Annotated in this window: 59 protein-coding genes, 1 other RNA gene and 2 other annotated features (2 of these 62 cut by a window edge); of the genes, 11 read left to right on the top strand and 49 right to left on the bottom strand. The window is 54.5% G+C overall.

Features of this window, described 5'->3' with window-relative positions; genetic code table 11:
- A protein-coding gene (locus AC13H5_RS05240; RefSeq protein WP_138859718.1) for a cysteine desulfurase family protein crosses the window boundary here: on the bottom strand, positions 1–317 show its 5' end (the start). 820 nt of this gene lie to the left of the window's left edge; only the first 317 of its 1137 coding nucleotides appear in the window; it begins with the start codon at positions 315–317; its stop codon lies beyond the left edge, outside the window.
- A 17-nt stretch (positions 318–334) separates the two neighbouring features.
- The gene (cymR, locus tag AC13H5_RS05235) at positions 335–742 is read right to left on the bottom strand and encodes a cysteine metabolism transcriptional regulator CymR (RefSeq protein WP_483546436.1); all 408 of its coding nucleotides are present in this window, start codon (positions 740–742) and stop codon (positions 335–337) included.
- 60 nt (positions 743–802) lie between these two features.
- Between cymR and AC13H5_RS05230 the strand changes: the two genes are divergently transcribed.
- Positions 803–2110 (top strand): replication-associated recombination protein A, encoded by a 1308-nt coding sequence (locus tag AC13H5_RS05230; protein WP_034776901.1) that lies wholly within the window; start codon positions 803–805, stop codon positions 2108–2110.
- A 23-nt stretch (positions 2111–2133) separates the two neighbouring features.
- Here AC13H5_RS05230 and AC13H5_RS05225 read toward each other — a convergent pair whose 3' ends face one another.
- The 3 genes from AC13H5_RS05225 to AC13H5_RS05215 all read right to left on the bottom strand — a co-directional run bounded on the left by AC13H5_RS05225 (position 2134) and on the right by AC13H5_RS05215 (position 4472).
- Entirely contained in the window at positions 2134–2901 is a 768-nt protein-coding gene (locus tag AC13H5_RS05225; RefSeq protein WP_034776899.1) for a tRNA threonylcarbamoyladenosine dehydratase, read from the bottom strand.
- 94 nt (positions 2902–2995) lie between these two features.
- Positions 2996–3182, bottom strand: a non-coding RNA gene (ssrS, locus tag AC13H5_RS05220) — 6S RNA.
- Between the two features lie 75 nt (positions 3183–3257).
- Positions 3258–4472 (bottom strand): DASH family cryptochrome, encoded by a 1215-nt coding sequence (locus AC13H5_RS05215; protein ID WP_034776898.1) that lies wholly within the window; start codon positions 4470–4472, stop codon positions 3258–3260.
- 344 nt (positions 4473–4816) lie between these two features.
- Between AC13H5_RS05215 and AC13H5_RS05210 the strand changes: the two genes are divergently transcribed.
- Entirely contained in the window at positions 4817–5461 is a 645-nt protein-coding gene (locus AC13H5_RS05210) for a YczE/YyaS/YitT family protein (RefSeq protein ID WP_214797081.1), read from the top strand.
- A 46-nt stretch (positions 5462–5507) separates the two neighbouring features.
- On the opposite strand, the gene AC13H5_RS05205 is transcribed toward AC13H5_RS05210, so the two are convergent.
- Both AC13H5_RS05205 and AC13H5_RS05200 read right to left on the bottom strand, forming a co-directional pair.
- Positions 5508–6542 (bottom strand): zinc-binding dehydrogenase, encoded by a 1035-nt coding sequence (locus tag AC13H5_RS05205; protein WP_483546547.1) that lies wholly within the window; start codon positions 6540–6542, stop codon positions 5508–5510.
- Positions 6543–6632: 90 nt separating this feature from the next.
- The gene (locus tag AC13H5_RS05200; protein ID WP_214752572.1) at positions 6633–8345 is read right to left on the bottom strand and encodes an ABC transporter ATP-binding protein; all 1713 of its coding nucleotides are present in this window, start codon (positions 8343–8345) and stop codon (positions 6633–6635) included.
- 119 nt (positions 8346–8464) lie between these two features.
- Here AC13H5_RS05200 and AC13H5_RS05195 point away from each other — a divergent pair, with 119 nt between their 5' ends.
- The 3 genes from AC13H5_RS05195 (at position 8465) to AC13H5_RS05185 (ending at position 9942) form a co-directional block, all read left to right on the top strand.
- Positions 8465–8815, top strand: a complete 351-nt coding sequence (locus AC13H5_RS05195; protein ID WP_034776892.1) for an iron-sulfur cluster biosynthesis family protein — start codon at positions 8465–8467, stop codon at positions 8813–8815.
- Positions 8788–9006 (top strand): hypothetical protein, encoded by a 219-nt coding sequence (locus tag AC13H5_RS05190; protein ID WP_214752571.1) that lies wholly within the window; start codon positions 8788–8790, stop codon positions 9004–9006. The genes AC13H5_RS05195 and AC13H5_RS05190 overlap by 28 nt, the downstream gene beginning before the upstream one ends.
- Before the next feature lie 84 nt (positions 9007–9090).
- Complete coding sequence (locus AC13H5_RS05185; RefSeq protein WP_483546435.1) at positions 9091–9942, top strand: alpha/beta fold hydrolase; 852 nt, start codon at positions 9091–9093, stop codon at positions 9940–9942.
- Positions 9943–10041: 99 nt separating this feature from the next.
- On the opposite strand, the gene AC13H5_RS05180 is transcribed toward AC13H5_RS05185, so the two are convergent.
- From AC13H5_RS05180 to secD, 9 genes are all read right to left on the bottom strand, one after another.
- Complete coding sequence (locus AC13H5_RS05180; protein WP_214752566.1) at positions 10042–11175, bottom strand: hypothetical protein; 1134 nt, start codon at positions 11173–11175, stop codon at positions 10042–10044.
- 116 nt (positions 11176–11291) lie between these two features.
- Positions 11292–13064 carry an aspartate--tRNA ligase gene (aspS, locus tag AC13H5_RS05175; protein WP_483546434.1) on the bottom strand — a complete coding sequence of 591 codons (1773 nt, stop codon included), beginning with the start codon at positions 13062–13064 and terminating at the stop codon, positions 11292–11294.
- On the bottom strand, positions 13061–14341 hold the full coding sequence (hisS, locus tag AC13H5_RS05170) for a histidine--tRNA ligase (RefSeq protein ID WP_138859727.1): 1281 nt from the start codon (positions 14339–14341) through the stop codon (positions 13061–13063). Before hisS ends, aspS begins: the two co-directional genes overlap by 4 nt.
- Before the next feature lie 39 nt (positions 14342–14380).
- Positions 14381–14616 (bottom strand) — a binding site (T-box leader).
- A 38-nt stretch (positions 14617–14654) separates the two neighbouring features.
- The gene (gene dtd / locus AC13H5_RS05165) at positions 14655–15098 is read right to left on the bottom strand and encodes a D-aminoacyl-tRNA deacylase (protein ID WP_138859728.1); all 444 of its coding nucleotides are present in this window, start codon (positions 15096–15098) and stop codon (positions 14655–14657) included.
- 16 nt (positions 15099–15114) lie between these two features.
- Positions 15115–17247 carry a RelA/SpoT family protein gene (locus AC13H5_RS05160; RefSeq protein WP_483298406.1) on the bottom strand — a complete coding sequence of 711 codons (2133 nt, stop codon included), beginning with the start codon at positions 17245–17247 and terminating at the stop codon, positions 15115–15117.
- A gap of 244 nt (positions 17248–17491) precedes the next feature.
- Positions 17492–18010 carry an adenine phosphoribosyltransferase gene (locus AC13H5_RS05155; protein ID WP_034776883.1) on the bottom strand — a complete coding sequence of 173 codons (519 nt, stop codon included), beginning with the start codon at positions 18008–18010 and terminating at the stop codon, positions 17492–17494.
- Between the two features lies 1 nt (position 18011).
- Complete coding sequence (gene recJ, locus AC13H5_RS05150; RefSeq protein ID WP_483546433.1) at positions 18012–20303, bottom strand: single-stranded-DNA-specific exonuclease RecJ; 2292 nt, start codon at positions 20301–20303, stop codon at positions 18012–18014.
- A 102-nt stretch (positions 20304–20405) separates the two neighbouring features.
- The gene (gene secF, locus AC13H5_RS05145; protein WP_200881476.1) at positions 20406–21329 is read right to left on the bottom strand and encodes a protein translocase subunit SecF; all 924 of its coding nucleotides are present in this window, start codon (positions 21327–21329) and stop codon (positions 20406–20408) included.
- Complete coding sequence (gene secD, locus AC13H5_RS05140; RefSeq protein ID WP_200881475.1) at positions 21319–22620, bottom strand: protein translocase subunit SecD; 1302 nt, start codon at positions 22618–22620, stop codon at positions 21319–21321. Before secD ends, secF begins: the two co-directional genes overlap by 11 nt.
- Positions 22621–22839: 219 nt before the next feature.
- Here secD and zupT point away from each other — a divergent pair, with 219 nt between their 5' ends.
- The gene (gene zupT / locus AC13H5_RS05135) at positions 22840–23694 is read left to right on the top strand and encodes a zinc transporter ZupT (protein WP_483546432.1); all 855 of its coding nucleotides are present in this window, start codon (positions 22840–22842) and stop codon (positions 23692–23694) included.
- Positions 23695–23786: 92 nt separating this feature from the next.
- Here zupT and AC13H5_RS05130 read toward each other — a convergent pair whose 3' ends face one another.
- The 10 genes from AC13H5_RS05130 to AC13H5_RS05085 form a co-directional block, all read right to left on the bottom strand.
- Positions 23787–24092, bottom strand: coding sequence for a hypothetical protein (locus tag AC13H5_RS05130; RefSeq protein ID WP_214797088.1), 306 nt, complete (start codon positions 24090–24092; stop codon positions 23787–23789).
- A 2-nt stretch (positions 24093–24094) separates the two neighbouring features.
- Positions 24095–25879, bottom strand: a complete 1785-nt coding sequence (locus AC13H5_RS05125) for a methyl-accepting chemotaxis protein (protein ID WP_483546431.1) — start codon at positions 25877–25879, stop codon at positions 24095–24097.
- Between the two features lie 186 nt (positions 25880–26065).
- Positions 26066–26344 (bottom strand): preprotein translocase subunit YajC, encoded by a 279-nt coding sequence (gene yajC / locus AC13H5_RS05120; RefSeq protein ID WP_021066898.1) that lies wholly within the window; start codon positions 26342–26344, stop codon positions 26066–26068.
- Positions 26345–26428: 84 nt separating this feature from the next.
- On the bottom strand, positions 26429–27574 hold the full coding sequence (tgt, locus tag AC13H5_RS05115) for a tRNA guanosine(34) transglycosylase Tgt (RefSeq protein ID WP_021066897.1): 1146 nt from the start codon (positions 27572–27574) through the stop codon (positions 26429–26431).
- Entirely contained in the window at positions 27571–28614 is a 1044-nt protein-coding gene (gene queA, locus AC13H5_RS05110; protein WP_128122996.1) for a tRNA preQ1(34) S-adenosylmethionine ribosyltransferase-isomerase QueA, read from the bottom strand. Before queA ends, tgt begins: the two co-directional genes overlap by 4 nt.
- Positions 28615–28633: 19 nt before the next feature.
- Positions 28634–29629: a Holliday junction branch migration DNA helicase RuvB gene (gene ruvB / locus AC13H5_RS05105; RefSeq protein ID WP_034776878.1), complete on the bottom strand. Its 996-nt coding sequence runs from the start codon at positions 29627–29629 to the stop codon at positions 28634–28636.
- Between the two features lie 10 nt (positions 29630–29639).
- A complete protein-coding gene (gene ruvA, locus AC13H5_RS05100) occupies positions 29640–30227 on the bottom strand; it encodes a Holliday junction branch migration protein RuvA (RefSeq protein ID WP_483546430.1) in 588 nt (195 codons plus the stop codon).
- 83 nt (positions 30228–30310) lie between these two features.
- Positions 30311–31390, bottom strand: a complete 1080-nt coding sequence (gene nadA / locus AC13H5_RS05095; protein WP_483546429.1) for a quinolinate synthase NadA — start codon at positions 31388–31390, stop codon at positions 30311–30313.
- On the bottom strand, positions 31353–32222 hold the full coding sequence (nadC, locus tag AC13H5_RS05090; RefSeq protein ID WP_214752550.1) for a carboxylating nicotinate-nucleotide diphosphorylase: 870 nt from the start codon (positions 32220–32222) through the stop codon (positions 31353–31355). The genes nadA and nadC overlap by 38 nt, the downstream gene beginning before the upstream one ends.
- Positions 32176–33609 carry an L-aspartate oxidase gene (locus AC13H5_RS05085; RefSeq protein WP_214752548.1) on the bottom strand — a complete coding sequence of 478 codons (1434 nt, stop codon included), beginning with the start codon at positions 33607–33609 and terminating at the stop codon, positions 32176–32178. The genes nadC and AC13H5_RS05085 overlap by 47 nt, the downstream gene beginning before the upstream one ends.
- A 95-nt stretch (positions 33610–33704) precedes the next feature.
- Here AC13H5_RS05085 and AC13H5_RS05080 point away from each other — a divergent pair, with 95 nt between their 5' ends.
- From AC13H5_RS05080 to AC13H5_RS05065, 4 genes are all read left to right on the top strand, one after another.
- Positions 33705–34835 (top strand): cysteine desulfurase family protein, encoded by a 1131-nt coding sequence (locus AC13H5_RS05080; RefSeq protein WP_251130397.1) that lies wholly within the window; start codon positions 33705–33707, stop codon positions 34833–34835.
- Positions 34813–35352 (top strand): 3H domain-containing protein, encoded by a 540-nt coding sequence (locus AC13H5_RS05075; RefSeq protein WP_483546428.1) that lies wholly within the window; start codon positions 34813–34815, stop codon positions 35350–35352. Before AC13H5_RS05080 ends, AC13H5_RS05075 begins: the two co-directional genes overlap by 23 nt.
- Positions 35353–35456: 104 nt before the next feature.
- Positions 35457–36038, top strand: coding sequence for a DedA family protein (locus AC13H5_RS05070; protein WP_483546427.1), 582 nt, complete (start codon positions 35457–35459; stop codon positions 36036–36038).
- A 126-nt stretch (positions 36039–36164) separates the two neighbouring features.
- A complete protein-coding gene (locus AC13H5_RS05065; protein ID WP_034776870.1) occupies positions 36165–36941 on the top strand; it encodes an NUDIX domain-containing protein in 777 nt (258 codons plus the stop codon).
- A 44-nt stretch (positions 36942–36985) separates the two neighbouring features.
- Here AC13H5_RS05065 and AC13H5_RS05060 read toward each other — a convergent pair whose 3' ends face one another.
- From AC13H5_RS05060 to AC13H5_RS04995, 14 genes are all read right to left on the bottom strand, one after another.
- A complete protein-coding gene (locus AC13H5_RS05060) occupies positions 36986–38272 on the bottom strand; it encodes a hemolysin family protein (RefSeq protein ID WP_034776869.1) in 1287 nt (428 codons plus the stop codon).
- A gap of 15 nt (positions 38273–38287) precedes the next feature.
- Positions 38288–39577, bottom strand: a complete 1290-nt coding sequence (gene obgE, locus AC13H5_RS05055) for a GTPase ObgE (protein WP_034776868.1) — start codon at positions 39575–39577, stop codon at positions 38288–38290.
- Entirely contained in the window at positions 39578–40018 is a 441-nt protein-coding gene (locus AC13H5_RS05050) for a Spo0B domain-containing protein (protein ID WP_034776867.1), read from the bottom strand.
- 76 nt (positions 40019–40094) lie between these two features.
- Positions 40095–40376, bottom strand: a complete 282-nt coding sequence (gene rpmA, locus AC13H5_RS05045; protein WP_016508537.1) for a 50S ribosomal protein L27 — start codon at positions 40374–40376, stop codon at positions 40095–40097.
- A 12-nt stretch (positions 40377–40388) separates the two neighbouring features.
- On the bottom strand, positions 40389–40724 hold the full coding sequence (locus AC13H5_RS05040) for a ribosomal-processing cysteine protease Prp (protein WP_034776866.1): 336 nt from the start codon (positions 40722–40724) through the stop codon (positions 40389–40391).
- Positions 40725–40727: 3 nt separating this feature from the next.
- Complete coding sequence (gene rplU, locus AC13H5_RS05035) at positions 40728–41036, bottom strand: 50S ribosomal protein L21 (RefSeq protein ID WP_015881153.1); 309 nt, start codon at positions 41034–41036, stop codon at positions 40728–40730.
- 15 nt (positions 41037–41051) lie between these two features.
- Positions 41052–41123, bottom strand: a sequence feature (ribosomal protein L21 leader region).
- Positions 41124–41178: 55 nt separating this feature from the next.
- Positions 41179–42504, bottom strand: coding sequence for a ribonuclease E/G (locus AC13H5_RS05030; RefSeq protein ID WP_138859739.1), 1326 nt, complete (start codon positions 42502–42504; stop codon positions 41179–41181).
- A 42-nt stretch (positions 42505–42546) separates the two neighbouring features.
- Positions 42547–43404 carry a septum site-determining protein MinD gene (gene minD / locus AC13H5_RS05025; protein ID WP_051627738.1) on the bottom strand — a complete coding sequence of 286 codons (858 nt, stop codon included), beginning with the start codon at positions 43402–43404 and terminating at the stop codon, positions 42547–42549.
- Positions 43405–43409: 5 nt separating this feature from the next.
- A complete protein-coding gene (locus AC13H5_RS05020; protein WP_232939187.1) occupies positions 43410–44078 on the bottom strand; it encodes a septum site-determining protein MinC in 669 nt (222 codons plus the stop codon).
- 5 nt (positions 44079–44083) lie between these two features.
- Positions 44084–44578 carry a rod shape-determining protein MreD gene (gene mreD, locus AC13H5_RS05015; RefSeq protein WP_052090206.1) on the bottom strand — a complete coding sequence of 165 codons (495 nt, stop codon included), beginning with the start codon at positions 44576–44578 and terminating at the stop codon, positions 44084–44086.
- A gap of 1 nt (position 44579) precedes the next feature.
- Positions 44580–45470, bottom strand: coding sequence for a rod shape-determining protein MreC (gene mreC, locus AC13H5_RS05010; RefSeq protein WP_034776861.1), 891 nt, complete (start codon positions 45468–45470; stop codon positions 44580–44582).
- 13 nt (positions 45471–45483) lie between these two features.
- Positions 45484–46521, bottom strand: coding sequence for a rod shape-determining protein (locus AC13H5_RS05005; protein WP_034776859.1), 1038 nt, complete (start codon positions 46519–46521; stop codon positions 45484–45486).
- A gap of 204 nt (positions 46522–46725) precedes the next feature.
- Positions 46726–47562, bottom strand: a complete 837-nt coding sequence (locus AC13H5_RS05000; RefSeq protein WP_214797101.1) for a DUF2785 domain-containing protein — start codon at positions 47560–47562, stop codon at positions 46726–46728.
- Between the two features lie 136 nt (positions 47563–47698).
- Complete coding sequence (locus tag AC13H5_RS04995; protein ID WP_251131344.1) at positions 47699–48142, bottom strand: hypothetical protein; 444 nt, start codon at positions 48140–48142, stop codon at positions 47699–47701.
- A gap of 300 nt (positions 48143–48442) precedes the next feature.
- Here AC13H5_RS04995 and AC13H5_RS04990 point away from each other — a divergent pair, with 300 nt between their 5' ends.
- Positions 48443–48952: a hypothetical protein gene (locus AC13H5_RS04990; protein ID WP_483546426.1), complete on the top strand. Its 510-nt coding sequence runs from the start codon at positions 48443–48445 to the stop codon at positions 48950–48952.
- A 142-nt stretch (positions 48953–49094) separates the two neighbouring features.
- On the opposite strand, the gene radC is transcribed toward AC13H5_RS04990, so the two are convergent.
- From radC to AC13H5_RS04945, 9 genes are all read right to left on the bottom strand, one after another.
- On the bottom strand, positions 49095–49718 hold the full coding sequence (gene radC / locus AC13H5_RS04985) for a RadC family protein (protein ID WP_235420135.1): 624 nt from the start codon (positions 49716–49718) through the stop codon (positions 49095–49097).
- A 29-nt stretch (positions 49719–49747) separates the two neighbouring features.
- The gene (locus tag AC13H5_RS04980) at positions 49748–50335 is read right to left on the bottom strand and encodes a Maf family protein (protein WP_034776855.1); all 588 of its coding nucleotides are present in this window, start codon (positions 50333–50335) and stop codon (positions 49748–49750) included.
- A 139-nt stretch (positions 50336–50474) separates the two neighbouring features.
- Complete coding sequence (locus AC13H5_RS04975) at positions 50475–51182, bottom strand: hypothetical protein (protein WP_034776853.1); 708 nt, start codon at positions 51180–51182, stop codon at positions 50475–50477.
- A complete protein-coding gene (pilM, locus tag AC13H5_RS04970; protein ID WP_483546425.1) occupies positions 51179–52816 on the bottom strand; it encodes a pilus assembly protein PilM in 1638 nt (545 codons plus the stop codon). Before pilM ends, AC13H5_RS04975 begins: the two co-directional genes overlap by 4 nt.
- A gap of 12 nt (positions 52817–52828) precedes the next feature.
- On the bottom strand, positions 52829–53581 hold the full coding sequence (locus AC13H5_RS04965; protein WP_483546424.1) for a prepilin peptidase: 753 nt from the start codon (positions 53579–53581) through the stop codon (positions 52829–52831).
- An 87-nt stretch (positions 53582–53668) separates the two neighbouring features.
- A complete protein-coding gene (locus AC13H5_RS04960; protein WP_483546423.1) occupies positions 53669–54160 on the bottom strand; it encodes a prepilin-type N-terminal cleavage/methylation domain-containing protein in 492 nt (163 codons plus the stop codon).
- Positions 54161–54301: 141 nt separating this feature from the next.
- A complete protein-coding gene (locus tag AC13H5_RS04955) occupies positions 54302–55519 on the bottom strand; it encodes a type II secretion system F family protein (protein ID WP_483546422.1) in 1218 nt (405 codons plus the stop codon).
- 4 nt (positions 55520–55523) lie between these two features.
- Positions 55524–56558, bottom strand: a complete 1035-nt coding sequence (locus tag AC13H5_RS04950; protein ID WP_214763798.1) for a type IV pilus twitching motility protein PilT — start codon at positions 56556–56558, stop codon at positions 55524–55526.
- Between the two features lie 4 nt (positions 56559–56562).
- A protein-coding gene (locus AC13H5_RS04945; RefSeq protein WP_483546421.1) for a GspE/PulE family protein crosses the window boundary here: on the bottom strand, positions 56563–56596 show its final stretch. It continues 1625 nt past the right edge of the window; 34 of the gene's 1659 nt are visible here — the last part of the coding sequence; the start codon falls outside the window, past its right edge — the gene reads right to left on this strand; its stop codon occupies positions 56563–56565.

The raw sequence follows: 56596 nt of genomic DNA, 5'->3' as shown, positions 1-56596 counted from the left end.
TCCATCGCGTGCAAGACGGCGTGGTGTTCGACTTTCGTCGTGATCACATGTTTGCCTTTATGTTGATTCGCGTAAGCCGTACCGAACAGCGCATAGTTGTCCGACTCGGTGCCGCCCGATGTGAAGACGATCTCGTTCGGGGTCGCCCCGATCCACGTGGCGAGCGTCCGGCGCGAAGTATCCAGTGCGGCGCGCGCCGTCCGTCCGATGCCGTGGATGCTCGACGGGTTGCCATAATGTTCGAGCATATAAGGTGTCATCGCTTCGAGCACTTCCGGACGCATCGGCGTCGTTGCGGCATGATCAAAATAGTTCATATTCGTTCACCTCATCTTTATATATAGAACATATAGCCATCAGAATCTTCTTCAGCGAGATCGGCGAGTGTCGTCTCTTCGAGCACTTTCTCGATCGCCGCTTTGATTTTATCCCAAAGCTTCCGTTTCACGGCATCGTCCGCTTCTGAGTCTTCGACGATTGTGAGCGGCCCTTCGAGCAAGCGGATGATTTCTCCCGCCGTGATGTCCGTCGCCGATTTGACGAGCTGATAGCCGCCGTACGCCCCGCGGACGCTCTTGACGAGACCGCCGTTGCGAAGTGGACCGATCAACTGCTCTAAGTAATGTTCCGGCAAGTCATGCCGGGCCGCAATCTTTTTCAAGCTGAGCGGTTTGTTGTCCGTTTCCCGGGCCAGTGCGATCATGATCGTCAATCCATAACGACCTTTTGTAGATATTTTCATCTTCATGTCTCCTTCTGCTATACTAGTCGAACAAACGTTTGTCGAAAGGAATGTGTACGTATGAGTGATTTATTTCAGCAATCGAATAGCGGCCCGCTCGCCAATCGGATGCGGCCTGAAACGTTAGACGAAGTCATCGGTCAACGCCACATCATCGGCGAAGGCAAATTGCTGCGGCGGGCCATCGAGGCCGACCGCCTCGGTACGATTATCTTGTATGGACCGCCGGGAACGGGCAAGACGACGCTCGCCCGCGTCATCTCGAATTATACGAAAGCGACGTTCGTGCAATTGAACGCCGTCACGGCCAAACTCGATGAACTCCGGAGCGTCATCCGCGAGGCCGAGTCCCGGTTTGATTTCGAGCAAGAACGAACGATTTTATTTTTAGACGAGATTCATCGTTTCAATAAACTGCAACAAGACGCCCTGCTCCCGGCACTAGAGGCCGGGAAGCTCATCTTGATCGGGGCGACGACCGAAAACCCGAGTTTTGAGGTCAACGCGGCGTTGCTGTCGCGCGCGACCGTGTTTCGGCTCGAACCGCCTGGACCAGACGAACTTCGTGTCGTCTTGGAACGGGCTCTCGCTGATAAAAAGGGACTCGGCAACTATCCCGTCCAAATCGAGGAAGCCGCCGTGGACCATTATATCAAAATGGCGGACGGTGACTACCGTGTCCTGTTGAACGCCCTCGAGCTGGCCGTATTGACGACGCCCGAGGTCGATGGCAAGATTCAAATCACACTCGACGTGGCCGAGGAGTCGATTCAACAAAAGGCCATCAAGTACGACAAGACGGGTGACCGGCACTATGACGTCATCTCGGCGTTCATTAAGTCGATTCGCGGCTCGGACCCGGACGCGGCACTGTACTGGCTCGCCGTCATGATCGAGGCCGGCGAATCACCGCGCTTCATCATGCGCAGGCTCTATGTGCATGCGGCCGAAGATATCGGGCTCAGTGACCCGAACGCGCTCGTCATCGTCGATGCGGCTGCTCGCGCGAGCGAACACGTCGGTTTCCCGGAGGCACGGATCCCGATGGCACAGGCCGTCCTATATCTCGCGACGGCACCGAAATCGAACGCGGTCATCACCGCCATCGATAAGGCGATTCACCACGTCCGCACGGTCGAGGGCGGTCCGGTACCGGTCCATCTCCGTGACGCGCACAGCCCAGGCGCCCGCGAGCTCGGCAACGGTGCCGGATACAAATACCCGCACGACGAGAAAGACGGCTACGTCGCGCAAAACTACTGGCCGGAGAACTTGGCCCGAAAACGTCCTAAATATTATACACCGACGAGCCGTGGCTTCGAGCAACAGCTGCAAAAACGACTCGATTATTGGGAAAAACGACGCTGACTCTTTTGAGCCGCGTCGTTTTTTCATTTCTGGATGCGGTTGATCTCGACACCAGCTGTCTCAAGCATTTGGTTGATGACGTACCCTGCTGCGACGAGGCCGGCGACCGATGGGACGAACGCATTCGAACTCGGCGGCATCTTCGCTTTACGGATCGGGGCATCTTTCTTCCCGACGACCTCGTTCACGTCTTCGCGTGTCACGATCGGCGACTCGTCTGAAAAGACGACCGGGACGCCTTTATGGATGCGCTCTTTACGGAGACGCGTCCGGACCATTTTGGCGATCGGGTCGTACGTCGTATCCTTGATGTCGACGACTTTGATGCGCGTCGGGTCCATCTTGTTGGCCATGCCCATGCTCGAGATGACCGGGATGCCACGACGTTTGCACTCGACGATCAAGTGGATCTTATAGATGATCGTGTCCGAGGCATCGATGACGAAGTCGAGGTCTTGCGCGAAGAATTCTTCGAACGTCTCTTCCGTGTAGAACATTTTTAATTTGACGAGCTCGAGCTCAGGGTTGATATCGAGGAGGCGTGTCGCCATCGCTTCGACTTTAGGTTGCCCGACCGTCGACAAGAGCGCGTGAATCTGGCGGTTGACGTTCGTGATATCGATATCATCTTTATCGACGAGCACGATTCGTCCGACGCCACTGCGTGCGAGCGCCTCGGCCGCGAACGACCCGACACCGCCGACACCGAGGATGGCGACCGTCTTCCCTTTCAATGTTTCTAAACCTTCTTGACCAATGGCCAACTCATTACGTGAAAACTGGTGTAACATACTCTTCCTCCAAATGAATCCTATTTTCTCACACTATTTTACTCGGAATTATAATCAAAAAAAAGACGCCTAGCGACGTTTTACAATAAAATCGATGGGACCCGGAGTGCCGTGACGATGCCCTGCTTTTGAACCTGCTTAAGCAGGTGGGTGACCTAGCGTCCCCTTCACAAGTCCTCCTGCACGTGATGAGGCAGTTGATCTGGATAGCAGTTCGGTCTCCCGTATTCAAAGTGTTGGCTCAAAATAACGAAGGCGGCTCTCGTACACCTCAGGTATCCCATCTGTTGACCTTACTATAGCACTGTCTGTAAAAAGAAGTCAATCAGAAACGATGACTTCTCGTGACAGTTTCGTCACAACCACATGTTACGAAACGCACCGGTCGGGTCGTACGTGTCTTGTTGCCGACTGACGTTGAAATGCCGGTCGCGTGAGTCGTTGCCGACACCGGCCTGGTACGCCCAATTACCGTAGTTGCTCGCGACATCATAGTCAATTAGCGTCGATTCGAAATAGGACGCGCCGATGCGCCAGTCTTGCCCGAGTTCTTTCGCGAAGTAGCTCGCGACGATTTGACGGCCCCGGTTCGACATCCATCCCGTCGCGTTCAACTCACGCATGAACGCATCGACAAAGTCGACGCCTGTCTCACCCGCCTGCCAACGCGCGATGACGTCAGGGTCGACGCGCCACGTCTTTCGTTTCGAACGGATGCCTTGGGCCCGGAAGAGTCGTTTCCCTTGCTCGAGTGCGACCCATTGGAAGAAATCACGCCAGAGCAATTCAAAATAGAGCCAATACGTCGACTCATTCGCCCCGTGTGACCGCTCATGTTGCTCGAGCTCGTGTAGCACCCGGCGCGGTGAGAGCGAGCCGTTGGCGAGATAAGCCGACAACTTCGACGAGTCGTCGACCCCGAAGCCGTTTCGTGTCTCTTTATACGTCCGGATTGGCCCCGCCAAATAGGCCGCGAGCCGCTCCCACCCTGCCTGTTCCCCGCCCTTGAACGGGAACGCGGTATGCTTGCCTTGCTCGACCCGTTCATAGGCGACAGGGAAATCAATCGGATATGCTTCCCCTTCACGCGGCCGGTCGAAGCGCTTTTCCGGTCTCGCTTCAGCTTCGACAGCTTTTCGAAACTCAGTGAAGAGGAATGGCATGCGCTCGAACGGGATTTCTGCCCGCGGATAGAGCGTGAAGCCGTCAAACGCCTGACTCGAGCCGCGCCACGCGGTCATGATTTCTCGTTCGCGCAGCCGTTCGTCAAAGCCGATCGATCGCTGGAACAATAGCCGGTCGTTCGGGTCGAGCACGTCGAGCGGATGCCCGACATGGACGAACAGAGGGATGCCGAGTGCTGCGAGCGACCCGCCCAAATCTTCGAGCGAATCGTTCAAAAATTGGAGCCGTCTCGGTCCTAGCGGGGTATGCCCGAATCGGTTCTCTGAGAGCTCATCTTCCCGGATGAAATAATGCCCTTCAATCGTGTCCTCGTGCCGGAGCGCCTCCTCGAGCGGACGATGGTCATCGACCCGCAAATCGTTTTGATACCAGATAATCGTCTTCATTGATTTCGCCTCCTGACCTCATTATGGGTCATGAATGCTTGCCTTACATAAGGTGAAGCTGTCCAAAACATGTTTTCATTTCCGCAACGGGTGGAATATACATCATTAGAAACAGAAAGGGGTGCAGCAATATGGCTAGAAAAGGTAAATTTGGTACACTCATTAAAGTCGCGACAGCGGTCGCACCGTTCGTCTACGATTACTATAAAAAGAACAAAGCAAAAAAAGCCTCGACACCTAAAAAGTGAGCAAAGCGCTTCGGACTTCGTCTGAGGCGTTTTTTTCTTGTCGTGAAACCAATTATGATATGATGATGGAACATTTTAGGAATCGAGGCGACGAACATGCACGCGGTATGGGTACAATCTTTACGAATCAGCTTGAAGTGGACGTTGTTCATGAGCGGTCTATTCCTGCTCGCCCTCGGGTCATCGATGATGATCACGGCCGACCTCGGCGTGTCGACGTGGGACGTGCTCCATCTCGGCCTCGCCCGCCACACGCCGATTTCCGTCGGGACGATCATCTTGCTCGTCGGTCTCTTGCTCGTCTTCTGCAAGTACATACTGGACCGGATTCGGCCCCAGTTCGGGACGCTCGTCAACGCCGTCTTCGTCGGCGTGTTCATGAATTTGATTCTCGAGCGCCACTGGTTGCCGCAACTGGACGGCATCGCGCTCAATATCGCCTGGCTCGTCCTCGGCATCTTCGTCATCGGCATGGGTGCCGGCTTGTACGTCGCCATCGGCTACGGGGCCGGCCCACGGGACGGATTGACACTCGCCTTGGCCGACCGGTTCAACACGTCGGTCCGCATGATGCGGACGTGGATGGAACTGACGGCTTGCCTCATCGGCTGGGTACTGGGCGGACCTGTCTTTTTCGGGACTTTGCTGTCGATTTTCTTGATCGGTCCGTTCTTCCAGTTTTGGCTTGAACAGTTCCGGCGTCTCGTCTCGGTCATCGACCGGGCGAAAGTGGCCGCATAAAAAGAGAGGAAATCGGATGTCAGCGTCCGGTTTCCTCTCTTTTTGGTTATGGGACGAGGACGATCTTCCCGAACTTGCCGCGCTGTTTGAAATACGTCTGCGCATCCCGTGCCTCAGCGAGCGGGAACGTCCGGTCGACGATCGGCCTGACCTTACCAGCTTTAATCGCCTCGAGCATCGTTTGGAACTCCGCGCGTGTGCCAAGCACGGAACCATATATGGTGATGTGTTTCAAATACATCGTCCGGAAGTCGAGGTTCGTCTGTTGCCCCCCGGCCGAACCGGAAATACAGAACTTACCGCCATTCTTCAACACCTTGAGCGCTGTCGCGAACAAGGCATCGCCGACGACATCGAGCACGGCATCGACCGGTCCTCCGTTCGCCTCGAGAATCTCATCGGCGAGCCTCTCGGAGCGGTATGAAAAGACATGGTCCGCCCCAAGATCCTTCAGCTTCGCTTCATCTTTCAAGTCCCCGACGATGGCGAACACGTTCGCCCCATGCACGTTCGCCGCGATTTGGACGTTGAACGAACCGACGCCACCGCTCGCACCCGTGACGACGATCGTCTGCCCCGGCTGAATCTCAATCTGTTCGTTCATATGCCACGCCGTCAACCCGCTCACCGTGAAGACGGCGCTATCGACGAAACTGTCGAGCGGCATATCGAAACAGAGCTCTGCCGGCCAGACGACATATTCGGCGTATCCGCCGTCGTACTCGGAGCCGATGAACGACATATCGTCAGCGATATGCTCGTCCCCTTCCGGCCCGCTCGATGTGAACGGGAATAGGACGACGCGACGTCCGACCATCGTCTCCTCGACCCCGCTGCCGACCTTCACGACTTCTCCGGTGATATCTGAACCCGGGACCCGTGGGAATTGGACCCCTTCCGGCCGCCAGCCCGACTCTTTGTCCGTCCCATACGCGCCTTCTCGCATCCAAATCTCGGTATTGTTAATCCCGCACGCTTTCACACGCACGAGCACTTCTCCTTGTTTCGGGCTCGGAATCGGGACATCGACGACCTGTAATTGATCGACGTCCCCGTAACCGATGACTTGTACGGCTTTCATCACTTGTTTTCCTCCTCATAACCACCATTTGCTTGTCTATACCCAACTAACGCATGACAGCCACCAAAAATATTGGTGGCTGCCCATTCCTTATAGTTGTTGGCGTCTGAGCAATCCGGCGAACACGCCGCCTTTCATACTCAATTCATCGTGCGTCCCGTCCTCGACGATTCCGTCAGCGGTAACGACGAGGATGCGGTCAGCGTTCTTCACCGTCGCCAAACGGTGGGCGATGATGAGCGTCGTCCGGTCAGCCGCGAGTTCATTGAGCGAGTCTTGAATGATTGCTTCCGTCTCCGTGTCGAGCGCGGACGTCGCTTCATCTAATATCAAGATCGGCGGATTTTTGAGGAACATGCGGGCGATGGCGATCCGTTGTTTCTGACCCCCCGACAGTTTCAAGCCCCGCTCCCCGATTTGCGTCTCGAGACCATGCTCGAGCTCCTCGACGAGCGAGTTCAAATGCGCCTTCTCGACCGCATGCATAATCTCCGCGTCGGTCGCGTCCAGTTTTCCGTAGGCGATATTCTCACGGAGCGTCCCGGCGAACAAGAACACGTCTTGTTGCACGATTCCGATTTGGCGGCGCAGACTCTCTTTCGTCATATCACGGATGTCCATGCCGTCGATTGTGATTTTCCCACTCGTTACATCATAGAAACGCGGGATGAGCGAACAGATTGTCGTCTTCCCGGCCCCGCTCGTACCGACGAGGGCGACCGTCGTTCCGGCCTTGATGTCGAGGTCGATGTCGGTCAACACTTGCCGATAGTCCGAGTAGCCGAACGAGACGTTTTGGAAAGCGATGTCGCCTTTAAGCGTCTTGACGTCGACGGCGTCAGGACGGTTCTCGATGTCCGGGGCCTCGTCGAGGAGTTGCGTGAATCGTTTGAAGCCCGCCATCCCTTTCGGGTACATCTCGAGGAGGGCCGTGATTTTCTCGATCGGCTTGATGAGCAAGTTCATATAGAGGATGAACCCAACGAGCTGACCGTATGAGAGTTGACCTTGATACGTCAAATATGCGCCGTAGACAAGGACGAGCAACGTCATGAGCCGCGTCGTGATGTAAATCCCGGCGAGCGACTTACTCATGACCCGATACGCCTCGATTTTCGAGCCGCGATAAAAATTGTTATCTTTTTGGAAGCGGTTGATTTCGAACGTCTCGTTCGTGAACGATTGGACGACGCGTGCCCCAGAGACGCTGTCCTCGACACGGGCGTTCACTTCGCCGATGTTCGTATACATCTTTTGCCACGCCTTGTTCATGTTCTTGTTGGCGTACGTGATCATGATGACGAGGAACGGCACGGCGACGACCGTCACGAGCGCGAGTTGCGGATCGATCGAGAACATGATCCCGAACGCACCGAGCAGCGTCATGATGGCGATGAAGAAATCTTCAGGCCCGTGGTGCGCCACTTCGCCGATATCGAACAAGTCGTTCGTCACCCGACTCATCAAATGGCCGGTCTTGTGGTTATCAAAGAACCGGAACGACTGTTTATGGATATGGGTGAACAGCTCTTCCCGCATATCGGTCTCGATATTGATGCCGAGCTTATGCCCCCAATAGTTGACGACGTATTGCATCATCATGGCGAGTATGTAAAGGATGAGCAAGCCGATGCTGATGATGATAATCCAGTTCCATTCCCCACCTGGCAACAAATCGTCGATGAACCATTGCACGGCGAGCGGAAAGCCGAGCTCGAGCAGACCGACGAGGATGGCGAACGAGAAATCGAGGATGAATAACTTCTTATGTGGACGGTAATAACTAAAAAAACGTGAGATCATTTCGTTTCCCCCTTCTAAACAAATAGTTTACGCCTTTTTGCAGGAAGTGGAAAACGGGAAGCACGTCTTTTTCAATCTTTTTTCCAGCGCGGTATAATAGACATAAGGAGCTGATTCAAATGAACGTACAAATTACAGAACGCGCCCAAGAGCGGATTGACGCTTTAAAAGGCGACCGTAAGGGACAGATGCATTTGTTTTATGAGACGGAAGGTTGCGGCTGCGGCAATAGCGGCATCTTCGAGATTCGCTACGTGACCGAAACGACACCGGAAGACGTCGAGATTGATTCGAACATCGGCCCGATCCTCATCAAGAACTGGACGAAAGTGTTTCTCGACGAAGACATGATCATCGACTATCGCGAAGATAAACGATCGCTCGTCTTGAAGAGCAACGGCCAAGTATTCAACTCGAACTTGCTCGTGACCGACGGGACCGGTTGCCAGTTGAACGTCCCGAGCCGATGAAACAGGCGTTACGAGACCATCCGAGCCTCTGGCTGTGGTTTCTCCTCAGCTTCGGGCTCGGCTTGTTCGGCATCTACCTCGCTTTCACCGACTCCGTCTATACGATGACGGCCGTGATCGCCTCGCTGTTCGCCTTTGGCTTTGCCCTGCAGCGGACGGCAAAAAAGATGAATGACCAAAAGGAAAATTAACCACAGATAAAGAATGAAGAGAAGGTGTCGGACAATTCGGTCGGCCCTTCTTTTTTAATACATATGATTTGGAGGGATTTTAAATTGAAACGCTATATGATTCATTGCCAAGACATCGATGTCCGCGTCACCGAATGGGGCGATCGCGACAAGCCGGTCATCTTTTGTTTGCATGGCCTAGGCAGTACAGCACTCAGTTTCATCGAAGTTGCGGACAAACTGCAACACGACTTCCGCATCCTTGCGATTGATGCACCGGGTCATGGGATGTCCCAATCTTTCCAGGATGACCATGCATACGACTTCCCCCGCTTTTGTGAGTGGCTGAATCAAGTGCTCGATATGCTCGATGTGAATCGATTCTATTTCCTCTCCCATTCCTGGGGGTCTTTCGTCCACCTCTACTATTTGATCAATCAAGGCGATCGCGTTGACGGTTCGATCTTGATCGATGGCGGGTATCAGAGTAAACGGCTGCGCGGACGCTCTTCGGAGAAAGAGGCGGCGTATTACGAAACAAATTTTGAAGATTTTTGTGAGACGTGGGACGAATTCGAATCGATTGCAGTGTACGATGGCATCTCGAGACGTTCCTCTCTCCTAGACTTGGCCGCTCAAGATCTTGCCGTACATAGAGACAATCGCTACTATTGGCACGCCAGAGGAAAAACTGGTGCAGCCATCATTCGATCAATGTATCGCGATGAGATGCTCGATTTTTCGAGCCGGGTGCAATCGAACTCGATCATCCTGCTACGGGCGACGCTTCCAGAATCAGATGAGTCCTTTAAAATCGATGCATCAAGTCAGTTCGCCGAATTGACCGGTGCCGTCGTCAAAGCCGTCCCATCCGCTTCACACATGCTCCATTGGGAAAATCCAGACCACGTCGTTCAAGAGATACGTGAAAATTGGGTGACGTCTGTCTCGCTATAAGTATGAGATCGGATGGACTCGCATAAGATTGAGATGCTTGAATGAGCATGAAAAAATCGTCACTTCCATAACCGGAGGTGACGATTTTTGGTTTCTATGTCAGTTCACATCGATGGTGTAGAAAGTAATCAACCCGCCATCCCCAAGTTCGGCATAGGCGATTTGGCCATCACGATAGATCGGCTTGGACGTCGTGCCGCCTCGACTCGGCAAATACGAGACCGTCGCTTCATTCAAATCCGCAACTAATAAGCGATTCATGCCTTCACGGAATAGGATTCGCTGATTCGGCAAGAAACGAAATGAGTCAAATGTAATCTTTGACTGTGTGCTTTTATGTTGGAACTGTTTCGCTCCCCCCGTCAGCCCTACAAAATCGGCACGTCCTTCTTTTCCAAGAGCAACATAGTCCGCACCTGTTTCAAAGTCGACCAATGCGCCCATGTCTTCGTCAAACGTTCCATCGAGCGTGGTTAACTTTGTCGTCTTCTCCCCATCAGCGAATGAGCTTCGATGGACGATGACACCGTCCCCACCAACTCTGTAATCGAACACGTACTCGCCATCTCGTTTCTCCCCTTCTTGAAGCGTGTACGTCTGAATCGTTTCCACCGTGGCCGTATCATATAAATACTGCATCACCGCCGACGTCGTCATCGTTTCTGATGCCTCATAATCAACCCATGTGACGCGATCATCCGATGCATTCAAATGAGGAACGGGCGTCTCGAACATACTGACCCCGTTATACAGTTCAGTCAGTTCCGATGCGTCGAGCTTCATCCGGAAAATGGACCAAGCATATCCATTGTCTTCAGTCAGTTCATATTCAATCCAAAATATTTCATCTTTGATGCCGACGAGACTACCGATTGTTCTCGATGTCTTATGTAACGACCGATTAGTTGCTTGTTCCGTATCATACACGTAGATTTCATGGCCGACCTCACCGACAGAATCCGTATAGACAATGTGTTCATCGACCATATGCTCCGGTGCAATCATCGCGACTTTATGTTGGAAGAACGATGATAGGTCATAGTCCTTCACTGCCCCGATTGAGGCGTCCTCGGCAACGGGACGCAATCGAATCATTTCCGAATCTTCCGATTTAGCCTCCTCGACGGTCTGGTCAACTTTCGGCGTCGCTTCCGTTTCTTGATTACATCCTGCTAAGATTGTCGTCAATCCAATCACCAACCCGATCGATTGAATAATTTTTCTTGGTTTCATGCTTCCCCGGCTCCCCCATCTTCATCATACAATTTATTCCATAACTATATCACCTTTCCACTTATTCACATATACGCAAAAAGACCCGCCAAGTGACGGGTCCTTGTGACTAACTATTATTTTTTCTCTTTCACCGCTGTCCGAATCGACAACTCCTCGAGTTGTGCATCCGCGACCGGGCTTGGTGCTTGTGTGAGCAAGTCGCTCGCCGACGCCGTTTTCGGGAAGGCGATCGTGTCACGAAGGTTCGAACGACCCGCGAGGATCATGACGAGACGGTCGAGACCGAGGGCGATACCTGCGTGCGGCGGTGTACCGTATTCGAACGCTTCGAGCAAGAAGCCGAACTGGTCGACCGCTTCTTGTTCTGTGAAGCCGAGCAATTTGAACATGCGCTCTTGAATGTCGCGCTCATAAATCCGTTGCGATCCGCCGCCGAGCTCATACCCGTTCAAGACGAGGTCATAGGCGAGTGCGCGTACGCTCGCTGGGTCCGTCTCAAGCAAGTGGAGGTCGTCACGGTTTGGCATCGTGAACGGGTGGTGGTTGGCGTAGAAACGTCCGTCTTCTTCTTCGAACGTGACGAGCGGGAAGTCCGTCACCCAAAGGAAGTTGAACTTCGACTCGTCGATGAGACCGAGCTCATGTCCGAGCTTGACGCGAAGTGCGCCGAGGCTGTCGGCGACGACAGTCGGTTTTGACGCCACGAAGAGGAGCAGGTCGCCCGCTTCCGCGTTCGTCGCTTCCATCAACTTCTGGGCGTACGTCTCATCAAAGAACTTGGCGATCGGTCCGTTCAAGCCTTCCGGCGTCACTTTGAGCCAAGCGAGGCCTTTGGCACCGTAGACGGCTGTGAACTCTTGAAGCTTGTCGATGTCTTTACGCGAGAACTTGTCCGCCTCGCCTTTGACGTTGATCGCTTTCACTTGTCCGTTTGACTCGAGGGCCATATCGAATACTTTGAAGCCGGCACCTGTGACCGCGTCCGCGACGTCGATGAGTTCGAGACCGAAACGAGTGTCCGGTTTGTCTGAACCGAAACGGCGCATCGCTTCTTCGTGTGTCATCCGCTCGAATTTGGCCGGCGTGTCGGTGCGACCGAGCGTCGCTTCCATGACTTGCCCCATCATCGATTCCATCATCGCCATCAAATCTTCGACGTCCATGAAGCTCGTCTCGATGTCGACTTGCGTGAATTCCGGTTGACGGTCGGCCCGAAGGTCTTCGTCACGGAAGCAACGTGCGATTTGGAAGTAACGGTCGAATCCAGCCACCATGAGGAGCTGCTTGAACAACTGCGGTGATTGCGGGAGCGCGTAGAATTCGCCGCCGTGGACACGGCTCGGCACGAGATAGTCACGCGCGCCTTCTGGTGTCGATTTCGTCAAAATCGGCGTCTCGACTTCGAGGAACTCCTCTTCCGTCAAGAAGTTACGAATCGTGTTCGACGCCTTCGAACGGAGGCGGAACGTCTCTTGGAGCGCCGGACGACGGAGGTCAAGGTAACGGTATTTGAGACGGAGGTCTTCCGATACGTTCTCGGCCTCGTCACCGATTGGAATCGGCGTCATCTTCGCCGCGTTCAAGATGTTAATCTCTGAAGCGATGACTTCAACGTTCCCGGTCGGCATGTTCGGGTTCTTGTTCTCACGCTCGAGGACAGTCCCTTTGATATCGAGCACGTATTCGCTGCGAATCGATTCGGCGAGCTGGTGCACCGCTTCGTTTTCCGGGCGAACGACGACTTGGACGATGCCTGTGCGGTCACGAAGGTCGATGAAGATGAGGCCTCCGAGGTCGCGACGTTTTTGTACCCATCCTTTAAGTTGTACGTCTTGGCCGATGAGTGACTCTGTCACGCGGCCGTTCATATGTGTGCGTCCGATCATTGTCCTGCTCCTTCCGATAGTTCACGAATTTTGTCTGCGACGGCCGAGAGCGGCACGTCGACTTGTTCCCCGGTCGCCATGACCTTGAGGGAAGCTGAGCCGCGTTCGACTTCATCGTCTCCGAGGATGACGGTGAACTTCGCGTTCAAGCGGTCGGCTTGTTTGAATTGGCCTTTGAACTTGCGGCCGAGATAGTCACGGTCCGCCTTGAAGCCTTCGCTGCGAAGCAGTTGCAACAGGCGTGTCGCCGTCACTTCGACTTCCGTGCCGCCTTGGGCGACGACGAAGACGTCAAGTCCCGTCTCGAGTTCAGGAAGTACTCCTTCGTTCTCAAGAGCGAGGATGAGTCGCTCGAGCCCGATCCCGAAGCCGATGCCCGGCATATCCGGTCCGCCGATGTCTTGGACGAGACCGTTATAGCGTCCACCGCCGCAAAGCGTCGTGATGGCGCCGAAGCCTTCTGCCTCTGACATAATCTCGAACGCCGTGTGCGTGTAGTAGTCGAGACCACGGACGAGCGTCGGGTCGACCTCGTAGGCGACACCGAGCGCGTCCAAGTGCGCGAGGACTTTCTCGAAGTACGTCTTCGACTCTTCGTTCAAGAAGTCGAGAATCGATGGTGCCGATTTCATCGACGGGTGGTCGCGGTCGACTTTACAGTCGAGGACGCGAAGCGGGTTCTGGTGAAGCCGCGTCTGGCAATCTTGGCATAACTCGTCTTGGACCGGCTCGAAGTGACGGATGAGCGCTTCGCGGTGAGCGTTGCGGCTCTCGGCGTCACCGAGCGAGTTGACGACGACTTTGATTTTTTTAAGCCCGAACGATTTGTAAATCGTGTAGGCGAGGCTGATGACCTCGGCGTCAACGGCTGGGTCGCTACTGCCGATCGCCTCGACACCGTATTGGTGCAGTTGGCGGAACCGTCCCTTTTGTGGACGTTCGTAGCGGAACATCGGTCCCATGTAGTACAGTTTCGTCGGCTGGTCAGGGCTACCGAACAGCTTGTTCGTGACGAAGGCGCGGACGACCGAGGCCGTTCCTTCCGGACGGAGCGTATACTCGTCCTTGCCTTTCTTGACGAGTGTGAACATCTCTTTTTGGACGATGTCCGTCGTCTCGCCGACGCTCCTTGTGAATAGGTCGGTCGTTTCAAAAATCGGGGTACGAATCTCTTTATAGTTGTAACGGGCGCTGATGTCGCGTAGTTTCTCTTCGACATACTGCCACGTCTCGACCGTGCCCGGAAGCAGGTCTTGTGTGCCGCGTGGTGCTTTCATCCAATTTCCCTCCTTAGAATACAAAAAGGCCCTCGTCCGCAAAGGGACGAGAGCCTGTTAAAGTTTCCCGTGGTACCACCCTCGTTGCAGAGCCAATGCTTGAAACTCTGCCACTCGAAATCGGTTAACGCCCGATGAAACGGCTCCCCCTACTAAGCGTTCAAGGAAGCACCTCCAAAGTGTCGTTCGGGTCATCATCCAGTCGATGCTTTCAGCCTAGGCATCGCTCTCTTTGCTGGTGGGGTGACCGTACTCTTCTTTATCGCAGGTGTTAGGTTATATGGTTCATGATGCCGAATCGTGCCCGCTTCTGTCAAGCGTTTTTTTCGAGCATGAGCGTAACCGGTCCGTCATTGACGAGCGCGACGTCCATCATCGCCCCGAACTGCCCGGTCTCAACGACGAGCCCGTGCGTCCGCAAGCGATCGTTGAATTTCTCGTAAAGCCGTTCCGCGATGTCCGGCTTCGCCGCTTGCGTGAACGCGGGACGACGGCCTTTTTGCGTGTCGCCGTACAGCGTGAACTGTGATACGGACAATACTTTCCCGTCGACGTCTTGAATCGATAGGTTCATCTTCTCGTCCGCGTCCTCGAAGACACGGAGTCCGGCCACCTTGTCGGCGAGCCAGTTTACTTCCGTCTCGGTGTCCTCGTGGGTCACCCCGACGAGGAGCAGATAGCCGGCCTCGATTTGGCCGACCGTCTCTGCGTCGACGGTGACCGAGGCTTGTTTCACTCGTTGCAACAATACACGCACTGAAATCTTCCTTTCGTTACGTCATCATGACTCGACTGACCGAGTACACGTCCGAGATTTGCTTGATCCGGTCGACGACTTTTTGCAGATGGTTCACGTTCGGGATCGAGATCGTCATCGAGATGCGGGCCTGTTTGTTCTGGTCTCCGCGTCCGCTCACCGCCACGATGTTCGTGTTCGTCGCCGAGACGGCTTGAAGCACGTCGTTCAAGAGCCCTGAACGGTCGTAGCCGGTGATCTCGATGTCAACGTTATAGTTCTTCTCTTTTGCTTGCCCGGCTTCCCACTCGACCGTGAGGAGCCGCTCCGGATGCTGCTCATTGATGATGTTCAAGCAGTCTTTCCGGTGAATCGACACGCCGCGTCCGCGCGTGATATACCCGACGATTTCGTCGCCCGGTACCGGGTTACAGCAACGGCTCATGCGGATGAGCATGTTGTCGATCCCTTTCACCGAGACGCCGGCCTCGGCCGTCTTCTTCTTCGGTGACTGACTGACTTTCAATTCGTTGATCGCGTCCGACAGCTCGAGTTTCGGTTCTTTCCGCTGCTTCTCCGTCAACTTGTGGGCGACTTGCGCCGCCGTGATGCCATGATACCCGACCGCGGCGTACATCTCTTCTTCGTTCCCGAAGTTGAACTTCTCGACGACGACGGCAAGCGACTGGTCATCAATCACTTCTTTCGGTTCGAAACCGAGCTTCTTGATCTCGACGTCGACGAGCTCTTTACCTTTCTCGACGTTCTCTTCACGCTGTTGGCGCTTGAACCATTGGCGAATCTTGTTCTTCGCTTGGCTCGAGACGGCGAGTTTGAGCCAGTCCTTGCTCGGCCCGTAGCTGTGTTTCGACGTGATGATCTCGATGATGTCACCCGTCTCGAGTTTATGGTCGAGCGGCACCATCCGTCCGTTCACTTTCGCGCCCGTCATCCGGTGACCGATCTCGGTATGGATGCGGTACGCGTAATCGATCGGGACCGAGCCTTTCGGCAACTCGAAGACGTCGCCTTTCGGTGTGAAGACGTAGAGCATGTCGCTGAAGAAATCGACTTTGAGCGACTCCATGAACTCTTCGGCGTCGGTCGTATCTTTTTGAAGCTCTAAAATCTCGCGAAGATGGGCGATTTTTTCATCGAACCCGTTCGTCGCGACGTTCTTTCCTTCTTTATAGGCCCAGTGCGCGGCAATCCCGAACTCGGCGATGAAGTGCATGTCCTTCGTACGGATTTGCACTTCGAGCGGCTCACCCTTCGGTCCGATCACCGTCGTGTGGAGCGACTGATACATGTTCGGTTTCGGCATGGCGATGTAGTCTTTGAACCGGCCTGGCATCGGCTTGTATTGCGTGTGGATGATGCCGAGGACGGCGTAACAGTCGCGAATCGAATCGACGATGATCCGGACGGCCATCAAGTCATAAATTTCATTGAACTCTTTTTTATGCTTCACCATCTTGTTGTAAATCGAGTAGATATGCTTCGGACGACCGTTGACGTCGGCCTCGATGCTCACGTCCTCGAGGACGGTGTTCACTTCCGTGATGACCGATGTGACGAGCGCTTCCCGTTCGGTCCGCTTCTGTTTCATCATCGAGACGATCTTATAGTATTGCTGCGGGTTGATATAACGTAACGAGATATCTTCGAGCTCCCATTTGATCGTCGAGATCCCCATCCGGTGGGCGAGCGGGGCGAAGATTTCGAGCGTCTCTTCCGCCTTTTGCACTTGTTTCTCTTTCGGCATATGTTGAAGCGTCCGCATGTTGTGCAGACGGTCGGCAAGCTTGATCAAGATGACGCGCACGTCTTCTGCCATCGCGATAATCATTTTACGGTGATTCTCAGCGAGTTCTTCTTTTTTCGATTTATATTTGATTTTACCGAGCTTCGTCACTCCATCGACGAGCATGGCCACATCGACACCGAACTCATCGGCGAGTTCTTTGAGCGTGACGTCCGTATCCTCGACGACGTCGTGCAAGAGCGCCCCGATGATGGTCGTCGCGTCTAACCCGATATCAACGAGAATACCGGCCACTTGGACCGGATGCAGAATGTAGGGTTCGCCTGAACGTCGGAACTGACCGGTATGATGCAGTTTGGCGTATTCGTAAGCGCGTCTTACTTCGGCAATCTCGTCTTCACCCATATACTCCCCGAGCGCGTCGAGAAGGTCCTCAATACTTACGATTTGTTTTTTGGTCATAACATTCGACACCCTTTTTCTTACCGCTCCAATCGACTCGGACAAGTCGCAGCATGGTAGTAGTTAACGTACGTGGTTGTTCTAATTTTACTTACTATTATCGAAAAAATCTGACGACCTGTCAAAGGTTGTGGGTTGTTTTACTTAAAAAACTATTTAAAAAAGGGAAGCCATCGCTTCCCTTTGATTAATCTTCGTAACGGATGAGTGAGAACACGTCGTATCCTTCGAGACGCTCACGTCCACCAAGTCCATCAAGCTCGATTAAGAATCCGATCCCAGCGACGACGCCGCCGAGCTGTTCAATCATTTTGATTGTCGCTTCGATCGTTCCGCCTGTTGCGAGCAAGTCATCTAAGATGACGACTTGTTGGCCCGGTTTGATCGAGTCTTTGTGCATCGTCAAAATGTCTGTGCCGTATTCGAGTCCGTAAGAGACGCGAACCGTCTCACGTGGCAACTTGCCTTCTTTACGGACCGGGACGAACCCGAGCTCAAGTGCGTACGCTGCCGGGCAACCGACGACGAAACCGCGTGCCTCAGGGCCGGCGATGAGTTCAGCACCGCGCTCCTGTGCGTAAGCGATGAGCTCGTCGACCGCTTTTTTATAGGCCGGGCCGTCTTGCATGAGTGACGTGATGTCCTTGAAGCTGATCCCTTCTTTCGGGTAATCCGCTACTTCTTTAATATGCTGTTTGAAATCCATTTTATGTGTAAGCCTCCTGCATCTTGTTCGATCGCAATGATTGTAACCGCTCTTTCAGTTCTGCCAACGACGCATAGATGAAACGCTCCTCGAGTTGGACTCGTCCGACCCGGCGCTTATAACATGGCGCTTCGGTCAAATCACGTTTCGGCGCTTCTGGATTCACTCCAGGCAGTCCGTCTTCCATTGTAACAAGAAATTCGAGTTCAGAGAATACTTGATGCATAAATTGAATCGTATTTTTTGACCATTTTCGCTCGATTGACAAACGAATCAAGTTTTCGCGCAGGTTTTTCCGTTCGCACGTCGCCATATGGACGTAATATGTTCGGAAATCTTCTCGCGTCGGCAACTTCTCAAAAAATGAGCCGCCTTGTCCGAACGCACAGTACACGCGCTCGACATCCTCGGTCAACATGTCTGCGAGCACATCTTCTTCGTCCGGCAAATCGAGCAGGACGACGAATGGTTTGAGCGGCGTGCTGAGATCGTGGAGCGGGAAGTCGTCCCGGCCTTGGAATGATACGAACGACGTCGTCTCGCCCGGAAGCTGTTTCAATTCGTCGAGCGAGTTTTTCTTGCCTCGGTAGTCGAACACTTGGAAACCGTCGACACGGATGTCTTGAATCATGAGCTGCGGCTTGCGCATCCCGTTCCATTCATTGACCTGCAGACTGCCCATGACCGAAACGTTGGCCATCTTCGAAATTTCGGAGACGACGTGACCGAAGCCGAAGCCAATCCCGTCGAGCTCTCGTTTGTCCCCTGCGAGCTGGACTTTCAAATGGGTATTGTCGCGTCCGATTTGACGAATGTCACGCAGGCGCGCATCCGCTACGACGACGCGCGGTGATGGATTGCCCATCCCGAACGGGGCGAGCTTGCCGATCTCTGAGATCAAGTCGAGCGACACGTCGTTCACGTCAAGTTTCAAGTCGACGTTCACGCGGGCGACGAACGTCTCGTCCGGAATCGATTCGGCTTGTTCGTTCAGACGCCGGCGCAGTTCGGCCACGTTCTCCGATAACAAGGTCATCCCGGCTGCGGCCGGGTGTCCGCCGAAGTGCGGCAAGATGTCTTCATTTTTCGACAGTTCTTTGAACAAGTCGAAACCGTCAATCGAACGGCCCGACCCCTTCGCCTTCCCTGTTTTCGGGTCGTGGCACAACAGGATGACCGGACGATAGTACGCCTCGACGAGTCGTGAGGCGACGATCCCGACGACACCCGGATTCCATCGTTCGCTGGCGACGACGAGAACGCGGTCGTCCGTCATCGATGCCTCGACGAGTTCCGTCGCTTCTTTGGCGATCGTCTTGACGATGTCTTGACGTTCTTTGTTCTGTTTGTCGAGCTTTTGGGCCAGTTCGAGTGCTTCCTCGACGCTCTCGGCGAGCAACATTTGGAGCGCCGGCATCGCCGAGTCAAGACGACCGGCGGCGTTAATCCGCGGTCCAAACGCAAAACCGACCGACTCTTCGTTCAATGTCCCGTCCGTCAACGCGCACACTTCGCGGAGCGCGAGAATGCCTGGACGTTTTGAGTCATCGAGCGCCTTCAGACCAAGCTTCGCGAGCAAACGGTTCTCCCCGTCGAGCGGGACGAGGTCGGCAATCGTGCCGAGCACGGCCAAGTCGAGCAACTCTTCCGGCATCCGTCCGAGCACGGCATGGGCCACTTTGAGTGCGACGCCTGCCCCGGCGAGCTTGTCATACGGATATGACGGATCGATGTGAGGATGGATGATGGCGAACGCATCTGGGAGCGTCTCTTTCGGTTCGTGGTGGTCGGTGATGATCAAATCGACACCGAGCTCTTTTAAGAGCGCTGCCTCTTCGATCCCTGAGATCCCACAGTCGACCGTGATGATGAGCGTGAACCCTTCACCCGCGGCCCAGCTGAACACCTCTTTGTTCGGACCGTATCCTTCCGAGAACCGGTTCGGGATATAACATTCCGCCATGACACCGATCTCGGTCAAGGCGTGCCACATGACGGCCGAGGCGCTGACACCATCGACGTCATAGTCGCCGTAGATGAGCACCATCTCCCCGTCATCGGCCGCGCGTTTCAAACGGTCAACGACTTTGTTCATCTGTTCAAATAAGTACGGATCGTGGAACGTCAACTCGTCCTCGATGTGCAGGAACGCCTTCGCCGCATCGACGTCACGGTGCCCCCGCTGCATGAGGAGCGTCGCGAGCTGCTCCGATATATTCAATTCTGTCTGTAGCTGTTCAACCGCGGCCGTATCCGTCTCCGGATACACCCATCGTTTCTTTGCATGATACATAGTCCTTCACTCCAATCAATTGTTGATTATATCAGAACGAGCGAGTGAAGTGCCGTCTTGACATTCAAAAAAGGTCCCCCGAACGATGCGGGAGACCTGCTGTTACGCCTCTGGGGCGGTTTCTTTCTTTTTGTTGAGCGACATGCCTTTGAGGAGCATCCACAAGTACGAGGCGATGAAAATCGATGAGTACATCCCCATGACGAGACCGATGAGCAACGCGATTGAGAAACCACGGATTGACTCGGCACCGAACACGTACAAGGCGATGACCGTCAAGAGCACGGTGACGACCGTGTTGACCGAGCGGACAATCGTCTCTTGAATCGACGTGTTGACGATGTCACGATACACGTCCATCGATTTGATTTTCCGTTCTTTCTCATACGCTTGGATGTTCTCACGGACGCGGTCGAACGTGACAATCGTATCGTTGACCGAGTAACCGATGATCGTCAAGATGGCGGCGACGAAGTACAAGTTGACCTCGATACCGAAAATCGAGAATGCCACGATCATGAAGAACGCATCGTGAAGCATGGCGACGACCGTTGCGACCGCATACGAGAATTGGAAGCGGAACGTGATATAGAGGATAATCCCGAGCGACGCGAGCGCGACCGCATAGATGGCATTCCGAGCGATATCACGGCCGACTTCGGCCGACACAGTGCTGATGTTCGGATCGTTCCCGAACGTTTCCGTGAACACGGTCTTCACCGACGCGACTTCGTCTTGAGCGAGCTGGCCGACGAACGTCACGTTGGCCAGCGTTCCGCCTTCCGCGTATTGGACCGACGAAATCTCTTCATCGACACCGGCTTCTTCAAACGCCGACGCCAATTCTTCTTGCGATACTTGTGATTCGGTCAACACTTCGACCCGGGTACCGGATGCGAAGTCAATCCCGAGGTTCAAGCCACGGAAGAACAAAATGCCAAGACCGATGATGACGATGGCACACGAGACGATGAACATCGTGCGCATATGTTTCACATAGTTTAATTCAGTGAGCTTAAAGTTCACGGATTTCACTCTCCTTCACACCAAACCAGCCTTTTCGTTTGTCGAACAGACGACTCGAGACGAGGAGGTGCATCAAATAACGCGAGATGAAGACATTCGAGATGAACGTCATCGCAATCGAGATCATGAGCATGATGGCGAACCCACGGACCGAGCTCGTCCCGAAATAGAACAAGACCGCTGCCGAGATGAGGGTCGTCAAGTTGGCATCGATGATCGTACTGAGCGAGCGCCGGTTCCCGGCACGGAATGCCGAGAGGACCGACTTCCCTGACCGGAGTTCATCCTTGATGCGCTCGGCCGTGATGATGTTCGCATCGACCGCCATCCCGACACCGAGGACGAGAGCGGCAATACCAGGGAGCGTCAAGACGGCGTTAATGCCGTTAAAGAACAACATAATCAAATTGATATACAAAATGAGCGTGATGATCGAGACGAGACCGGGTAAACGATAGAAGAACAACATGAACAAGAAGATGGCTGCGATCCCGATGAGAGACGCGAACACGGTCTTGTCGAGCGCGTCTTGACCGAACTGGGCCGAGACCGACGTCGAATAGATTTCTTCAAGTTTGACCGGGAGCGCCCCGGCGTTCAAAATGTCAGCGAGACGTTGACCACTCTCGGCATCGATGCCGCCACCTGAGATGATGGCTTTATCCGATAGGATCGGGGACGTGACGGATGCATCCGACACGATCTTCGAGTTCTCTTTTTGAATCTCTTCGGCGTACGTGTCGCCTTCTTCATAATCAAGCCAGATGACGAGCCGGTTTTCCGGTGCCGGACGCTGGGCAATTTGCGACGTGACTTCACCGAACTGGTCCGCCGATTGCAACGTCAGTTCAACGACCGGGTTGCCTTGTGGGTCATAGCTGAGTGCTGCGCCACGCGGAGCGAGGTCTTTCCCGTCGAGGAGGACGTTATCATCCACATCGCGGAACGTGAGCTGGGCGGTCGACGAGAGCACTTCACGGGCGTCGTTTTGATTCTCTACGCCAGCGAGTTGGACGCGGATGCGATTCTCGTCTTCAATCCGGATGTCCGGTTCCGAGACCCCGAGGACGTTGACACGGTTGTTGATGGCGCGAACGGTTGCATTCATCGCTGATTGATCGATGACATCGCCGTCTTCGAGCGGCTGGACTTCGTACAGCACTTCGAACCCGCCTTTAAGATCGAGGCCGAGGTTCGTGTTCTTGACGACCCATGGCGTCGACAAGGCGGCGAGCAGGATCGTTGCAATCATGATGACCGCAAAGATCGCGATATTCCCTTTTTTGTACATACGACTATTTCCTTTCTAAACACATGTTCTCGTAAAAAAACTTCTCTCGTTAACATTACAAATATTCTAAACATTTATCAATCGTTTTCCTGAAATTGTAACACCCACACGTTGATTTCCCACGCTTTTTGCACTTGCGACTAAAAGTTGCATTAGGGCAAAACTTGAGCTATGATGTGATTATCAACTTACACACTACATGCAAAGGAGTCCTTTCTAATGGATAGTACGATACTCTATGCCTTTTTACTGACGCTGTTCGCTGGACTCGCGACGGGGATTGGAAGTATGATCGCCTTCTTCGCCAAACGGACCAACACGGCATTCTTGTCGGTATCCCTTGGCTTCTCAGGTGGGGTCATGATTTACGTATCCTTTATCGAGATTTTTCCGAAAGCGCTCGATGAACTCGTCGGGGCCCACGGAGAGCAGGCCGGGACGCTCTATACCGTCCTCGCCTTCTTCGGCGGCATGTTGTTGATCGCCTTGATCGACAAGTTCATCCCGTCTCCGGAAAACCCGCACGAAGTCAAATTCGTCGAGACGATGCAAAACGACCCGTCGTCCCAGGAACTTGCGACGACGGCGACCGAACGTGTCCCATTGAACCAAGAGACGAAACAGCGGCTTCATAAAATGGGTCTGTTCATGGCGCTCGCCATCACCATCCATAACTTTCCGGAAGGTTTAGCGACGTTTATCTCGGCCCTCGATGACCCAGCGGTCGGTCTCGCCATCGCGATCGCGATCGCGTTACACAACATTCCGGAAGGCATTGCCGTCTCGGTCCCGATTTATTATGCGACCGGTTCTCGGAAGAAGGCTTTGAAACTGTCCTTCTTGTCCGGACTTGCCGAACCGCTCGGAGCGGTCGTCGGTTTCCTTCTTTTGATGCCATTCTTGAGTGACACGGTGTTCGGCCTCTTGTTCGCGGCCGTCGGCGGCATCATGGTGTTCATCTCGCTCGACGAGTTACTCCCAGCTGCCCGTGAATACGGACGGGCCCACCATGCGGTGTACGGCATGGTCGCCGGTATGATGGTCATGGCAGCCAGTCTGATTTTGTTAATGTAATGAACCGAACGCTCGCATAATAGGAAGAGGCCGTAGGAACAATTCGTTTCCACGGCCTCTTTTTGTTTGTACTAAACATGCGTAACAGTTGTCTACTCTAGCATATATTCCATATTTTCCTTCTTGATTACCGCCATTGCTTCATCCATAGCGATTCCAGTAAGTAACGCCAATTTTTCACGGCTTACCTGGTTATGTCCAATCCAGATTTGGGCCAACGATTCTCCGCAACTAGCTCGGATCATTTCATCCGTTTTCTTGTCATTCGCAACGGTCAGCAAAGCGACTTCCACTGTCTCGTCATTCAAAATAAACCCTAAGTCCATTGCAGCGTCATCCCGCTCCGCGTCACTCGCTGTTTTATCGAGCAATATTTCAATCAATGTAAGAGGGTCCATCTTTATACCTCGTTAGATGGCGGGGCAGAAGTCTTGAATAAATGAACAAGATCTTTTAACTCGACCGACATATGACTCATCGTCTCGGCGATGCCGTTGATCTCTTGAATGGCCGCGAGTTGCTCTTCGACGTTCGCACCCGCCTCTTCCACGCTTCGTTGCGTCGACACGGCATTCGTCGACATATCTTCGACCGAGACCGCGACCTCGGTCGTGTTCGCGCTCACTTCTTCTGTTGCCGCCGCGATCTCACTCATTTGACGGGACGTCTCTTGAATGACGGAGACGATTTCACGGAACGCACCGGCGACTTCTCCCATTTGGGTGACGCCGCTCGTCACGTGTTGACTCGTGACGTCAAACGCGGACTCAACTTCTGACGTATCACGCTGGATATCGACGACGACCGCTTGGATTTGTTTTGCCGACTGTTTCGACTCTTCGGCGAGCTTTCGGACCTCGGCCGCGACGACAGCAAACCCTTTCCCATGTTCACCAGCCCGTGCCGCTTCGATGGCGGCGTTTAAGGCGAGTAGGTTCGTCTGTTCCGTGATGGCGGTGATTGAACGCGTGATTTTCTCGATTTCAAGCGACTGGTTCGACAAACGCTTGACCATCTGTTGCGTCAAGTCGTTCGCTTGTTGAATCTCACGCATTTGTCGTTCGGCCAACTGGATTGTCTCAAGTCCCCCACTCGCCGCTTCGAGCGTATGGATCGTCTGTTCGTTCACGCCTTGCGAGGCCGCGGCGATCTGGTTCAAGCCGACGACGGCTTGGTTGACGCCGGACGTCCCTTCCTCGGCCCGTTTCGCCGATACTTGGGCGCCGAGGTTCATCTGTTCGAACAGGCCGGCCACGCCTTGCGTCGTCGTGGCGACATGGTCCGTACTGGCGTACAGCTCTTCCGAATAGGCCGTCACTTTATCCGAGGCTGCACCGACTTGGCGAATCAGGCCGACGAGGTTCCGTTTCATATCGTTGAACGCCGTGACGAGGTCACCGAGCTCATCGTTTGAACCGACCTCGATATCGTCTCCGGTCAAGTCTCCCTCGGCAACGACGCGCGCTTCGCTGACAAGTCGATTGATCGGCTTCAAGAACAGCTTTTGGAGGGCTACTAGTGAAAGTAGACCGACAGCGACGCCGATGATGCTGATGACGACCATCCAGATGATTGATTGCCCGGCACTCGCCTGGACCGCTTCCGACTCAGCGGCGAGCGCTTCGCCCTGATACGTGACGAGGTCGGTCACCGTCATTCGGACACGATCCGTCGTCGGTGTCACACTCGTATTGAGCACCGTCTTATAGCCGATCTCGTCTTGTTGTTGACGGAGGTCGATGACGCGCGCCATCTCCGTGTCGAGATGTTGATTGAACTTCTCGAGATCATCAAGCCAGGCGAGCACTTTCTGATCTTCTGTCGACTGTTGGAGCGTATTCATCAATTCGTCCCGTTTCGTTTGAGAAGCCTCAAGGCTAATCAACGTTTTCGGGTTCGAGACGAGCAGGTAGTAGTTCAAATAACGCTCGGCATCGGTCACGGTCAACGCCAAATCTTCGGCGACGAGCATATCTTGGAGCCGCTCGTTCAAGACGCGGTCATACTCTGACGTCGCATTCTGTAATTGATACGAGCCGAGCGCACCGACGATCAATAAAGCGATCAGTGTCGGCACGAGCGCCATCGCCATCTTACGGCGCATCGACGAGCGTCCTTTCACGCGGTCAGGGCGACGTCGTACCTTCCAATTTTTGAGTGGGCGTAGCAATCGTTTCACATCCATGTCTTCTTCTCCTTCTTTCCAATTCTTCTCAACTTGACGATAATGCAAACGTTTTCACGATTCAATTTGATTTTTAGAAATAAGGTGGATGATTCGTCGGATTGACGAAGTTTGTCAAAAATAAATCATTTTTCAAGATATGACAAAAAAAAGACGCCTGACCAGTGATGGCCAGGCGTTGTTTGGTTACTCAGCGAATGATGAGTTGCCTTTTTTCGTCACTTCAGCAATCGCACTGCGATTGAACTTGAGGAGTGACTGGTCACATTTCAATGTGACTTGCGTGTCTTCGATTTGGTGGACGACGCCGTGAAGGCCGCCGATTGTTACGACGTGATCCCCACGCTCAAGCGCGTTTTGCATCGATTGTACTTCCTTCTGACGTTTCGTCTGCGGACGGATCAACAAGAAGTAGAACACGACGAAAATAAGGATCATCGGTAATAGTGCTACGAGAGTTTCCATGCGTAAAATTCACCCTTTCCTTCAATATCAGGTTCATTATACCGTGAAACTGAAACGTTGTCACATAATCGCTGTCAGAACAATTTAGAAATTCTTGGCGTTTGGTTTGTTATACCCATATTCTTCGAAAAACTCTTCCTTGAAGTCCAAGAGACGGTCTTCGCGGATGGCTTGACGTACTTGACTCATCAAGTTCACGAGGAAGTGAAGGTTGTGTGTCGAACAGAGGTGAAGCCCGAACATCTCGTCGGCGCGAATCAAGTGGTGCACGTACGCGCGCGAATAGTTCTTACACGTGTAGCAATCGCACTTCTCATCGATTGGTCCGAAATCCGTCTTATGTTTCGCATGTTTGATCGTGACGCGGCCTTTCGATGTCATGAGCGTCCCGTTGCGGGCGATCCGGGTCGGCAAGACGCAGTCGAACATGTCGATGCCGCGAATCGAGCCTTCGATCAACGCATCCGGTGAACCGACGCCCATCAAGTAGCGCGGCTTGTTCTCCGGCATGAACGGTGTCGTGAACTCGAGTGCGCGGTACATGACGTCTTTCGGTTCACCGACCGATAATCCACCGACGGCATAACCTGGGAAATCAAGCGAGACGAGGTCGGCCGCACTTTGACGACGGAGATCTTCGTACTCGCCGCCTTGGATGATACCGAACAACGCCTGGTCTTCCGGACGTTCGTGTGCCGCGAGGCAACGCTCTGCCCAACGGCTCGTCCGCTCGACCGATTTCTTCATGTATTCATGCGTCGCCGGGAATGGCGGGCATTCGTCGAACGCCATCATGATATCCGAACCGAGCGCGTTTTGAATCTCCATCGCCTTCTCCGGTGACAAGAACAACTTGTCGCCGTTCAAGTGGTTGCGGAAATGGACGCCTTCTTCTTGGATGTTGCGAAGGTCGGCGAGCGAGAAGACTTGGAAGCCGCCCGAGTCCGTCAAAATCGCGCCGTCCCAGTTCATGAACTTATGAAGGCCGCCGGCTTGTTTGACGACCTCATGTCCTGGACGAATCCAAAGGTGGTACGTGTTCGAGAGGATGATGTTCGCTCCCATCGCCTTGACTTGTTCCGGGGCCATCGTCTTGACGGTCGCCTGCGTGCCGACCGGCATGAAGACAGGTGTCTCGAACGAGCCGTGCGGCGTATGGACGATTCCGTGCCGCGCTCCCGTCTGTTTACATGTGTGGATATGTTCGTATGTGACTGCGTGTTTGGTCATTTGTTCTCTTCCTTCCTCGTGATGAGCATCGCGTCCCCAAAGCTGAAGAAGCGGTAACGTTCTTGTACCGCCGTGCGGTACGCGTTCAAGATGATGTCGCGCGACGCGAACGCCGAGACGAGCATGACGAGTGTCGACTTCGGCAGATGGAAGTTCGTGATCAGTCCATCAATCGCCTTCAACTCGACGCCTGGGTAGATAAAGATGTCCGTCCAGCCCGATGACTCGACGAAATCCCCATGGTCGCGCACGATCGTCTCGAGCGTCCGGGTCGACGTCGTCCCGACGGCGAAGACGCGGCCGCCGCTTGCACGGACGTCGCGGAGCGCTTCAGCCGAAGCGGCCGACAGTTCGAAATACTCACTGTGCATCGTGTGCTCTTCGATCGTATCGGCCGTGACGGGACGGAACGTACCGAGCCCGACGTGGAGCGTGAGCGGGATTAGCTTGACGCCTTTCGCCTCTGCCGCTGCGAGCAGTTCTTCCGTGAAGTGGAGGCCTGCCGTCGGTGCGGCCGCACTCCCGCGTTCACGGGCGTACACCGTCTGATAACGATCTTGGTCGTCGAGCTGTTCACGGATGTATGGCGGGAGCGGCATCGTGCCGAGCTCATCTAAAATCTCATAGAAGATGCCGTCGTAGTCGAACTTGAAGCGGCGTCCCCCTTCCGGCAGCTCTTCGACGCATTCGGCCCGGAGCAATCCGTTGCCGAACTCGACGATGGCACCGACGCGCACTTTCTTCGCCGGTTTGACGAGCGCTTCCCACACATCGTCTTCCGTCTGTTTGAGTAAGAGCAGTTCGACTTTCCCGCCCGTCTCCTGCTTCGCCCCGAACAATCGGGCCGGGAGCACGCGCGAGTCGTTGACGACGAGAGCGTCGCCTGCCTGCAAGTAGTCGAGCACGTCACGGAAATGACGGTGCTCGATATCGCCCGTGTCGCGGTCGAGGACGAGCAGTCGTGAGCTCGTCCGGTCAAGAAGCGGTACTTGGGCGATCAGTTCTTCCGGTAAGTCAAAATCATAGTCGTTTACGTTCAATTGAATGTCTTGCATATCGTTACTCCTCTTCATAGCCAAAATGCGTCTTTGCGTACTGGGTGATCATCCGGCCGCGCGGCGTCCGTTGCAGAAAACCTTGTTGCAACAAGTACGGCTCATACACGTCCTCGATCGTTTGGGCATCTTCCCCAATCGTCGCGGCGAGCGTCTCAAGTCCAACCGGACCACCGCCGAACCGTTCGACCATCGCCCGTAACAGCCGATGGTCGACTTCGTCGAGCCCGAGGGCGTCGACATGCAACCGGTCGAGCGCGTCTGAGGCGAGCACCGGATCGATTTCTTTCGTTCCTGCCACTTGGGCGAAATCACGAACCCGGCGTAACAGTCGGTTGGCGATCCGCGGCGTACCGCGTGCACGTTTCGCGATGGCACCGCTCGCCTCTGGTGAGATCGACAGGCGGAACAGCTGGGCCGTCCGACTGACGATGGCGGCGAGCTCATGCGGCTCGTAGTATTCGAGCTTCAACGTCACACCGAAACGGTCACGGAGCGGCGCCGACAACATGCCGGCCCGCGTCGTCGCGCCGACGAGCGTGAACGGTGGCAAATCGATACGGACGCTTCGCGCCATCTCGCCTTGTCCGTAGACGATGTCGAGACAGTAGTCTTCCATCGCCGGATAGAGAATCTCTTCGATCGTGCGGCTCAAGCGATGAATCTCGTCGATGAACAGGACGTCGCCCGGTTCGAGCGTCGACAGGATCGCCGCGAGGTCACCTGGGCGTTCGATGGCTGGGCCGGCCGTCGTCTTGATGCCGACACCCATCTCGTTGGCAATGATTTGGGCAAGCGTCGTCTTTCCGAGTCCCGGAGGACCGTAAAGGAGGACGTGGTCGAGCGTCTCGCTGCGGAGCTTCGCGGCTTGGATGAAGATCGACAAGTTGCCTTTCGCCTTCTCCTGTCCGATGTACTGCTCGAACTTTTGCGGACGCAAGCTCCACTCTTCAGAGTCTTCATATTGTTGATGGGATTGTGACAACAATCGTTCGTCCATGGTCTCCTCCTTATTTCAATAGCAATTGCAGGGCGCGCTTTATGTAAGCGTCTGTCGTCAATATTTCTGATTTCAGTTCCTTGCGGACACGGGTGATCTCACGCTCTGAATACCCGAGTGCGACGAGCGCTTCGCACGCCTCGTCGAGTTCGGAGGCCCCTTGAGCGAACAGTCCGGTATTCGGTACGTAATCCGGGGCGAGCTCGGACAGCTTGCCTTTCAAATCGAGCGCCATCTGCTTCGCCGTCTTCTTGCCGACACCCGGGAACTTCGTCAAATACTTCTCGTTCTCGGTCTCGATCGCGTCGATGAGCGCGTCCATATCGCCTGAGGCGACGATGGCGAGTGCGCCTTTCGGTCCGATCCCGTTGACGCCGAGCAGTTTATTGAACAGTTCGCGTTCCCGACGTGAGCGGAAACCGTACAGTGTCTGTTGATCTTCACGCACATAATGATGCGTAAACACGATTACATGTTCGTCTTGTTCACGATAAAAAAACGGGTTAGGCACATGTACTTTGTAGCCGACGCCCGAAACATCCAACGTTATATATTCCGCGCACACATAGGCGACGGAGCCTTTTACGAATTCAATCACGGTCATATCTCCTCTTCATGGGAAAACTGCATTCATTGTACCATAACCACCGCCACGAAAAAAGGACAGGCGATTGCCTGTCCTCAGTGCGCGAGCATCCGCTCGAGGGCGAGTGTCGCCCACTTCGTCGTCTCTAGATTGACACGGATGACGTTGACCGGATCGGTCTCGAGCGACTCGAGCGCCCAGAGCAGATGCGGCAAATCGATGCGGTTCATCGTCAAGCACGGACACATGTACGGATTGAGCGAGATGATATCGAGCTCGGGGTGCGTCGCCGCGAGACGGTTGACCAAGTTCATCTCGGTGCCGACGGCCCACTTCGTCCCCGGCGCGCTCGCTTCGATTTGGTCGATGATATATGACGTCGACCCGGCCTCGTCCGCCGCCTGCACGACGTCGAACGTACACTCGGGATGGACGATGATGCGTCGTTCCGGGTCGTTCTTCCGTAACGCCTCAATTTGGGCGACGTTGAACTTCTCATGGACCGAGCAGTGCCCTTTCCACAGAATGACCCGCACGTCCTCGATGTCACCCTCATAGACGAGTCGTTCCCGGAGCGGGTCCCAGACGGCCATCGCCTCAAGCGGCACGCCCAAATCAAACGCCGTGTTCCGTCCGAGATGCTGGTCCGGTAAGAACAGAATCCGCTCGCCCGCTTCGAGCGCCCAACGGACGATGTCATGGGCATTGGAAGATGTGACCGTCGCGCCCCCGTTCTTGCCGACGAACGCCTTGATCGCCGCCGTCGAATTGACGTACGTGATTGGAATGATATCGTCGCCGAACGTATCGGTCAGCTCTTCCCATGCAATCTCCGTCTGATCGATATCGGCCATGTCCGCCATCGAGCATCCGGCCCGCATGTCCGGCAAGATGACGAGCTGGTCGTCACGCGTCAGCATGTCGGCCGTCTCGGCCATGAAGTGGACGCCACAGAAGACGATGAACTCCGCCTCGCTCATCTGTTCGGCGAGCCGTGCGAGCTGGAGCGAATCTCCGGTCGCGTCCGCGAACTGGACGACCTCGTCTTTTTGATAGTGGTGGGCCGGTAAAAACAGGCGGCTGCCGAGCCTGGATTTGATGGCTTCAATACGTTGTTCCATCTGTTCAATCGTCAACTCAGCGTACTGCGCTGGCATCGTTCCGAGTAATTGCATGTTTGATTCCTCCTACAAGATTTAGACTGCAATCGAGCGCCGTCACCGAATGCGTCAACTGTCCGATCGAGATGACGTCGACACCCGTACCGCGATACGCTGCGATCGTTTCGACAGTGATGCCTCCTGACGCCTCCGTTTTAATATGCTCTGGCACGAGCGCACGCCACGCCTTCAGTTCTTCGGGCGCCCGGTTGTCGAACATGATGATGTCAGCGTTCGCCGCGATCGCCTCATGCAATTGTTCGAGCGTCTCGACCTCGACTTCAATCGGCGTCGTGTGGCCGGCAAGCATCCGAGCCCGTGCGACCGCGTTCGTGATCCCGCCGAGGGCCGTGATGTGGTTGTCTTTGATCATGATGGCATCGTCGAGACGGAGCCGATGGTTCTTCCCACCACCCGAACGGACGGCATGTTTCTCAAGCATACGAAGCCCGGGCGTCGTCTTTCGGGTGTCCGTGACGGCGATCGTCGGGTCGTCGAGCCGTTCGACGCAGCGCCGCGTCATCGTCGCGATCCCGCTCAAGTGCTGGACGAGGTTCAACAGCACCCGTTCCGTCTCAAGGAGCGTCCGCGTCTTGCCTCGCAAAATAAAGAGCGTGTCACCTGCCGTGACGTTCGTGCCGTCCGGTTGGCACGATTCGACGACGAGACGTTGCAACTGCGCCAGCTCGAGGACGACGTCCATGCCGCAGAAGACGCCGTCTGCCTTGGCGCTGACCGTGGCGAGCGACGTCTCGCGGTGGTCAATCAAGGCACTCGAGGCGTCCCCAAACCCGATGTCCTCATGTAAAAATGCTGTCAGCTGTTCGCGCAAGGCGATTTTGTTCATCTGAATCCTCCGTTCTTATGACGGCACTGGCCAACAGGCGTGCCGCTTTCAGACTCAACGTCTGTTCACTTAATTGTCTTGACACGTGTTTCGTCTGTGCCAGTTGTTGGGTATTTTCTAAGAAACTTACGATTTCGCCAATCTGAGGCGAGATTGTCAACCATTCCCCAATCTGTTGCCGATAGCGGCTGAACAGATCATCCGAAACCTCATACACGGTCGTCTCGTTCACCGTGAACGGCTTCTCCTCCACCATCACCGCTGCCGCCACCCGCTTTCCGAACACCCAGCATTCGAGTAACGAATTTGACGCCAGTCGATTTTTCCCGTGGACGCCCGAATCGGCGACCTCACCAACCGCATATAACCCAGCGACGGTCGTCCGCCCGTCTACGTCGACGTCCACACCGCCCATATGAAAATGTAGCCCGGGCCGCACTGGGATTCGCGTCGAGTCGAGCCCATACATCCGGCACGTCTCGACGAGTTTCGGGAACCGTTCATCAATTCGCTCGACGCGACTCGTATCCAAGTAGACGGTGCCGTCATGACGCGTGAGTGACCGAGCGACCTCGTCCCTAGGGGCGAGGCTTCCGAGCGGATGGTGGGCCATCACGTGACGTCCTGACGCATCGACGAGCGTCGCGCCTGCTCCTCTTAACGCTTCCGTGACGAGGTGGGGCGAATCGACCGCGAGTAACGTCGGGTGGAATTGGATACGAGACAAGTTCGTGAGTCTCGCTCCGATCTCATCCGCCAAGACGAGCCCGTCCCCCGTGACCGAGCGACAGTTCGACGTCCAATCGATGAGTCCACCGATTCCCCCGGTCGCCAAGACGACGGCTCCGGCCTGGACGTGAAGACGTGTCTCTCCGTTGAATCCGGTCGCCCCGGTCACGCGGCCGTCGGTCTTCACCAACGAATCGATCAATACGTGTTCCATGACGGTCACGTTATCCGGCAATTGACGACGAAGCGTCGCCATGACGTGCCGTCCGGTCTCGTCCCCGCCGACGTGAAAGATTCGATTCATGCCATGCGCCCCTTCACGTCCGACGGCGTACTCAGCACCCTCCCGGTCGAAGACGACACCGAAGCGCTCCAAATCGCGGATCGCGCTCCGTCCTTCTTCGACGAGTGTATAGACACGGTCGGGCACGGCTGCGAGTTTCGAGGCGACGAGCGTATCCCGCTCATGGTCGACACTCGACGGCTCCAAATACGAGCTCGCAATCCCGCCTTGGGCCAGATCTGAGTTCGCGCTTGTCACTTCATGCTTAGAGACGACAAGGACGTTCAATGAATGAGGCAAATGGAGTGCCACCGTCACGGCGGCCAAGCCAGCCCCAACGATCAACACATCGACCCGTTCAAACTGTAAAGACATCTGTATATCACCTGTTTTTCATATGTAATGTTGACTTGTAAACTAGTTTCGCATAATTTTGTGAAGAAGACAACATGAGAAAAGGGGAACTTACGATGAACCGTTACTTTGATTATGCGGCGACGCACCCGATGACAAAATCCGCTCTCGACCATTACGTGGCCATGGCACGAAGCGTATACGGTAACCCGTCTTCCCTCCACACGCACGGCTATATGGCGGAAGATTACTTGACCGAATCCCGACGGTTGTTGAAGCAGGCGCTCGGGCTCGACATGCTCCGCGGCAAGCTCCTCTTCACCGGAAGCGGCTCCGAAAGCAACTACATCGCCCTCACGAGTCTCCGGAAGCGCATGAAAGGCAGTGAAGTCATCACGTCGTGGCAAGAGCACGACTCGGTCGCGCTTCTGCTTGACGAGTGGGAAGCAGAAGGCGTGATCGTTCACCGCTTGAAGCTGAAGGACGGACGGTTCGACCACGAGACGTTCACGCATTTGCTCGACCGTGACATCGGGCTCGTCACGTTTCAACACGTCAACTCGGACACCGGCTGGACGCTTCCGCTCCACAACATCCTCTGCCAATTGAAATATAAGAAAGTGTTGTTCCACGTCGACGGTGTCCAGGCGTTCGGCAAGATCCCGGTCTCCGTCGACGGGATTGACGCCTATTCGTTCAGCGCCCATAAAGTCGGGGGCCCGAAAGGCGTCGGTGGCCTCTATATGGAACGGCTGTTGCCACCGCCCTATTATCCGGGACACCATCAATACGGCATCCGTCCCGGCACCATCGACGTGCCCGGCATCTGCGCTTTCGTCAAAGCGTTCACCGACCGTCACGAGCAACGGACACGTCATGAAAGAAATTTCTTGGCGTTTCGTGCTATCTTGAAAGAGAAGACATCGTCTTACGTGGATTGGCTCGAGTTCGACCAGCAGAGCCCCGCCATCTTCTCGTTCGTCTCGAAACAGCGGGACGGGCAATGGTGGATGACCGAACTCGACGGGCTCGGGTTCCAAGTGTCGGCAGGGTCGGCCTGTCGGGCCGGCCAGAACGGACCGAACCGAATGCTCGAGTCGCTCGGCTATGAGACGAGCGCCTGTCACGGGCTCGTCCGCATTTCTTTCGGCGAAGACACGACCGTCGAGGCCACGACGGCACTCGCCGAAGCCATCGTCACTTTAGCAAGGAGAGTAGGAACTTATGAACAAACGCTTAGCCGGTGAAGAACGCCGGCGCACGTTACTGGAAATGATTGAACAGAGTTCCGAGCCGATCACAGGCTCCGAGCTCGCCCGCCGCGTCGCCGTCAGCCGACAAGTCGTCGTCCAAGACTTGTCGCTCTTGAAGGCGAAGGGCCATCAGATCGTCGCGACCGCCCGCGGGTACGTCTATCTACCAGGTGAGGCGTCACCGTCCGCCTATACCCGTAAAATCGTCTGTCGCCACGAGGCCGAGGACATGGAAGCGGAGATGAACGCCATCGTCGACGAGGGCGTCACGATTCGCGACGTCATCATCGACCATCCGGTCTACGGTTCATTGACCGGGCAATTGATGGTGAAGAGCCGTCGCGACGTCCGTGCTTTCCTCGAACGGATCGAGGCGAACCAAGCCGCCCCGCTGTCGCATTTGACGGGTGGTCTCCACATTCATACGCTCGAGGCCGATAGTGAAGACGCCATCGATGCCGCCGTCTCAGAACTTGAACGACTCGGCGTCCTCGTCTCCGAGCTCGACTAAGATGTCACAAATACGTGACATCTTTTCTTTTGCTTTCGACTCATGTTCGTTATACTGATGGATGGAATGCATCCTGTACAAAATTTGGAAAGGAGGGAACGGTCATGTGGCACTTCTTTGAACAACTGTTGCTCGGGTGCGGCGTTTTCAGCGTCCCGCTCGGCATCTTCATCCAATTCATCCCGAACGAGCTCGTGCTCGCTTACGGGGGCCACTTGATCGGTTCCCTTGATACGTCGTTCCTGTTCGTCTTCCTGCTTGCCTGGGCGGCGTTCGTCATCAGTCAAATCGTCTTATATGGGATTGGCCGCTACGGAGGACGCCCTGTCGCCCTTCGCCTCTATCGGTCGTTCCGCATCAACGAGGCGAAGCAACGCCGAGCCGAAGTCTGGTTCGAGACGTACGGCGCTTGGATCGTCTGCCTTAGCGTCATTTGGCGCCAACTGTTCGCTGTCAGCGCCGGGGTCATGCGGTTATCGTTCCGGAAGTTTTTGACGGTGACCGTCCTCATCTTCGCTGTCTGGTCGTTCCTCTTCGTCAAACTCGGGATGATGCTCGGCGACAATTGGCGTCACATCGGTGAAGTCACACACGGGTTCTTGCCGTATGTCGGCATCATCATCGGGCTGTTCTTTCTCGTCCGCTACGTCCGCGCGAATCCGCGCCTATTCAAAAAGTCAGCCTGAGCAGATGCGCTCGAGCTGACTTTTTTTTGATATAGAGGGAAAACGGATCGTGATGACGAATATAGAGTCATGAGGAAAGCGTTTTTTTCTCGGAATAGAGATACCACCTTCAAAGGAGGAATTACCATGTTCCATCGTCGAAAAACGTACACCATCCGTCCTGAACGCTTAGATGAATTCACCGAATTTTTCCATACATACCTGTATCCGATTCAGGTATCGCACGGCGCTCGTCTCGTCGGTCGTTGGGTGACCGAAGACAAGAGCGAGGTCATGGCCCTATGGGAATACCGCGACCGCGAACATTACGAACAAGTCGAACGCGATTATCGCTCGAGCGGCTTGCGCCGTGAGGCGATGAAGAAGCGGGCCCGTCTCGGAAAAGATTTATATATCAAGTCGAGTGAGGAATTCATGATGCCGACCGGTCACTATACGCCACCGCGTACAATCGTCTCCGTGACCGCCTACGTCACGAACGAGGCCGGTGAAGTATTGCTCGTCCAGAACACGCACCGGAGCGACACGTACGAGATGCCAGGTGGTCAAGTCGAGGAGCATGAGTCGATCGTCGACGCCGTCCATCGTGAAGTGAAAGAAGAGACCGGTGTCGATATTGAAGTCGAAGGCATCACCGGCATCTACCAAAACGTCTCCTCGCGCGTCCTCTGCGTCACGTTCCGTGCCCGCTACGTCTCCGGCGACCTGCAACCGCAGGAAGGCGAGACGCAAGAAGTCGGTTTCTTCAAGGTCGATGCGTCGAACGTCGGCGACTACATCAAACGAGAGCACTTCCAAATGCGTCTCGTTGATGCAATCGACCCGACATATATGCCGCACGCCATCTATAAAGTTCGGCCATACGAGCTGCTCGAACGCGTCGAGCGCCATCATACCGTCTAAACAAAAGGAGGGACCGCCAGTTGGCGGTCCCTCCTTTTGTTCGTTTACGCTTGTTCGACCGGTTCGGATTGACCCGTCTCGACGAGCAATTTGCGAATCCGACGCTTTTCGACGTGGAGAACGGTGAACGTCATGTCATCGTACGTGACACGCGCACCTTTCTCTGGAATGTCTCCTAATAGTTCGACGATCCAACCACCCATCGTGTTGGCATCTACTTCAGGTTCTTTAATTCCCATCTCATCAGCGAACTCATCGACATCCATGTCGGCCATACACTCGTAGACGCCGTCACGGAGTCGTCTCAAATAGACGATCGATTCGTCGTGCTCGTCCCAAATGTCTCCGACGAGCTCCTCGAGCATATCTTCGAGTGTGATCAGACCGGCCGTCCCGCCGAATTCGTCGAGGACGACGGCCATGTGCGATTGTTTTTGCTGGAGTACAGGAAGCAGCTCAATCAATTTTGTCTGCGGCGATACGTACGTGAGCGGACGAATGAGCGAACGGACGTCCGTCACTTCATCACGCATCATCGAACGAAGGAAATCACGCTCTGACAACACCCCGATGACGTTGTCAATCGAGTCTTTATACACCGGCAGACGAGAATGTCCACCGCTAAAGATCGTGTCTTTGATCTCTTCAAGCGTATCGTCAATGTCGACGGCGAGGATATCGATCCGCGGCGTCAACACATCGTCGACGGTAATGTCGTTGAAGGCGAAGGCGCTATGCACGAGTTCCGCTTCGGTCTCGCCGAGCACTCCTTCTTCTTCTCCCATATCGACGAGCACTTTCAACTCTTCTTCCGTCACCGACGGCTCTTTGTCGTTCATCCCAATCATGCGGAGCACCAACTTCTTCAACCCGGTAAAGATCATCGTCACCGGTTTCAAGACTTTGACGAGGAACAACAAAATGCCGCTGATGAGAAGCGAATACTTCTCCGCGAACTCTTTCGCGAGCGACTTCGGTAAAATCTCACCGAAAATCAAGATGACAATCGTCGTCGCGAACGTCGAGATGACGAGCCCGGCCCCACCCGAGTAAATACTCGTGGCGATGGCCGTCGACACCGTCGCGGCACCGATGTTGACGATGTTGTTCCCGACGAGAATCGTCGAGAGCGTGTCATCGAAGCGGTCGACGAGGTGGAGGACGCGCTTGGCGCCCTTGTCCCCGTCTTCACTCATACGAATCATCCGGACGCGGTTCACACTCGAGAGCGCGGTCTCGGCAGAAGAGAAAAAGGCTGACAACATAACTAAAACTGCATAAAGAATTAAACTAGACGAGGGCACAGGGTCCACGTTTACTTCACACTCCATTTCATTAATAAAAGATTATTCGACAAATTCGAATTCAAAGTCCAAGATGGCGACGACGCTGCCGTCTTCGGCACCCAACTTGCGAAGGTCGTCATCGACGCCCATTTGACGCATTTGACGCGCGAATCGTTTGATCGATTCGTCGTGATCGAAGTTCGTCATCTTGAAGAGCTTCTCGATGCGCGGCCCCGTGATCACGAAGCGTTCGTATTCATCGACATGAATCTGATACCCTTTCTCTTCCTTCTCGTAACGATAAACGACACGTGGTGTGGCCGTCTTCTCTTCGAGCTCTTCGAGTGGGAACTCAGGTGTCGAGTCCACGAGATTAGCTACTTCGATGAGCAGGTTGCGGAGTCCTTCTTTGGCGAGTGCCGAGATCGGGAAGACTTTGACGTCGTCTCCGATTTTCTTCTGGAACTCTTCCAATAATTCCGGCGCATCCGGCATGTCCATCTTGTTGGCGACAACGATTTGCGGACGCTCGAGGAGGCGTAAGTTATACGACTCGAGCTCGCGGTTGATCGTCGTGTAGTCTTCGAACGGGTCGCGCCCTTCCATGCCGCTCATATCGATCATGTGGACGATGACTTTCGTCCGCTCGATGTGACGAAGGAACTGGTGACCGAGACCGACGCCTTGGCTCGCCCCTTCGATGAGTCCTGGAAGATCGGCCATGACGAAGTCACGGTCGTCCGCTGTCTTGACGACACCGAGGTTCGGTGTGATCGTCGTGAAGTGGTACGCACCGATTTTCGGGCGTGCCGACGAGACGACTGACAAGAGCGTCGATTTCCCGACTGACGGGAATCCGACGAGACCGACGTCAGCGAGCAATTTCAACTCAAGACGCAATTCGCGTTCTTGACCTGGCTCCCCGTTCTCGGCGATCTCTGGTGCCGGGTTGGCTGGCGTCGCAAAACGACAGTTCCCGCGGCCACCGCGTCCGCCTTTGGCGATCGTGGCCCGTTGGCCGTGCTCGGTAAGGTCGGCGATGACCGTATCGGTCGATGCATCAAATACAATCGTACCTGGTGGGACTTTGACGACGAGCGGCTTCGCTTTTCGTCCGTGCATGCCTTTCGACATCCCTTTTTCACCGTCATGGGCAATGAACTTTTTCGAGAAGCGGAAATCTACGAGCGTGCGCAATCCTTCTTCTACTTCGAATACGACGTCACCACCGTGACCGCCGTCTCCTCCTGCTGGTCCACCGTCTGGAACATACTTCTCGCGGCGGAACGCGACCATCCCTTTACCGCCGTCTCCAGCTTTTACAAAAATATTAACCTGATCGACAAACATTTAATTCCCCTCCTTTATAACGAACGTAGAACATTCTACTGTCTGCTCGTACACTTCGTCTGACGTGAACACGTCGTCCGGCACATGACCGAAGACGCGGACCATCAGTCCGTCCGTGAACGTCACATGAATCGGTCCATCCGTTCCTGACAGAAGACGGACAAGTTTGTCCGCCACACGCGCGTCGTCGAGCGACACACGGTCGGCCGATACCTTGTAGGTCAACCGTCCTTCCCAATTCGCTTGTATGATGACGAGACTCGTCATCGGCAAATCCAAACGAATAAGCGCACTCTCCTCGTCGGCGTGCTGACGATATCGCTCGTACAGCTCCTCGAGTTTTTCAGGCTCGAGCGCCGCGTACAAGGAGATCATCTGAAGCCGATTCATCCATTCGTGACGGACGGTCGATAATAGTTTCAGTGCTGCCTGTGAGTTCATGCAATCCTCTCCTAGGTAAAACTAGTAAAAAAGACTCTAACCAAATAAGTGGCTAGAGTCTTCTGCGTGGTTCTACTTACGCAACTGGGTAAACGCTCACTTGTTTCTTGTCGCGACCAAGACGCTCGAAGCGTACTACGCCGTCAACTTTAGCAAACAATGTGTCGTCGCCACCACGGCCTACGTTTTCACCTGGGTGAATTTTCGTACCGCGTTGACGGTAGAGAATCGATCCAGCTGAAACCGTTTGTCCGTCAGCGCGTTTAGCGCCGAGGCGTTTCGAAATCGAGTCACGACCGTTTTTAGTCGATCCTACTCCCTTTTTCGATGCGAAGAACTGAAGGTTCAATTGTAACATGAGGTCCACCTCCTATTGTTCAATTTGGATATAATCACCGTAACTCTGGGCGATCGTGTCTAGTTGCACGAGCATCCCTTCTAATAACAATTGGGTGCGAGTCATATCCTCCGGTGATAGGTCAGGATACGTCTCGACATAAAAGTAGCCACCCTCTGTTTTGTCTGCCATTTCTACAAGAAGCGACTGACCGGCGAGTACCTCAACAGCGTTGTATGCCCCAAAGATGATGGCAGAAACGCCGGCACATACCAAGTCAGAACCGGGTTCGGCAAAGTTGGCGTGACCTGTCACTTCGACGGAACGAATCGACTTCGTCTCGTCTCGTCTGACCGTTACTCGAATCATAGCTTACGCTTCGATTTTCTCGATGCGAACTTTCGTGTAAGGCTGACGGTGACCTTGCTTACGACGGTAGTTTTTCTTAGCTTTCATTTTGAAGACAGTGATCTTCTTAGCGCGGCCGTGTTTTACCACAGTACCGACAACTTTAGCGCCCTCTACGAGTGGAGCTCCGACTTTAACATCGTCACCACCAACGAAAAGAACTTCACCGAATTCTACAGTACCCTCGACATCAGCATCGAGTTTTTCGATGTAGATCTCTTGACCTGCTTCAACTTTGATTTGCTTACCACCAGTTTTGATGATTGCGTACATATACGTGCACCTCCTTATTAAACTCAGACTCGCCATCCAGGGCAGGGCGAAACCGTTTCAACCCGTTCTGTGCGGTTGTAGCCATTTGGGTGCTTCCAAACGAACTAACGTTATAGATAATACCACTCTCGTTTCATCGTTGTCAATGACGAGATACGAAATTCTGACATTCCTCGAGCGTCCCATAGAACGCCACATCCGGTTCTCCCTCGACGAGGAGGACCGTGCAGGCAAACCCATCCCACGACGCGTCGTGCCACTTGCCCGGGAGCGTCAAGACGACCGCTTCGACTTCCGGCGCGAGCTCCATCAAAGCACGTTCAATCCGAGAGAAGACGGCGAGCTTCGACGGCTTCCCGTCGTGCGTCATCCGGTCTTGAATCGAACGGCCCGTGCGTTCCCGGGACAGCTCGAACAAGCCCATACGCGTGAAACCGTACACTTCGACGCGGCGCGGATCACGGGCGCCGAGCTCTTTCATCTTTTTCAAGAGCCGGGCCTGCCCGTCTTTTGACCCGCGTAAGAAGTCGATGACGACCATGCCGCCGATATTGCGCAGTCGGAGCTGCTCCATGACCGCGTAGAGTGCGGCCTCGTTGATTGTGTCGGCTGCCCGCCCCTTGTCCTTGACGGCGACGTTCTTGCCGCTGTTGACGTCGATGACGGTCATCGTCTCAACTTGTTCGACCAAGACGTAAGAACCACCTTCAAGCCAGACGACGCGCTGTCCGAGCTTTTCAATCGCCCCGTCGAGCCGGGCCGCTTCTTTCATCCGACCTTTGCCGACATGGCGTTCGACGTTGACCTCGAGCCGTGATAACCGCTCTTGTGCTTCCTTGTCGTTCAACATGACCGACTCGACCGCATGGCGGCGCACGAACTGTTCACACAGCAGCTCATCCTGCCCGCGTCGTGCCGTCACGACGTCCGCGGCGCGACGCCGAAGCAAGGCAAGTTCTTCTTGAAGGACGTCAGGGCTCGCTTGCCCTGACTCCGTCCGAAACAAGACCCCTTCCGCTTCTTCGAGCTCGAACACTTTCGATAACCGGTCCTGGGTGACGAGGTCGAGCTTCCGGCTATACAGCTTACGCCGGCCGTATGGGAAGTAAACGATGTAGCGTCCGCCGAAGCGGATGTTTTCCGTCACTTTATGATGTTTTCCGTTGATGCCTTCTTTCGTCACTTGGACGAGGCGTTTGTCACCGACGACGGCCGCCTGGCCGATGCCCGGCACGTTCGGATACGCCTCGAGCGCTTTGAGCGTCTCGGCAATCGGCAGGAAGAACGTCGTCTCGCCGGTCGTCAAAAACGCGGCGCCGAGCGACGGGTGAATCCGTTCGATCGCGGCCTCGAGAATCGTCCCGACCGACAGTTGGTCGATGAAGCGTTCCTCGACCTCGAGGAGGCGTTCCCCATCGACGAGCATGGCCCGTTCGATGGACGGGGTCCGTTCATAGATCAATCGCACACGTATCTCTCCTTTCGACACAAAAAGGCAACTTTCGTTGCCTTAGGCTTTTTTCATTCCAAACTTCATCATGAGCCGCGTCCAGAAGCCGACCGGTTTTTGTTCGGTCTGGATCGACATGAGCGGCACCGACTCGCCGAGAATGCGGCGCGTGATGTTGCGGTACGCTTGTCCGGCGTTGTTGTCCGGGTTCATCGTGACCGGCACTCCGCGGTTCGCAGCGGCGATGACTTCTTCATCGTCGACGACGACGCCGAGCAAATCGATCGACAAGATACGCATGATGTCATCGATGTCGAGCATGTCGCCTGATTCGACGAGATGGTTCTTGACGCGGTTGACGATCAGTTTCGGTGCAGCGACATGTTCCGCTTGCTCGAGCATACCGATGATGCGGTCCGCGTCTTGAACGGCAGCCTTCTCAGGCGTCGTCACGACGACAGCCTCGTCGGCGCCGGCGATGGCGTTCATGAAACCTTGCTCGATACCGGCCGGACAGTCGATCAATACGAAGTCGTATTCGGTCTTCAACTGGTCGATGATCTCTTTCACTTGCTCCGGTTGGACCGACGTCTTGTCTTTCGACTGGGCCGCAGGCAAGAGATACATCTCTTCGAACCGCTTGTCACGGACGAGCGCCTGATGCAGCTTGCACTGCCCGTTGATGACGTCAACGAGGTTATAGATGCTCCGGTTGTCGAGTCCTAAGATGATATCCAAGTTCCGTAGACCGATATCCGTATCGACGAGACAGACCGAGTGGCCAGACAACGCGAGGCCCGTCCCGAGGTTCGCGGTCGTGGTCGTCTTCCCGACGCCACCTTTCCCCGACGTCACGACGATGGCCCGACCTTTCTTCACTTCTTTAGCTGTATGTACAGGCTCTACTACTTGCTCCATCAAACTCACCCTCTCTGTAATTCCATTGCATATGCGTCTTTCAGCCCAGTCATGACTTGACGAAGACGCGTCATTTCAATGCCCTGATTCGTCTGATACGCGCATCCCATCTCGATCTCCGGAAGCTCTTCGTCGTCGTCCGACGCGAGCACATGTTCACCGATCGCTAAAAACTTCGGATGGAGCAGACTGGCGGTGATGACCGCTTCCTCCCATCCTTCGACACCGGCACGCACATTTCCTCGTATCGTCCCTAAACAATATATGCTGCCCGTTGCCCGAACCTCGGACCCCGGGTTGATGTCTCCGATAATGAGCACCGAGCCATCGAAATCGAGCACTTGCCCGCTTCGAATCGTCCCGCTATGGTAGTGGAACGTCTTTTTGCCGTAGGTCGCTTTCGCCTCTTCGGTCAACATGACCTCGCTCGACAGCTCCTCGATATAAAAAACGCCATGACGAGCGACGACTTCACGAATTTGACGTGACAGCTCCTCGTCGATGTAACGAGTACCCGCGTGCAATTTGAGTGCAATCTTCCCAGAGGGCGGCTCCATTTCTTGTAACGTGGCCTCAAGCTCTCCGAGCACCTCATCGATGCCACTCCGTGGATTGAAGTGGATTGCAATACCGTTGCGATGTCCTTTTATCGTAATATGTCGTTTACGCTCCATCATGGCTACCCTCTTTTCGCTACAGGCCGCGGCGCCACGTATCGTGTCATCGGCACGTATAACAGTGCGATGGCGACAGCGTTGACGGCGAGCGTCCCTGGAATCTGTTCAACTAATAGTGTTTGAATGGTCATGGTCGTCCCACCGACCGCCGTCATGACACTGAAAATCCCGAAAGAAAACACGAGGATCATGAATGTGAACGTGATGACGACCGAGAAGAAGTTCTCACCTATATATTTTAACACGAAGCTGACTAAGAGAGGAATGAGTGAAAAAGTAAATAAGTAAATTCCGAGCAAGTCGGTGTAGACGATGTCATACAATAGCCCGAAGACGAGACCGAATCCGAGCGCCGACTCCCAGCGGCCATACAAACTGACGTACATCAAGCCGATCAACGTCAAATACAAGAACGGCGTCACATAGTGCCATGAGAAGATGGCGGCCCATGTCCCTTCAATAAGAAAGAGGAGGAACAGGGCGATGAACACTTTCATGTTACTCACCCGCTGCTCCTCCTTCCTCGGGACCCGTCAAGAACGGTTCGTCTAGCGTTCGATCGATGACAAACATTTGCGAGAACTCGTTGAAGTCCGCCTCAGGTTTGATGCGGGCGACTTGAGACACGCCGTATTCGTCGGTTTCGATCGACTCAACCGTACCGATGACGAGACCGGCCGGATAGCGCCCACCGAGACCTGACGTCGACACGATTTCGCCTTCTTTCAACTTGACGCTGTTCGAGACCTTCGTGAAGAAGAGCTCGTTCGTCTCGCTGTCGAAGCCGTCGATCGTCCCGTACGTCGCTTTGCCGTCCGCGTCCTTGACGACGGCCGAGACGTTGTTCGTCCGGTTGTTGTCAGAGAGGAGTTGCACTTGCGACGTATAGGCGCTCGTTTGGATGACGCGACCGACCATACCGCCGGCGGCCGTGACGGCCATGCCTTTCTCGACACCGCGCTCTTCCCCGACGTTGACCGTTACGTAGCGCTGCCAGTCGTTCGGCGTACGCCCGATCACTTCGGCGGGAATCAAGTCAAAGTCACGGAGCGACGTGTCGGACGCCTCGACCATTTGCCGCAATTCTTCGTTCTCACGGCGCAGGTCATCGGCCTCGACCGACACTTCCGCGTATTTCGTCAAATGTTGTTTCAATTGACGGTTCTCTTCATAAATATCTCGTACGTTCGAAATCGAGGACACGGTACTGTCCATCCAGCCGATCGGCACCGTGAACACCCGTTGGAACGTTCCGACCACATCACGCGTGACGTCTTGGTACCAGGCGGATTCCGACCGTCCTCGAATCGAAACCCCTAAAATCACAACGAATAAGATGATACCGATCAGCGTGATGATGAGCTTTTTATTGCGTACGAACCGGCTCATCGTGTGTCACCACTCATCGACGCGACGAGATGCCTGATTTTGAACGGAGGACGTCCATCATTTCAAGAGATTTTCCTGTCCCGATGGCGACGCAATCGAGCGGCTCATCCGCGACGAGTGTCGGGATGTGTGTCTCGTCCGAGATGACGTCATCCAAGTTTTTAAGGAGGGCTCCACCGCCTGTGAGGACGATGCCGCGGTCCATCACGTCAGCAGCAAGTTCCGGCGGCGTCTGCTCGAGCGTTTGTTTCACGCCCGCGAGGATCGCTTCGACCGTATCCGAGAGTGCTTCGCACACTTCAGAAGCCGAGACTTCGATTTGTTTTGGAAGACCTGTCACGAGGTCGCGACCACGGATTTCCATTTTCTCATTCTCGTTCGAAGCGTCGATGCGAGCCGAACCGACTTCCATCTTGAGCGTCTCTGACGTCCGCTCCCCGATCATGAGGTTGTATTTGTTTTTGATGTAACGAATAATGGCGTCATCCATTTCGTCACCGCCGACACGAATCGATTGGCTCGTCACGATGCCGCCGAGTGAGATCACTGCGACTTCGGTCGTACCGCCACCGATATCAACGACCATCGAGCCTGTCGGTTCCCAAACCGGGAGACCGGCGCCGATTGCTGCCGCGAACGGTTCTTCGATCGTGTACGCTTCACGTGCGCCCGCTTGCTTGGCTGCGTCTTCGACGGCACGTTTTTCGACTGACGTGATGCCGCTTGGCACACAAATCATGACGTTCGTCTTCGATGAGAACAAACCGCTCTTCGACTTCTGTGCTTGCTCCATGAAGTATTTGATCATCGTCGCTGTCGTCTCGAAGTCGGCGATAACCCCATCTTTCATCGGACGGCGTGCCGTGACGTTGCCCGGCGTACGTCCAATCATATCCTTGGCCTGGTTACCCACGGCCTCAATTCTACCTGTATCTGTACGGAACGCCACTACGGACGGTTCACGAACAACGATGCCTTGACCTTTTACATAAACGAGCGTATTTGCCGTTCCAAGGTCGATTCCGATTTCTCGGTTAAAACTACGAAACATACGTGCTGCTCCTCTCTTGGTTACACTATTTTTTATTATAACGGAAAAATCATGTTTGAAAACGTTCATTCGATTACAGGTTATTTACAATAACGCGAATCTCAGTCCTGTCTCACCGTTTATTAGTGTGCCTTCTTTTCGGCAAAAAGGCAAATCAAAAAGCAAGCGCGTGAAAGCGCCTGCCTAGATTTTTATGGGTTCTCGTCAAATCTGCTTTAACGTCTCGAATACGGCGGTTTGAAGCATCGGTCGGTTTACATCGTACAATTTCACGAAGAAGCTCTTTAGAAACGTTTTCACGTTATGGACGACGTGCCAATACTGCTCGGGCTCGAGTTGCTGCTTTTGTGCGCTCAGTTGAGCCGGTAAGCCGTCTAATAGAACGACGATTTCGTGCTCGTCCATCCCGCGCTCTAGCAAGGCGAAGATGGGATTCAGCAAGCGCTCATCCTCATCGTGCAAATAAACGGTCGGAAACACCACTTTGTCCCACAGCGCCTCGAGAATCTCCCCGAACTCCGTCTCGTCGAGGTGCGGATGCAGGACGAGCTCGTCGAAGGCATCGGCCACATGGGCGATCGCATGGGCCCAACCTTTTGTGGGCACGTACCCTCTCGTATCGATTTCACAATCGAGATATGCCAGGAGCTTCGCTTTCAACATCTCGAGATTCGGTTCCGATAAAAACCTTTGCTGGCGGTCTTGATACAAAATCAAGGCAATCAATAGCGTCGAGAACGCCCGCGTGAAGACGGTATCTGATGCCGTCTCTCCGATGCCGTGGAACAAGTGGTATTTGAGCGTCGAATTGAATAGACCAGTCAGTTGTTCGTTCGTCAGTTGTTCGTCTTCGATGATGAAGCGATAAAAGAGCGTGTAAATCAACTGATCTCGAAGCTCCGCATCCGTCGATCCAATATGATGGAGCATCGATTGTATGACCCGCTCCTCGTCTAATTCCTGTAACCGAACCGTCCCGTCCTTGATGTCCGTCAACATCAACTTCAAATCCCGTTCCTGATAGATAGTCTCCTCATTCATATCTGATCACATTCCCTCTTCGTAGGTCGTATAGAACCGTATACTCTCGGTTTTCGACGCCGCGTTTGATGACTCCTCTAAACAAACAAAAAGCAGGCACGGATGCGCCTGCTTCGTTCGAATGACAAGTTGAAGATTAGAGACCTGGCTGGAGCGGGAGCAAAAGCATCGATCCGTAAAAGACGACCGAGAAGATGAGCACCGGCCGAAAGAATCGGGACGGACGGACGCGGGTCGCCCCTGCCAAAAAACTCGACACCGTCACGACGAACAAGTAAATCCCGATATACATGAAGATGAGTTGCGGAATGACTTGCCACACCTGAAGGTCGATTGATGAATTGAACCAAGCGACAAATAGAGCAGCATACGCGATCAATGCGCCAATCCCGATGCCGACACCGACGAGCGGTGAGACGCGGTCGAGCCAATGATCCTCACGTTGGAACCGTTGAAACAGCGCCACACTGATGAAGATGAACAACGCGAACACGAGAAGCGACAGTACGAGTGGCTCAAGCGGGACGAAACTGGCGACGAGCGCGACAACAAGCATCAATAACCAAATCAATTTTTCCATATGAACACCTCGTCTGTCAGTATAGCAAACGAATGTTTCATTTGGAAATTAAATCCCAGTTTCAAACATTCATACACCCTCATTGCTTCATACAAAAATGATCTCAGGTTATGGATGACGTGCTCATACGCTTTAGGCTCAAGTCTAAACTATCATCTATAATCATTATGTTCTTGAAGCGGCATATTGATTTAATTTAAATGGACCAACAACGACCACTATCTGACTGTGACGATGGCCGATTATGGCCTATAATTTATGTTAGACATGATTGAAAAATTTAAGTGAAGAGGAGAACCTATGATTAAACAATGGTTATTCGCTCTAAGTCGGATCACAATCGCTTCACTCGCGTTTTATCTTGGAAATCTGTCGACGGTTGATCCGGTTCAGATTTCTGGGAATGGTAACCCTGCTTTATTGTTTATTCCTATCCTTTTGCTCCTTGCACTGTTCATCATGAATGATTGGATCAAAGTGATGAAGTTTTTCAACTCTAATTCCCGTATATTACTCCCTCTGTTGTTCATCATCGGGATCGCTTTGTTTTTCATCTATGAACAGCAGGTTGATAATTATCACGAGCGTAAAGAGTACGTCCAACAAGTAGTCATTGAACGAGAGTATAAGATTACTGATCCTCTCTTCCTTGAGAGAGTGACGAGTATTACATATACGTATATGAGTAATCAACTCTTTAACTTAAATACGTTTGTTATATATATTCTACTGACGTTAGCCATGGCGATCATGTATGTCTTATGGACTCGACGTAGGTCGCCCATTTCGAGTCCTTCATCGAGTAAATAAGGACAAGCCAAAACCACCCGCTGTGAACTACCCCATAAACGTTGGACATGACCATCCAACATTTATGGGGTTTTGTTTTGAGGGAATGTAGGAAACATGGAGTCTGAACAAAAAAGCAGACGCACATGCGCCTGCCCCCTGTTCAACCATTCATATACCCACGTTGCTTCATACTGACGTAATGGTCCTCGCCGATGATGACGTGGTCGAGACAAGCGATGCCGACGATGTGACCGGCCTCGACGAGCCGCTCCGATACCTCGATATCTTCCCGGCTCGGGGTCGCGTCCCCGCTCGGGTGGTTATGGACAGCGATGAAACAAGCGGCCGACAGTTTGAGCGCCTCGCGAAACACGTCACGTGGATGAACAATCGACGAATTGAGCCCACCGACGAACAGCGTCTTCCGGGCGATGAGCTGGTTCTTCGTGTTCAAATACAGACAGATGAAATGTTCCTGATTCAAGAGCCGGAGTTCATCACGGAGCAGTTCATAGGCGTCCTGTGGCGAACGGATCGTCGGCGTCTCCACTTTCGGTTCCTCGACGTAACGGAGACCGATCGCGAACGCTGCGAGCAACTGCTCAGCTTTCTTCTTCGTCATGCCCTCGATTTGACAGAGGTCGCTCACGGACGCCTGCGACAGCGCCCGGAGCGTCGGATATACGTCGGACAGCCGTCGGGCCGTCTCGTGCGGGTCGCCACCCCTGCCCCCGATTTGGAGCAGCCGGGCGATTGCGGATTCAACACTTCGGTCGAGCACCATGGTCATTCCTTCACCAACTTTCGCTTCAATCACAGAAAGCGCGGCGCTACCCCGTGTCGTTCGAGCGTCTCGACGAGCGGACGAATCGGCAGACCGACGACGTTATAAAAGTCCCCTTCGAGCCGTTCGACGAACAGACCGCCCGACCCTTGGATGCCATAGGCGCCAGCTTTATCGTACGGCTCCGTCGAATCGAGATAGCCGTCGAGCCACGCGTCCGGGATGTCGATGAACGTGACGTGCGTCGTCGTGACGAACAAGTCTTGCCGCTCGGGCCCGATGATGCTGACACCGGTGAGCACTTCGTGGGTCGCCCCCGATAAGCGCTGTAGCATGTCTCGCGCGTCGTCCCGGTCTTTCGGCTTCTCTAAGATCGTCCCGTCTAAGACGACGACCGTATCCGAGCCGATGACGATGGCGTCACGGTTGTCGCGGGCGACGTCCATCGCTTTCTCGCGAGCGAGGCGTCCAACGTACTCGTCCGGATGTTCCCGACCGTTCGTCCCTTCGATGACGTTAGATGGGATGACCTCATGACTGATCCCGGCCTGGCTCAACAGCTCGGTCCTCCGTGGCGACATCGAGGCGAGGATGACACGTTTCTGTGTTGGTTTCATTGTAACGACTCCTTCCATATGTGCGTAACGGGCTTCTTTTCCGTATCACACTTCACTGTCGATTGTAGGCAAACGGGCAGGCGTTTACAATCCAAGACGCCTCAAAAAAACGCCCCTTCTTTTTGAAGGGACGTTCGAATCATGGCGTCGTATAGTCGTACACCGGGATGTCTTTCGGGGTGAACGTCTGCGCCGGTACGTAACGATCGTCTGTGAGTTGATCGAGGTCCGGACGATAGAACGCATCGAGTTCGACCGTGAAATCGAGCGGCTCGGCCGTCTCGGTCGTGTTCGGCCCCGTCTCCGTCGGTCCAGTGAATTGGACCGTGCGCAAGATGTGAATTCGGTTCATCGATTCGACCGACTCGAGGAACAAGACGAGCGACTCGTACGTGTCGGCTTGGAGCGACACCGTCGAGCGGATTGACGAGGCGTTGACCGGCGTGATCTCAACCGGTTCGGCCGGTTCAGCCGTCGCGCTCACATCGTTCGGTTCCGGCTCGTCGATGTCTTCCGGCACTTCCGATTCGGCGATGACACCGTCGGCGAAAGCGATGCTCGTGACGCGCACGTCAGACAGTTGGCTCGCCTGCGATAACGTCTCGACGACCGTGTCGAGGGCTGCCTCGGTCGGGACACGCGTCTGGAGGCGCTGCGAGTCGGCGACGTCGACGACTTCCCCTTCTTGGCGCAACAGTTCGAGCTTCGTCTGCTCGAGCGACAGTTCTCGCTCGAGCGACTTGACGTTGCCTTGGTGGATGAAGTATTGGTAGCCGAAATAAGACGGTACGGCGATGGCTGCGAACAAACAGATTGTAAAAATCAAATAAATCGTCGATCGTTTCATTCGCTCACCACCTCCTCATCGGTCGTCTCTTCCGTCTCGCCGTCCGGTGTCTCACCATCTGGGGTCTCCCCTTCTGGCGTCTCCGGTTCGGCATCGATGAACGTGAAAGTAAACTCGCCGATGTAGCGTGGGAGCGGTTCGTTCGTCGAATCGAGCACACTCGGACTGAGCGGCTCATCGGTGTCCGTCTCTTCCTGCTCGGTCTCCGCTTTCGTCTCGGTCGTCACGCCAAGCAGCTTGACGTTCTCAAACCGCGGGTCGTTCAAGAGCGAGCGTTGGAACGCATTCAAATCGGCGAGCGTCTCGAACTGAGTACGCACACTCATGAGCGAACCGTCGGCGTAGTTATACGTCAATACGTAACCCGTCGGCGGCAATTGCTCGGTCAACGCCCGGAGCGCCGGCACGGCCCATCGTTCTTCAGCTGTGAGCGCAGTCACCGTCTGGTCGAGCGATAGGACTTGCTGACCCTTTGAGTTCACTTGCTCGGTCTGATAGATGCGGACGAGCTGCAACTGCTCCTCGACCTGGGCCTCGTTCCGCTTCAACTCGTTCACTTCATAAAACAAGTAACCGGTCGCCCCGCCACCGATCAAGAGTGCGAGCAGGCTCGCGATGATCGGCCAGCGGAGCGTCACATCGGTCGAGTTGATGAAGTTGGCGTCGTGCTCTTTGTCGAGCGTCGCCATCCCGAGGAGCGGCAACATCTGGTGCGACAATGGCGTCGCGTGAGACAGTGGAAGCGGGTCGGCGATCCGTTTGACCGGCACCATCGCCTCACTTTCAATCGTCTGGACGAGATCGTCAAGGTTCGGGACCGTCCCCGAGACGAGCAACTCGTCAATCGGGCGTCCGTCCGTCCGGAGCGAGTAGCGATAGAAGTCGAGGAAACGGGCCAGCTCGTTCAGCCACTCGTCTGTCTGCGTCGCGAGCGTCTCTTTGGAGCCGCTATATGTATACGTGACAAGCCCATCCGTCGTCTCGGCGCGGTACGGGAGGTCGGTCTCGATGGCGCGGATGAAGCGGACCTGGCCCTCTTCAAGGACGAGCAACTGATGCGCGAACGGTGTCACGTGCCAGAGGAGCGTCGACTTGAGCGGGTCGAGCGTCTCGAGTCGGGCCACCCCGTTGGCGATGGCGACCGGACGCGGTACAATCTTCTTCAATTGGAACCCACGTTTTTTCATGTAGGCGCGGATGGCTTTCGTCAAATCGACCGAGACGGCGTGAAGCATGACCTCGGTCTTCGTCTCCGTCTCGCCGAGCACCTCGTAGTCGAAGGCGACGTCGTCGAACGGCAAGATGATCGAGCTGCCGATTTCCATGAACAGATAGCCGCGAATCTCATCTTTCGGGATCGTCGATGGGATCTCGACTTTACGGGACAATACCTCGGTCTCGGCCATATCGACGGCACAGACCATCCCTTTTCGGACTTTCAGTTTGCGGCACAGTTCGTCGAAGGTGAGACCGAATGCGTTCTCGTCTTCAATTTGTCCCCCTACGTAAGCGCCTTTCGCCAATTGGACGGACGCGCTGCGTTTGAACACGCCTTGTTTAATCACGGCCCCGTGGATGCTGAGCGCATCGAACGAGAAATACGCGACCGTTCCTTTCTCTATAGACCGGCTCATGCTGGTTTCCCCCTACATCAAATCAAAATACCAATCAAAGAAGCGTTCGCTGAACCAAAACGTCAGCATCGTGCCAAGTGCGATCGACGGCACGAACGGAATCGGCTGTTTGCGATCCATCCGTTTCAAACCAATCAGTGTCAGTCCGACGATTGCTCCAATCAAGCTCGATAAAAATAAGGCGACGAGGACGTCGCGCGGCCCGAGCACGAGCCCGATTACTGTAAATAGTTTGACATCGCCGGCCCCAAGTCCCCCCTTGGAGACGAAAAAAACGGTGGCGAGGACAGAAAAGCCGAGCGCCGCTCCGGCAATCGGGCTCCACCAGGTCACACCCGCGCCATAGGCGAACAATATGAGGACCGGTGCCGTGAACAGCAAAATGACGTTCGGGACGAGCATCGTCGACAAATCGGACATCGCGAGTGCGAGGAGCGTCGATAAGAAGACGAAGGCGAGGAGCGTCGTGAGGCTAAAGCCGTAAAGCCAGAAGCTATAGGCGTAACCGACCGCTCCGAACAGTTCAAAGAGCGGGTACGTCGGCGCGATCCGCCCGCCACAGCCGCGGCACTTCCCGCGTAGGAATACGTAACCGAAGACCGGAATCAGTTCCCAAGCGGATAAGACGTGTCCGCATGACGGACAGTGCGAGCGCGGCGTGACGATGGACTGTTTGCGTGGCACGCGGAGCCCGACGACGTTCGTGAATGACGTGATGACGGCCCCGAGGACGAGACTGTAAATAAGTCCGATGAATTCAACCAATCAAGGTCACTTCCTTACTTGTAAGTATATGCCAAAAACAGAAAACCGGCTAGGCTGAGCGAGTGCCCAGCGCCAGCCGGAAGATTCTTAGTTATAAGTGGCAACTGACTCTTTATTTAGAGCGCTTGATGCAATTGTACCTGCATCAGTTGCGGCTGTACCAATTTGTTTATTACCTTGGCTCTTTAACCAAACTTTGTAAGTGTATTTATTGTCTGTTCCTTTATCTACAAACACTACTGCATTTGTATAGGCTGTCCCAAAAGGATCTTTCATCGTGTCCATTAAACTAGAACCATCTTTTCCAGTAGTAGGATCTGCACCAACGAAGCGAATTACTGTATTATCAGCCACTTCATTTGACGCCACATATAATTTGGCAGCGTTAACCATCTGCTTCGCATCGGCAACCATCGCATCTTTCTTCGAGTTCTCGATAATTCCACCAATCGCGACAACGGCGATGGCTGCGATAATCCCTAAAATTACGACGACGACGAGTAACTCGACGAGTGTGAGTCCGCGCTCATCTTTCAATTGTTTGGCATCTTGCCAAATCATTTTCATTTTCTCTAACATGATTCATTCTCCCCTTTTGTGTGTTGTGCTGTGATGTAAGCTAGATTCATTACCTTTGACCTAATACTAGTAGAACAATTTTACTATACATTCAAAATTTAGGATTGAAAAGATACAAATCTGCAAATAAATAAAAACTTTCTACTGATTTTGGATATCGCCATAAATTTGGAACATCGGGACGACAATCGCGATGACGATGACGCCGACGATGCTCGCTAAGACGACGATCAACAGTGGCTCGATAATCGATTTCAGGCGGTCCGTCGTCGTCTCGACCTCGGTCTCATAAAACTCTGCGACCTCGTTCAACATCGAGTCCAAATCCCCGCTCTCCTCGCCTACCGCAATCATTTGCGTCATGAGCGGCGGGAAGCTATCGTTCCGTTCGAGCGGTTCATGGAGCGGGATCCCTTGCGCCATCATCTTACGTGCTTGAGCAAGACCTTTGCGGATGACACGGTTCGAGACAATCTTCTCGGTGATCTCAATCGCCGACAAAATCGGGACCGCCGCTTGCAACAAGACGGCCAAACTTCGGGTCAATAAGGCGATTTGCGACTTTAGGACGATCGGCCCAAAAATCGGCATTTTCAACAGCAATCCATCAATCACATACCGTTCCTTGTCGCGCTTCAACATCCACGTAAAGACGAGCAGTGCGAGAAGCGCCCCACCGAAGATGAGCCACCAATAGGCGGCAACGAAATCGGAAACGGCGACGACGATACGCGTGATGAGCGGGAGTTCCCCACCGAGCTGTCCGAAGATGCTCGCGAACGTCGGGACGACGTTCACCATGAGGAACGCGACGACGCCGATGGCGACGATCGACACGACGAGCGGATACGTCAACGCCGAGATGACTTTCCGTTTGACGTCATATTGTTTTTGGAGCTGGAGCCCGATTTGCTCGAGCGCCTCCTCCAAATTCCCGCTCGCCTCACCCGCAAGTGCCATCGAGCTGAAGAAGTTCGAGAACACGCGCGGATGTTTCTTGATCGCCTCCGAGAACGCGATCCCTTCGCGCAAATCGTCCTCGACTTGGCTGAGCGTCTTCTTCAACACTTTCGATTCAGTCTGGACGCGCAAGATGGACGTGGCCCGGACAATCGGCACACCGGCCCGGATGAGCGTCGCGAACTGGCGCACATACATAATCAAATGTTCAATCTTGACCCGCTCGGGGAGCAAGTTGACTTCTTTATTCAACCCTGTCGACTCGAGTTCAGCGAGCTCGGTGACGAGAATCGATTCTTGGCGCAGCTTTTCTTTCGCTTCGCGGAGCGAGACGGCAGTGACCCGCCCTTTCTTACGCTTCCCGTTCAGCAATTTACCTTCATATTGGAAGATGGCCATTCAGTCACCTCTCTTCATTTGGTACGGCGTTCGGGTTGATGACGCCTTGACGGACGAGCTGTTCGATCGCCATGTCCATCGTCTGCATCCCGTTCTGCCGGTTCGTCTGGATGACGGTCGGGAGTTGGAACTCCTTCTCGTTCCGAATCAAGTTGGCGACGGCCGGATTGCCGATCATGATCTCCATCGCGGCGACACGTCCTTTCGGCACGTCGACACGCGGGAAGAGACGCTGACTGACGACACCGAGCAGGACGTTGGCGAGCTGGGTCCGGATTTGGTCCTGTTGCTCGGCCGGGAACGCGTCGATGATGCGGCTGACGGTCGACATCGCACTCGACGTGTGGAGTGTCGCCATGACGAGGTGGCCCGTCTCGGCGGCCGTCATCGCCGTCGAAATCGTCTCGAGGTCGCGCATCTCACCGAGCAAGATGACGTCCGGGTCTTGCCGGAGCGCGGCCCGCAGACCGTCGACGAACTTCATGACGTCGGAGCCAATCTCGCGTTGGTCGACGATGCTCTGGTCGTGCGAATGCAAATATTCAATCGGATCTTCAAGCGTGATGATTCGTTTCCGCTGCGTCCGGTTGATCTCATGGATCATCGCGGCGAGCGTCGTCGATTTCCCTGATCCCGTCGGTCCGGTGACGAGGATAAGCCCGTATGGCTTCTCGATCAGTCGCTTCAGCACTTGCGGCAAATCGAGCTCGTTCATCGTCGGGATTTCCCCGGAAATGGAACGGAACGCGATCGCGACCGTGCCCCGTTGGTAATAGGCGTTGACGCGGAACCGCGACACGCGTGGGACCCCGAACGAGAAGTCGAGGTCGCGCTGCATCTCGAGGCGGCCCCGCATCTCTTCGGTCATGATGTCTTTCAAATAGCTTTCGATATGGAGCGGCAACACTTTCTCGTCCCCCATCGTGATGAGGCTCCCGTCGACCCGGATAATCGGCGGCGAGCCGGCGGTCAAATGGATGTCCGAGGCGCGTTGTTCGACCGCTTTCGTTAAAATCACTTCAATCGACTGATGGATCATAGGCTCACTCCGTTATCACTGTTCTCAATATTTCCTCG

The sequence above is a fragment of the Exiguobacterium sp. FD-YE-25-4 genome, from assembly GCF_057004685.1.
The sequence above is the reverse complement of the archived record's forward strand: the minus strand, read 5'-3'. Positions and strand labels throughout refer to the sequence as shown.

What these genes read in the sequence shown, in the direction of transcription:
- cymR (WP_483546436.1), bottom strand. Translation starts at nt 742, where the DNA reads ATGAAAATATCTACAAAAGGTCGTTATGGATTGACGATCATGATCGCA.
- AC13H5_RS05230 (WP_034776901.1), top strand. Translation starts at nt 803, where the DNA reads ATGAGTGATTTATTTCAGCAATCGAATAGCGGCCCGCTCGCCAATCGG.
- AC13H5_RS05225 (WP_034776899.1), bottom strand. Translation starts at nt 2,901, where the DNA reads ATGTTACACCAGTTTTCACGTAATGAGTTGGCCATTGGTCAAGAAGGT.
- AC13H5_RS05215 (WP_034776898.1), bottom strand. Translation starts at nt 4,472, where the DNA reads ATGAAGACGATTATCTGGTATCAAAACGATTTGCGGGTCGATGACCAT.
- AC13H5_RS05210 (WP_214797081.1), top strand. Translation starts at nt 4,817, where the DNA reads ATGCACGCGGTATGGGTACAATCTTTACGAATCAGCTTGAAGTGGACG.
- AC13H5_RS05205 (WP_483546547.1), bottom strand. Translation starts at nt 6,542, where the DNA reads ATGAAAGCCGTACAAGTCATCGGTTACGGGGACGTCGATCAATTACAG.
- AC13H5_RS05200 (WP_214752572.1), bottom strand. Translation starts at nt 8,345, where the DNA reads ATGATCTCACGTTTTTTTAGTTATTACCGTCCACATAAGAAGTTATTC.
- AC13H5_RS05195 (WP_034776892.1), top strand. Translation starts at nt 8,465, where the DNA reads ATGAACGTACAAATTACAGAACGCGCCCAAGAGCGGATTGACGCTTTA.
- AC13H5_RS05180 (WP_214752566.1), bottom strand. Translation starts at nt 11,175, where the DNA reads ATGAAACCAAGAAAAATTATTCAATCGATCGGGTTGGTGATTGGATTG.
- aspS (WP_483546434.1), bottom strand. Translation starts at nt 13,064, where the DNA reads ATGATCGGACGCACACATATGAACGGCCGCGTGACAGAGTCACTCATC.
- hisS (WP_138859727.1), bottom strand. Translation starts at nt 14,341, where the DNA reads ATGAAAGCACCACGCGGCACACAAGACCTGCTTCCGGGCACGGTCGAG.
- AC13H5_RS05160 (WP_483298406.1), bottom strand. Translation starts at nt 17,247, where the DNA reads ATGGGTGAAGACGAGATTGCCGAAGTAAGACGCGCTTACGAATACGCC.
- AC13H5_RS05155 (WP_034776883.1), bottom strand. Translation starts at nt 18,010, where the DNA reads ATGGATTTCAAACAGCATATTAAAGAAGTAGCGGATTACCCGAAAGAA.
- recJ (WP_483546433.1), bottom strand. Translation starts at nt 20,303, where the DNA reads ATGTATCATGCAAAGAAACGATGGGTGTATCCGGAGACGGATACGGCC.
- secD (WP_200881475.1), bottom strand. Translation starts at nt 22,620, where the DNA reads ATGTACAAAAAAGGGAATATCGCGATCTTTGCGGTCATCATGATTGCA.
- zupT (WP_483546432.1), top strand. Translation starts at nt 22,840, where the DNA reads ATGGATAGTACGATACTCTATGCCTTTTTACTGACGCTGTTCGCTGGA.
- AC13H5_RS05130 (WP_214797088.1), bottom strand. Translation starts at nt 24,092, where the DNA reads ATGGACCCTCTTACATTGATTGAAATATTGCTCGATAAAACAGCGAGT.
- AC13H5_RS05125 (WP_483546431.1), bottom strand. Translation starts at nt 25,879, where the DNA reads ATGGATGTGAAACGATTGCTACGCCCACTCAAAAATTGGAAGGTACGA.
- yajC (WP_021066898.1), bottom strand. Translation starts at nt 26,344, where the DNA reads ATGGAAACTCTCGTAGCACTATTACCGATGATCCTTATTTTCGTCGTG.
- tgt (WP_021066897.1), bottom strand. Translation starts at nt 27,574, where the DNA reads ATGACCAAACACGCAGTCACATACGAACATATCCACACATGTAAACAG.
- ruvB (WP_034776878.1), bottom strand. Translation starts at nt 29,629, where the DNA reads ATGGACGAACGATTGTTGTCACAATCCCATCAACAATATGAAGACTCT.
- nadA (WP_483546429.1), bottom strand. Translation starts at nt 31,390, where the DNA reads ATGCAATTACTCGGAACGATGCCAGCGCAGTACGCTGAGTTGACGATT.
- nadC (WP_214752550.1), bottom strand. Translation starts at nt 32,222, where the DNA reads ATGAACAAAATCGCCTTGCGCGAACAGCTGACAGCATTTTTACATGAG.
- AC13H5_RS05085 (WP_214752548.1), bottom strand. Translation starts at nt 33,609, where the DNA reads ATGTCTTTACAGTTTGAACGGGTCGATGTGTTGATCGTTGGGGCTGGC.
- AC13H5_RS05080 (WP_251130397.1), top strand. Translation starts at nt 33,705, where the DNA reads ATGAACCGTTACTTTGATTATGCGGCGACGCACCCGATGACAAAATCC.
- AC13H5_RS05075 (WP_483546428.1), top strand. Translation starts at nt 34,813, where the DNA reads ATGAACAAACGCTTAGCCGGTGAAGAACGCCGGCGCACGTTACTGGAA.
- AC13H5_RS05070 (WP_483546427.1), top strand. Translation starts at nt 35,457, where the DNA reads ATGTGGCACTTCTTTGAACAACTGTTGCTCGGGTGCGGCGTTTTCAGC.
- AC13H5_RS05065 (WP_034776870.1), top strand. Translation starts at nt 36,165, where the DNA reads ATGTTCCATCGTCGAAAAACGTACACCATCCGTCCTGAACGCTTAGAT.
- AC13H5_RS05060 (WP_034776869.1), bottom strand. Translation starts at nt 38,272, where the DNA reads ATGGAGTGTGAAGTAAACGTGGACCCTGTGCCCTCGTCTAGTTTAATT.
- obgE (WP_034776868.1), bottom strand. Translation starts at nt 39,577, where the DNA reads ATGTTTGTCGATCAGGTTAATATTTTTGTAAAAGCTGGAGACGGCGGT.
- AC13H5_RS05050 (WP_034776867.1), bottom strand. Translation starts at nt 40,018, where the DNA reads ATGAACTCACAGGCAGCACTGAAACTATTATCGACCGTCCGTCACGAA.
- rpmA (WP_016508537.1), bottom strand. Translation starts at nt 40,376, where the DNA reads ATGTTACAATTGAACCTTCAGTTCTTCGCATCGAAAAAGGGAGTAGGA.
- AC13H5_RS05040 (WP_034776866.1), bottom strand. Translation starts at nt 40,724, where the DNA reads ATGATTCGAGTAACGGTCAGACGAGACGAGACGAAGTCGATTCGTTCC.
- rplU (WP_015881153.1), bottom strand. Translation starts at nt 41,036, where the DNA reads ATGTACGCAATCATCAAAACTGGTGGTAAGCAAATCAAAGTTGAAGCA.
- minD (WP_051627738.1), bottom strand. Translation starts at nt 43,404, where the DNA reads ATGGAGCAAGTAGTAGAGCCTGTACATACAGCTAAAGAAGTGAAGAAA.
- AC13H5_RS05020 (WP_232939187.1), bottom strand. Translation starts at nt 44,078, where the DNA reads ATGGAGCGTAAACGACATATTACGATAAAAGGACATCGCAACGGTATT.
- mreD (WP_052090206.1), bottom strand. Translation starts at nt 44,578, where the DNA reads ATGAAAGTGTTCATCGCCCTGTTCCTCCTCTTTCTTATTGAAGGGACA.
- mreC (WP_034776861.1), bottom strand. Translation starts at nt 45,470, where the DNA reads ATGAGCCGGTTCGTACGCAATAAAAAGCTCATCATCACGCTGATCGGT.
- AC13H5_RS05005 (WP_034776859.1), bottom strand. Translation starts at nt 46,521, where the DNA reads ATGTTTCGTAGTTTTAACCGAGAAATCGGAATCGACCTTGGAACGGCA.
- AC13H5_RS05000 (WP_214797101.1), bottom strand. Translation starts at nt 47,562, where the DNA reads ATGAATGAGGAGACTATCTATCAGGAACGGGATTTGAAGTTGATGTTG.
- AC13H5_RS04995 (WP_251131344.1), bottom strand. Translation starts at nt 48,142, where the DNA reads ATGGAAAAATTGATTTGGTTATTGATGCTTGTTGTCGCGCTCGTCGCC.
- AC13H5_RS04990 (WP_483546426.1), top strand. Translation starts at nt 48,443, where the DNA reads ATGATTAAACAATGGTTATTCGCTCTAAGTCGGATCACAATCGCTTCA.
- radC (WP_235420135.1), bottom strand. Translation starts at nt 49,718, where the DNA reads ATGGTGCTCGACCGAAGTGTTGAATCCGCAATCGCCCGGCTGCTCCAA.
- AC13H5_RS04980 (WP_034776855.1), bottom strand. Translation starts at nt 50,335, where the DNA reads ATGAAACCAACACAGAAACGTGTCATCCTCGCCTCGATGTCGCCACGG.
- AC13H5_RS04975 (WP_034776853.1), bottom strand. Translation starts at nt 51,182, where the DNA reads ATGAAACGATCGACGATTTATTTGATTTTTACAATCTGTTTGTTCGCA.
- pilM (WP_483546425.1), bottom strand. Translation starts at nt 52,816, where the DNA reads ATGAGCCGGTCTATAGAGAAAGGAACGGTCGCGTATTTCTCGTTCGAT.
- AC13H5_RS04960 (WP_483546423.1), bottom strand. Translation starts at nt 54,160, where the DNA reads ATGTTAGAGAAAATGAAAATGATTTGGCAAGATGCCAAACAATTGAAA.
- AC13H5_RS04955 (WP_483546422.1), bottom strand. Translation starts at nt 55,519, where the DNA reads ATGGCCATCTTCCAATATGAAGGTAAATTGCTGAACGGGAAGCGTAAG.
- AC13H5_RS04950 (WP_214763798.1), bottom strand. Translation starts at nt 56,558, where the DNA reads ATGATCCATCAGTCGATTGAAGTGATTTTAACGAAAGCGGTCGAACAA.